At 67.1% G+C, this 54,280-nt stretch carries 57 protein-coding genes and 2 pseudogenes (2 of these 59 running past the window's edge); 31 read left to right on the top strand and 28 right to left on the bottom strand.

All coding sequences use genetic code 11. The annotated features are described in order from the left end of the window. Positions 1-346, top strand: the 3' portion of a protein-coding gene (locus F7R26_RS22740) for an ester cyclase (protein ID WP_150984336.1). Its footprint begins 92 nt before the window's first position; 346 of the gene's 438 nt are visible here — the last part of the coding sequence; its start codon lies off the left edge, out of view; its stop codon occupies positions 344-346. Between the two features lie 50 nt (positions 347-396). On the opposite strand, the gene arsH is transcribed toward F7R26_RS22740, so the two are convergent. From arsH to F7R26_RS22700, 8 genes are all read right to left on the bottom strand, one after another. Next, positions 397-1,179: an arsenical resistance protein ArsH gene (gene arsH / locus F7R26_RS22735; RefSeq protein WP_150984337.1), complete on the bottom strand. Its 783-nt coding sequence runs from the start codon at positions 1,177-1,179 to the stop codon at positions 397-399. Further along, a complete protein-coding gene (locus F7R26_RS22730) occupies positions 1,176-1,382 on the bottom strand; it encodes a thioredoxin domain-containing protein (RefSeq protein WP_150984338.1) in 207 nt (68 codons plus the stop codon). Before F7R26_RS22730 ends, arsH begins: the two co-directional genes overlap by 4 nt. A gap of 106 nt (positions 1,383-1,488) precedes the next feature. Next, positions 1,489-1,869, bottom strand: coding sequence for a VOC family protein (locus F7R26_RS22725; RefSeq protein WP_150984339.1), 381 nt, complete (start codon positions 1,867-1,869; stop codon positions 1,489-1,491). A gap of 147 nt (positions 1,870-2,016) precedes the next feature. After that, positions 2,017-2,412: a hypothetical protein gene (locus tag F7R26_RS22720; RefSeq protein WP_150984340.1), complete on the bottom strand. Its 396-nt coding sequence runs from the start codon at positions 2,410-2,412 to the stop codon at positions 2,017-2,019. Positions 2,413-2,443: 31 nt separating this feature from the next. Continuing rightward, on the bottom strand, positions 2,444-2,947 hold the full coding sequence (locus F7R26_RS22715; protein WP_150984341.1) for a GyrI-like domain-containing protein: 504 nt from the start codon (positions 2,945-2,947) through the stop codon (positions 2,444-2,446). A gap of 185 nt (positions 2,948-3,132) precedes the next feature. Further along, positions 3,133-3,459 carry a winged helix-turn-helix domain-containing protein gene (locus F7R26_RS22710; protein ID WP_150984465.1) on the bottom strand — a complete coding sequence of 109 codons (327 nt, stop codon included), beginning with the start codon at positions 3,457-3,459 and terminating at the stop codon, positions 3,133-3,135. An 89-nt stretch (positions 3,460-3,548) separates the two neighbouring features. Beyond that, positions 3,549-3,977 carry a TOBE domain-containing protein gene (locus tag F7R26_RS22705; RefSeq protein WP_150984342.1) on the bottom strand — a complete coding sequence of 143 codons (429 nt, stop codon included), beginning with the start codon at positions 3,975-3,977 and terminating at the stop codon, positions 3,549-3,551. A gap of 138 nt (positions 3,978-4,115) precedes the next feature. Continuing rightward, positions 4,116-4,472 carry a gamma-glutamylcyclotransferase family protein gene (locus tag F7R26_RS22700; RefSeq protein ID WP_150984343.1) on the bottom strand — a complete coding sequence of 119 codons (357 nt, stop codon included), beginning with the start codon at positions 4,470-4,472 and terminating at the stop codon, positions 4,116-4,118. 72 nt (positions 4,473-4,544) lie between these two features. On the opposite strand from F7R26_RS22700, the gene F7R26_RS41820 reads away from it, so the two are divergent. Continuing rightward, positions 4,545-4,808 carry a hypothetical protein gene (locus F7R26_RS41820; RefSeq protein ID WP_193692226.1) on the top strand — a complete coding sequence of 88 codons (264 nt, stop codon included), beginning with the start codon at positions 4,545-4,547 and terminating at the stop codon, positions 4,806-4,808. Next, on the top strand, positions 4,763-5,134 hold the full coding sequence (locus tag F7R26_RS41815) for a DUF2325 domain-containing protein (protein ID WP_193692225.1): 372 nt from the start codon (positions 4,763-4,765) through the stop codon (positions 5,132-5,134). The genes F7R26_RS41820 and F7R26_RS41815 overlap by 46 nt, the downstream gene beginning before the upstream one ends. A gap of 93 nt (positions 5,135-5,227) precedes the next feature. Here the strand turns inward: F7R26_RS41815 and F7R26_RS22685 are convergent, their stop codons facing one another. Then, complete coding sequence (locus tag F7R26_RS22685) at positions 5,228-6,439, bottom strand: collagen-like triple helix repeat-containing protein (RefSeq protein WP_150984344.1); 1,212 nt, start codon at positions 6,437-6,439, stop codon at positions 5,228-5,230. 412 nt (positions 6,440-6,851) lie between these two features. Here F7R26_RS22685 and F7R26_RS22680 point away from each other — a divergent pair, with 412 nt between their 5' ends. The 3 genes from F7R26_RS22680 to F7R26_RS22670 are packed head-to-tail and all read left to right on the top strand — an operon-like array spanning position 6,852 to position 9,824. Next, the gene (locus F7R26_RS22680) at positions 6,852-7,355 is read left to right on the top strand and encodes an ester cyclase (RefSeq protein WP_150984345.1); all 504 of its coding nucleotides are present in this window, start codon (positions 6,852-6,854) and stop codon (positions 7,353-7,355) included. Between the two features lie 31 nt (positions 7,356-7,386). Further along, on the top strand, positions 7,387-8,484 hold the full coding sequence (locus F7R26_RS22675; RefSeq protein WP_150984346.1) for an MBL fold metallo-hydrolase: 1,098 nt from the start codon (positions 7,387-7,389) through the stop codon (positions 8,482-8,484). Continuing rightward, the gene (locus tag F7R26_RS22670) at positions 8,481-9,824 is read left to right on the top strand and encodes an MFS transporter (RefSeq protein WP_150984347.1); all 1,344 of its coding nucleotides are present in this window, start codon (positions 8,481-8,483) and stop codon (positions 9,822-9,824) included. Before F7R26_RS22675 ends, F7R26_RS22670 begins: the two co-directional genes overlap by 4 nt. Here the strand turns inward: F7R26_RS22670 and F7R26_RS22665 are convergent. Further along, positions 9,821-10,273: a DoxX family protein gene (locus F7R26_RS22665; protein WP_150984348.1), complete on the bottom strand. Its 453-nt coding sequence runs from the start codon at positions 10,271-10,273 to the stop codon at positions 9,821-9,823. The two genes, F7R26_RS22670 and F7R26_RS22665, sit on opposite strands and share 4 nt — an antisense overlap. Before the next feature lie 203 nt (positions 10,274-10,476). Between F7R26_RS22665 and F7R26_RS22660 the strand changes: the two genes are divergently transcribed. Beyond that, positions 10,477-11,376, top strand: coding sequence for a LysR family transcriptional regulator (locus tag F7R26_RS22660; RefSeq protein ID WP_150984349.1), 900 nt, complete (start codon positions 10,477-10,479; stop codon positions 11,374-11,376). 12 nt (positions 11,377-11,388) lie between these two features. On the opposite strand, the gene F7R26_RS22655 is transcribed toward F7R26_RS22660, so the two are convergent. Together F7R26_RS22655 and F7R26_RS22650 are read right to left on the bottom strand one after the other, a co-directional pair. Next, the gene (locus F7R26_RS22655; protein WP_150984350.1) at positions 11,389-12,903 is read right to left on the bottom strand and encodes a sensor histidine kinase; all 1,515 of its coding nucleotides are present in this window, start codon (positions 12,901-12,903) and stop codon (positions 11,389-11,391) included. Further along, positions 12,900-13,622, bottom strand: coding sequence for a response regulator transcription factor (locus F7R26_RS22650; protein WP_150984351.1), 723 nt, complete (start codon positions 13,620-13,622; stop codon positions 12,900-12,902). The genes F7R26_RS22655 and F7R26_RS22650 overlap by 4 nt, the downstream gene beginning before the upstream one ends. Before the next feature lie 226 nt (positions 13,623-13,848). Between F7R26_RS22650 and msrB the strand changes: the two genes are divergently transcribed. The 3 genes from msrB (at position 13,849) to msrA (ending at position 17,033) form a co-directional block, all read left to right on the top strand. Further along, positions 13,849-14,370, top strand: a complete 522-nt coding sequence (gene msrB / locus F7R26_RS22645; RefSeq protein WP_150984352.1) for a peptide-methionine (R)-S-oxide reductase MsrB — start codon at positions 13,849-13,851, stop codon at positions 14,368-14,370. A 47-nt stretch (positions 14,371-14,417) separates the two neighbouring features. Further along, positions 14,418-16,226: a cytochrome c biogenesis protein DipZ gene (locus F7R26_RS22640; protein WP_150984353.1), complete on the top strand. Its 1,809-nt coding sequence runs from the start codon at positions 14,418-14,420 to the stop codon at positions 16,224-16,226. Positions 16,227-16,292: 66 nt separating this feature from the next. Next, complete coding sequence (gene msrA, locus F7R26_RS22635; RefSeq protein ID WP_150984354.1) at positions 16,293-17,033, top strand: peptide-methionine (S)-S-oxide reductase MsrA; 741 nt, start codon at positions 16,293-16,295, stop codon at positions 17,031-17,033. On the opposite strand, the gene F7R26_RS22630 is transcribed toward msrA, so the two are convergent. After that, the gene (locus F7R26_RS22630) at positions 16,942-17,172 is read right to left on the bottom strand and encodes a hypothetical protein (RefSeq protein WP_150984355.1); all 231 of its coding nucleotides are present in this window, start codon (positions 17,170-17,172) and stop codon (positions 16,942-16,944) included. The two genes, msrA and F7R26_RS22630, sit on opposite strands and share 92 nt — an antisense overlap. On the opposite strand from F7R26_RS22630, the pseudogene F7R26_RS41620 reads away from it, so the two are divergent. After that, a pseudogene (locus tag F7R26_RS41620) lies at positions 17,138-17,239 on the top strand (GAF domain-containing protein); the annotation flags it as partial. The gene F7R26_RS22630 and the pseudogene F7R26_RS41620 overlap by 35 nt on opposite strands. A 150-nt stretch (positions 17,240-17,389) precedes the next feature. On the opposite strand, the gene F7R26_RS22620 reads toward F7R26_RS41620, so the two are convergent. Then, positions 17,390-17,725 (bottom strand): MarR family winged helix-turn-helix transcriptional regulator, encoded by a 336-nt coding sequence (locus tag F7R26_RS22620; protein ID WP_241754688.1) that lies wholly within the window; start codon positions 17,723-17,725, stop codon positions 17,390-17,392. Positions 17,726-18,203: 478 nt separating this feature from the next. Here F7R26_RS22620 and F7R26_RS22615 point away from each other — a divergent pair, with 478 nt between their 5' ends. The 4 genes from F7R26_RS22615 to F7R26_RS22600 are packed head-to-tail and all read left to right on the top strand — an operon-like array spanning position 18,204 to position 26,909. Continuing rightward, positions 18,204-20,258, top strand: a complete 2,055-nt coding sequence (locus F7R26_RS22615; protein ID WP_150984356.1) for a CHAT domain-containing protein — start codon at positions 18,204-18,206, stop codon at positions 20,256-20,258. 1 nt (position 20,259) lies between these two features. Next, on the top strand, positions 20,260-24,060 hold the full coding sequence (locus F7R26_RS22610; protein WP_150984357.1) for an AAA family ATPase: 3,801 nt from the start codon (positions 20,260-20,262) through the stop codon (positions 24,058-24,060). Between the two features lie 59 nt (positions 24,061-24,119). Continuing rightward, entirely contained in the window at positions 24,120-25,454 is a 1,335-nt protein-coding gene (locus tag F7R26_RS22605; RefSeq protein ID WP_150984358.1) for a hypothetical protein, read from the top strand. A gap of 24 nt (positions 25,455-25,478) precedes the next feature. Next, positions 25,479-26,909 (top strand): C25 family cysteine peptidase, encoded by a 1,431-nt coding sequence (locus F7R26_RS22600; protein WP_150984359.1) that lies wholly within the window; start codon positions 25,479-25,481, stop codon positions 26,907-26,909. 37 nt (positions 26,910-26,946) lie between these two features. Here F7R26_RS22600 and F7R26_RS22595 read toward each other — a convergent pair whose 3' ends face one another. After that, positions 26,947-27,348, bottom strand: a complete 402-nt coding sequence (locus F7R26_RS22595) for a tripartite tricarboxylate transporter substrate-binding protein (RefSeq protein WP_241754687.1) — start codon at positions 27,346-27,348, stop codon at positions 26,947-26,949. 94 nt (positions 27,349-27,442) lie between these two features. Between F7R26_RS22595 and F7R26_RS22590 the strand changes: the two genes are divergently transcribed. Genes F7R26_RS22590 through F7R26_RS22580 form a run of 3 tightly spaced genes read left to right on the top strand, consistent with a single transcriptional unit; the run spans position 27,443 to position 30,139 of the window. Continuing rightward, a complete protein-coding gene (locus tag F7R26_RS22590; protein ID WP_150984361.1) occupies positions 27,443-28,405 on the top strand; it encodes a chromate resistance protein ChrB domain-containing protein in 963 nt (320 codons plus the stop codon). A gap of 37 nt (positions 28,406-28,442) precedes the next feature. After that, complete coding sequence (locus F7R26_RS22585; protein WP_150984362.1) at positions 28,443-29,633, top strand: chromate transporter; 1,191 nt, start codon at positions 28,443-28,445, stop codon at positions 29,631-29,633. A 47-nt stretch (positions 29,634-29,680) separates the two neighbouring features. Then, positions 29,681-30,139 carry a chromate resistance protein ChrB domain-containing protein gene (locus F7R26_RS22580; RefSeq protein WP_150984363.1) on the top strand — a complete coding sequence of 153 codons (459 nt, stop codon included), beginning with the start codon at positions 29,681-29,683 and terminating at the stop codon, positions 30,137-30,139. A 22-nt stretch (positions 30,140-30,161) separates the two neighbouring features. Here the strand turns inward: F7R26_RS22580 and F7R26_RS22575 are convergent, their stop codons facing one another. Together F7R26_RS22575 and F7R26_RS22570 are read right to left on the bottom strand one after the other, a co-directional pair. Beyond that, a complete protein-coding gene (locus tag F7R26_RS22575; protein ID WP_150984364.1) occupies positions 30,162-30,479 on the bottom strand; it encodes a chaperone modulator CbpM in 318 nt (105 codons plus the stop codon). A 4-nt stretch (positions 30,480-30,483) separates the two neighbouring features. Beyond that, positions 30,484-31,431, bottom strand: coding sequence for a DnaJ C-terminal domain-containing protein (locus tag F7R26_RS22570; RefSeq protein WP_150984365.1), 948 nt, complete (start codon positions 31,429-31,431; stop codon positions 30,484-30,486). A gap of 174 nt (positions 31,432-31,605) precedes the next feature. On the opposite strand from F7R26_RS22570, the pseudogene F7R26_RS22565 reads away from it, so the two are divergent. Continuing rightward, positions 31,606-32,091, top strand: a pseudogene (locus F7R26_RS22565) (NRAMP family divalent metal transporter); the annotation flags it as partial. Positions 32,092-32,178: 87 nt separating this feature from the next. Here the strand turns inward: F7R26_RS22565 and F7R26_RS22560 are convergent. After that, positions 32,179-33,480, bottom strand: a complete 1,302-nt coding sequence (locus F7R26_RS22560) for a UDP-N-acetylglucosamine 1-carboxyvinyltransferase (RefSeq protein ID WP_150984366.1) — start codon at positions 33,478-33,480, stop codon at positions 32,179-32,181. A 206-nt stretch (positions 33,481-33,686) separates the two neighbouring features. After that, the gene (locus F7R26_RS22555; protein WP_170301756.1) at positions 33,687-33,836 is read right to left on the bottom strand and encodes a hypothetical protein; all 150 of its coding nucleotides are present in this window, start codon (positions 33,834-33,836) and stop codon (positions 33,687-33,689) included. A 125-nt stretch (positions 33,837-33,961) separates the two neighbouring features. Here F7R26_RS22555 and F7R26_RS22550 point away from each other — a divergent pair, with 125 nt between their 5' ends. After that, complete coding sequence (locus F7R26_RS22550; protein ID WP_150984367.1) at positions 33,962-35,164, top strand: dipeptidase; 1,203 nt, start codon at positions 33,962-33,964, stop codon at positions 35,162-35,164. 16 nt (positions 35,165-35,180) lie between these two features. Here the strand turns inward: F7R26_RS22550 and F7R26_RS22545 are convergent, their stop codons facing one another. The 5 genes from F7R26_RS22545 to cyoA form a co-directional block, all read right to left on the bottom strand. Continuing rightward, the gene (locus F7R26_RS22545) at positions 35,181-36,017 is read right to left on the bottom strand and encodes an SURF1 family protein (protein ID WP_150984368.1); all 837 of its coding nucleotides are present in this window, start codon (positions 36,015-36,017) and stop codon (positions 35,181-35,183) included. Beyond that, entirely contained in the window at positions 36,014-36,421 is a 408-nt protein-coding gene (cyoD, locus tag F7R26_RS22540; RefSeq protein WP_043353083.1) for a cytochrome o ubiquinol oxidase subunit IV, read from the bottom strand. Before cyoD ends, F7R26_RS22545 begins: the two co-directional genes overlap by 4 nt. Then, entirely contained in the window at positions 36,418-37,074 is a 657-nt protein-coding gene (gene cyoC, locus F7R26_RS22535; RefSeq protein ID WP_150984369.1) for a cytochrome o ubiquinol oxidase subunit III, read from the bottom strand. Before cyoC ends, cyoD begins: the two co-directional genes overlap by 4 nt. Next, on the bottom strand, positions 37,067-39,070 hold the full coding sequence (gene cyoB, locus F7R26_RS22530; protein ID WP_150984370.1) for a cytochrome o ubiquinol oxidase subunit I: 2,004 nt from the start codon (positions 39,068-39,070) through the stop codon (positions 37,067-37,069). The genes cyoC and cyoB overlap by 8 nt, the downstream gene beginning before the upstream one ends. Positions 39,071-39,161: 91 nt before the next feature. Then, complete coding sequence (cyoA, locus tag F7R26_RS22525; RefSeq protein ID WP_150984371.1) at positions 39,162-40,241, bottom strand: ubiquinol oxidase subunit II; 1,080 nt, start codon at positions 40,239-40,241, stop codon at positions 39,162-39,164. Positions 40,242-40,388: 147 nt separating this feature from the next. Here cyoA and F7R26_RS22520 point away from each other — a divergent pair, with 147 nt between their 5' ends. After that, positions 40,389-41,735, top strand: a complete 1,347-nt coding sequence (locus F7R26_RS22520; protein WP_150984372.1) for an MFS transporter — start codon at positions 40,389-40,391, stop codon at positions 41,733-41,735. Positions 41,736-41,804: 69 nt separating this feature from the next. On the opposite strand, the gene F7R26_RS22515 is transcribed toward F7R26_RS22520, so the two are convergent. From F7R26_RS22515 to F7R26_RS22505, 3 genes are all read right to left on the bottom strand, one after another. Continuing rightward, a complete protein-coding gene (locus tag F7R26_RS22515) occupies positions 41,805-43,406 on the bottom strand; it encodes an alpha/beta hydrolase family protein (protein ID WP_150984373.1) in 1,602 nt (533 codons plus the stop codon). Between the two features lie 196 nt (positions 43,407-43,602). Then, on the bottom strand, positions 43,603-44,715 hold the full coding sequence (locus tag F7R26_RS22510; RefSeq protein WP_150984374.1) for a CaiB/BaiF CoA transferase family protein: 1,113 nt from the start codon (positions 44,713-44,715) through the stop codon (positions 43,603-43,605). 7 nt (positions 44,716-44,722) lie between these two features. Next, positions 44,723-45,727 (bottom strand): Bug family tripartite tricarboxylate transporter substrate binding protein, encoded by a 1,005-nt coding sequence (locus F7R26_RS22505; RefSeq protein ID WP_150984375.1) that lies wholly within the window; start codon positions 45,725-45,727, stop codon positions 44,723-44,725. Positions 45,728-45,818: 91 nt separating this feature from the next. On the opposite strand from F7R26_RS22505, the gene F7R26_RS22500 reads away from it, so the two are divergent. The 4 genes from F7R26_RS22500 (at position 45,819) to F7R26_RS22485 (ending at position 49,884) form a co-directional block, all read left to right on the top strand. Continuing rightward, entirely contained in the window at positions 45,819-46,784 is a 966-nt protein-coding gene (locus F7R26_RS22500) for a LysR family transcriptional regulator (RefSeq protein WP_150984376.1), read from the top strand. Positions 46,785-46,942: 158 nt separating this feature from the next. Next, a complete protein-coding gene (locus F7R26_RS22495; protein ID WP_150984377.1) occupies positions 46,943-47,641 on the top strand; it encodes a YceH family protein in 699 nt (232 codons plus the stop codon). An 883-nt stretch (positions 47,642-48,524) separates the two neighbouring features. Next, positions 48,525-49,391: an isocitrate lyase/PEP mutase family protein gene (locus tag F7R26_RS22490; RefSeq protein WP_150984379.1), complete on the top strand. Its 867-nt coding sequence runs from the start codon at positions 48,525-48,527 to the stop codon at positions 49,389-49,391. A gap of 130 nt (positions 49,392-49,521) precedes the next feature. After that, positions 49,522-49,884, top strand: coding sequence for a translation initiation factor Sui1 (locus tag F7R26_RS22485; RefSeq protein WP_150984380.1), 363 nt, complete (start codon positions 49,522-49,524; stop codon positions 49,882-49,884). Positions 49,885-49,940: 56 nt separating this feature from the next. On the opposite strand, the gene F7R26_RS22480 is transcribed toward F7R26_RS22485, so the two are convergent. Beyond that, the gene (locus tag F7R26_RS22480; RefSeq protein ID WP_170301757.1) at positions 49,941-50,117 is read right to left on the bottom strand and encodes a hypothetical protein; all 177 of its coding nucleotides are present in this window, start codon (positions 50,115-50,117) and stop codon (positions 49,941-49,943) included. A 347-nt stretch (positions 50,118-50,464) separates the two neighbouring features. On the opposite strand from F7R26_RS22480, the gene F7R26_RS22475 reads away from it, so the two are divergent. The 6 genes in view from F7R26_RS22475 to F7R26_RS22450 are tightly spaced (at most 19 nt apart) and all read left to right on the top strand, a layout consistent with a single transcriptional unit that may run on beyond the window. Beyond that, positions 50,465-51,691 (top strand): amine dehydrogenase large subunit, encoded by a 1,227-nt coding sequence (locus F7R26_RS22475; RefSeq protein WP_241754686.1) that lies wholly within the window; start codon positions 50,465-50,467, stop codon positions 51,689-51,691. Further along, positions 51,688-52,320 (top strand): MauE/DoxX family redox-associated membrane protein, encoded by a 633-nt coding sequence (locus F7R26_RS22470; RefSeq protein ID WP_150984381.1) that lies wholly within the window; start codon positions 51,688-51,690, stop codon positions 52,318-52,320. Before F7R26_RS22475 ends, F7R26_RS22470 begins: the two co-directional genes overlap by 4 nt. 7 nt (positions 52,321-52,327) lie before the next feature. Further along, a complete protein-coding gene (mauD, locus tag F7R26_RS22465; protein WP_150984382.1) occupies positions 52,328-52,915 on the top strand; it encodes a methylamine dehydrogenase accessory protein MauD in 588 nt (195 codons plus the stop codon). A gap of 19 nt (positions 52,916-52,934) precedes the next feature. Continuing rightward, positions 52,935-53,456, top strand: coding sequence for a methylamine dehydrogenase light chain (locus tag F7R26_RS22460; RefSeq protein ID WP_150984383.1), 522 nt, complete (start codon positions 52,935-52,937; stop codon positions 53,454-53,456). After that, positions 53,453-53,908: a c-type cytochrome gene (locus F7R26_RS22455; protein ID WP_150984384.1), complete on the top strand. Its 456-nt coding sequence runs from the start codon at positions 53,453-53,455 to the stop codon at positions 53,906-53,908. Before F7R26_RS22460 ends, F7R26_RS22455 begins: the two co-directional genes overlap by 4 nt. A 1-nt stretch (position 53,909) precedes the next feature. Beyond that, positions 53,910-54,280: the 5' portion of a cytochrome c family protein gene (locus F7R26_RS22450; protein WP_150984385.1), read on the top strand. 115 nt of this gene lie beyond the right edge of the window; the window shows 371 of its 486 coding nt (coding positions 1-371); the start codon lies at positions 53,910-53,912; the stop codon falls past the right edge of the window.

Raw genomic sequence — 54,280 nt, 5'->3', positions numbered from 1 at the left:
TGCCCATCCACGCTACGAGATGCACGGAGGCGGCGCGGTCTTCGACGGCGAGCAAGCGGTGCGCGGCTACTTTGCGTCTTCGCGCACGCCCTTCCCGGACCAGGCCAACGAGATCATCAGCATCGCCGCGGCCGGCGACACGGTGCTGGTGGAGTTCTGGCTCACTGGCACCCACCTTGGACCCTTGAAGGCGAATGGCACCGTCTACCCGCCCACGGGCCGCGCGTTTCGCGTGCGCATGGCCGCGTCGTTCGAGTTCGCGCCCGACAGCGACAAGATCGTTTGCGAGCGGCCGTACTTCGACCAGGGGGCAAAGCTGCGCTCCCTCGGGCTGGCCGCCGCCTAGCGGATGGCGTTTCAGGCCGTGTTTCCCGCGCCGCGGCCGCATCGGCGGCGCTACTCGACTTCGCTGTCGTCACCGTCGTTGCTATCGTTGCCTCCCAGCGCTTGCGCAGCGCGCTCGTGATCCATCGCGGCCTGGGCGAGCGCTGCCGCAGCCGGCGGTGCGCTCTCCTTGCGCTCGCTGTACCGGTCCGTCAGATAAGCGGAGCGGTCACGCACAAGCAAGGTGAACTTGACCAGTTCCTCCATCACGTCGACCACCCGGTCATAAAACGCGGAAGGTGCCATGCGGCCATCCGCGTCGAATTCCTGGTAGGCCTTCGGCACGGATGACTGGTTCGGGATCGTCACCATGCGCATCCAGCGCCCGAGCACACGCAGCGCATTGACGGCATTGAAGGACTGCGAGCCGCCGCACACCTGCATGACGGCCAGCGTGCGGCCCTGCGTGGGACGAATGCCGCCGATCTCCAGCGGCAACCAGTCGATCTGGTTCTTGAACACCGCGGTCAGCGTGCCATGCCGCTCGGGGCTGCACCAGACCTGGCCCTCCGACCATGCGGACAACGCGCGCAACTCGGCCACCTTCGGATGATCCGCCGGCACGCTGTCCGTGACAGGAAGGCCATGCGGATCGAACACCTTGGTCTGCGCGCCGAGGTGCCGAAGGATCCGCTCGGCTTCGAGCGTGAGCAGGCGGCTATAGGAGTTCGGGCGTAGCGAGCCGTAGAGCAGGAGAATACGCGGCGCATGCGTTGAGACGCTGCGCGGCTCCAGCTTTTGCTCGGTGGGTATGTCCAGCAGCGGCAGTGCGACGTTACGCAACCCATCCGTCATCGGCAGACCCTCCGGCCGGCGGCATCGATCAGGCGCTCGCCATCTTCCTTGGCGAAGGCACCGCGCTGCGGCGGTTGCGTGAGGTACGCGATGACTTCAGGCTCGATCCCGGCGTTGCGAATCATCGCGAGCGGTTTGCGCGATGTGCCGCAGTCGGGGGTTGTGATGGCGCCATGGGCGCGGACGACCAGGTTTGCGTTCATGCCCCGGATCATAACGCCATCACTTCAATATTTCCATAATCATTGAAATGATACAGGCAGGCATGCAAAGCGATTCACGAGCCGCATGGTGCCTGCCCAAAACAGCTTATGTCGCTTCAAGCACAGAGAGAATATTGCCGGCCGGGTCCTTGAACCAGGCGATGACGGGGCCGCCCTCGCTGCGGCAGATGCCCCGTTCGTCGGTCTTCAGCCCGGGCAGGTCGTAGGTCTCGAAGCGCACGCCGAGCTTGCCGAGTGTCTCCACGGCCTTGTCCACGCTCTTCACCGGGAAATTCAACACCGTGAACGTCGCAGGCACGTGGTTCGGCTTGAGATAAAGCAGCACATTGTTGCCGCCGGCGATATACAGGGTCAGCAAGCCCCCGCTCGCGGACACTTCCAACCCCAGCGTACCGCCATAGAAGTTCGTGGCCTTGGCGATGTCGTCGACCGAGAATCCGCTGAATGCGTGACTGTCGCGCAACATGGCTTGCTCCTTGAAATCACTTCCGCCCATGCGGAAACAAAACCGGCCCGCTCGCGCCGCGGCGGCCTACGGGCCAGTATTGTTCATCGCGGCGGGGGACTCAAGGCGGGCGAGGTAACAAGGCGCAGCGCGCAATTCAGCCTGGGCTTACTTCGTGCTGCCCGGCTCCGCCGCCTCGGTGCGCTGGAGTGCACGGCCGCACTTGCGCGCAAGCCGCGCAGGCGATTGCTCTGCCTCAAGCGCCTGCGACGCAGCGATCAGCATCGCGGGCAAGGCAGGATCGCGCCTTGCCTCGTCCATGGCCGCCTGGTCGTCGGCACCCAGCTTGCCAAGCTCCGCCGACAAGGCTGCCTCGTAGCGCGGCGCGTTCGCGGGATCCAGTTTCGCGCAAGCCATCGGGAAAGCAACGATGGAGGCGTACATCGCCACCTTGAATTCCGGCGGCAACGGGCCGCACGGCGCATCGGGCGGGCACTGCGTGGTGGAAAAACTGCTTGCGGAAAACAATGCCAGGATCACAGCGTTGACGGTCTTTATAAACATGGTGGTGTTCGCGCCTTTGACGGGCAACGCCTCAGGCCGCCGCATCCGCCCCACCCCTGACCGGCAGCCAGATTTCCACGGTGCCCGTTCCCGCCACCGGATCGAAGTCCGCGCTGTAGCGCTCAAACTCAGGCGCATGCCCGGCCTGGAACCCGGACGCCGGCAGCCATTGATGCCAGATGCGGTGGAACGTCTCGTGCAGCGTCGAGACATCGCCTGCATGCACGAATACGGCGTAGCGCTGCGGCTCGACCTTGATGCAGCGAAACGACGACGGCAGTCCGTCCGGGCTGCTCACTTCCACGCCGGCCACATACTCGAAGCTGCCATCGTCCCGAGGGTTGCAGCACAAGCCGTAGGTCATCCCGCCCACCTGGCCCGGGACTTTGCCAATGGAGGGGCCGAACGCTTCCCAGAGCGCGGGGATGCCGCCGTTCGTTGCCAGGTTGAACCGCCCGCCGAGGCCCGCTATCCAGAATGTGCGGCCGGCTTCAAAACGTGGGGTGGGCAAAGCGGTCGAGTTCGGTTCTTGCATGCGTTGTGGCTCGGAGAAACGACAGTCCATGGGAGATGTGCGGCGTGCGCGGCGCCAAGCTTAGCGCAAACGCCGCCGGCACTTGATACGCCTATTCGAAGTACTGTCCGCCAGCACTGGCGAGTGGCATCGAGGTCCGGCATTGGCCGGATCAGGGCTCACGGTTCAGGGCTTGGGCCGCAAGCTCAAGGCTTGGCCAGCAGCTTGATCAGGCCGTTGATCTCGGCCTCGCAGGCCTTGGCCGCGCGTAGCTCGGCGGCGCGGTAGAGGCGGATCGCTTCCTCGCCCACCGGCGTTAGCACGGTGCCACCGCCCCGCGCGCCGCCATGCTCGGAATCCACTGCCGGCCTGGCCAGCGAGCGGTTGATTTCATTGAGCAGATCCCAGGCCCGCTTGTAGGACATGTCGAGGTGTTTCGCCGCGGCGGAAATGGAGCCGCATTCGCGGATCGCTTCCAGCAGCGCGATCTTGCCGGGACCAATGGCGATGGTATCGCCCAGCATCACGCGCATGCGAAACAGCGCCTGCGGCGTATCCGGGCTGACCGAAGTTCGGGAGCGAGCAAGTTTGACCATGGCGGCATGGTACCCCGGCGGCAGGCTTATGCGCGCGCGGCCAGCAAGACGCTGGAGGCCTTGAAGATGGCGACGGCTGCGCCGCCTTGCACCAGCCCGAGGCTGGTCACGCTGTCATTGGTGATGATGGCCACGATCTCGCCGCCCTGCGCCAGGCCGATGGAGACCTCCGCATTCACCGCCCCGATCTTGATGCCCGATACCGTGCCGGCGAGCTGGTTGCGCGCGGAGAGCAGGATGTCCGGATCGGGCACGCCCACGATCACGGACGATGCCTTGATCAGCGCGACGGCTTCCTTGCCGACAGCCAGCCCGAGGCGCTTCGTGCTCTCGGCGGTGATGGTCGCCACGATCCGCACGCCGCCGGCAATCTCCAGCTCGATTTCGTCGTTAACCGCGCCTTTGTGGACTGCGGTGACCTTGCCGCTCAATTGGTTTCTTGCGCTGGTTTTCATCTTGTCCTCGCCTCGTCATGTCCACGGCCATTGCCCGGCCGCATGGGTCCCGGCCTGTCGCGCCCGGGTGCCGGATCGCCGGATCATAGCGCGTTCACATCCCTTCGCCATGCCGTCCGTCCTGACAACCATGCTTGCTCAGGCGCGGACGTAGACCCACGCCTGCACGCCTGACTTCAGCGTCACCGCGATGCGCTTGTAATCCGAGACTTCATAGGCATCGGCCGCGGCCAGTTCCTGCGCGGTGATCTCGAAGACCATGCCGGCCACCTCATCGTTGGAGTCCGGGCTGGGCTGGACGATCGGATGATGCGTCTTTCCGCTGGTAGCAACCACGGCAGGGTCATCGATGGCAACCATCGATTGCGAGTAGCCGGGGATGGCGTCAGGGCGACCAGCCAGTTCGCGGCCGAAGTTGGCGATCTGCACCGCCTTGTCTTGCAACGTCCCGTAGGAAAAAAGCAGTACAGCCGTATCTTTCGCATCCACCGTCATTGCCACTCCTTTTGATCTGCCTGTCTGGCGCTGCAATTCTAGGGCATGCCCGGTGGTTACTGGCAGCGCTGCATGACATGCCTTACGCGCCTGGCCGAACTGGACTCGCACCTGCACTGCTCGGTGATCGGCACCTGCATGACCACCAGCGAGCTGCGCAAGCCGGTACCGCGCTTCACCACGCTGGACCGGCAACGCGCCACCGACCTCGAAATCCATCACGAAGCGGTCAAGCTTTCCAGCGCGGGCGGACAGGCAAGCGGAGCCGCGCAACACGGGAACACGAGCAGATGCAAGCCATTCGCGCGCAGCTTGACGACGCACTGGCCCAGCTGAAGATCCGCCGCGCCGAATCGGAAGCCATGGAACGCGCCGTGCTCCCCGCCACGGCACAAGGGGCGGAGCGCCACGCCGGGCTGCGCCAGCTACAGGGAAAACGCATTGTCTATGTCGGTGGACGCCCCGGCTCCAACCCCACCCTGAAATCGCTGGTGGAATCCACCGGCGGCCAGCGCGTGCTGCACGACGACTGCATCGACCATGACTCCATGAGCATGCTCAAGCGCGTCTGCGAGCGCCATCAGGTGGCCTACTATCCCTTGCGAACCGCCAGCGTGGCCAGCTTTGTCGAGCTGACCACGCGCGTCAGCGCAGCGGCGTAGCAAGAAGCCTGCGCCAGGGTATCGGCTTCAGACAGCTGACAAACCTGAAGCGATTTGTCGGCAAGCTGAAGCCCGCGCCATGGCGCTAACGTATCAGGGCTTGGTGCCGCCCAACCCGCCAAGCAGTCCGCCGAGCAGGCCACCCGTGCCCGCGTTGCCAGCGCCCGCCGCGCTAGTTGCACCAGTGGCGCCCGCCAGCACGTTGGTGACCGGAGCCAATGCACTGGTCAGCGAGCCAGGCAAGGCACCAGGCAGCGCGCCACCGCCACTGCCCGTGGCATGCGTCACCGTGCCGAGGGTGTTGTTGAGCAGGCTGGTCACTGGCGCGAGCAGGCCCGACGCTGGCGTATTGCCTGGTGCCAAGCCACCCGTGAGACCGCCCGTCAGCCCGCCAAGCAGGTTCGTGACCGGGGCCAGCGGATTATTGCCAGTGCCGCCCGTGGGGGCGTTGACCAGTCCCCCCAGCGCGGAAACCGTGTTGCCGGTGGACGTCACGATGCCCCCCAGGCTGGATACCACCGGCGCGTTGGTCTGCGTGATCGTCGTGCCAACGGTACCCACCGTACCCCCCACCGTGCGCAGCAGATTGTCGACGACGGAACCCAGGCCGGTCGCTGCGCCCAGGGTCTGCGTGGCGCCGGTCAGCGTGGAGGTCAGCGGCACGATTGCCTGGCCGAGCGTGCCTGTGATCTGGGTCACCGGATTGGTGATGGCCTGCGGTCCCGCGCCACCCACGATCTGGCCAACCTGGCTGACGATGGAGCCCACCGGCGTGGTGACGGCGGCCAGCGGGCCGGTGCCCACCGCGCCGACGGCACTGCCCACGCCGCTGATTGCCGTGCCGAGTTGATTGAGTGCCGAGGGGCCGGTCGCGCCGGTGAGCCCCGTGCCGCCGGTGGCGCCGGTTGCGCCGGTGGGTCCCGTGCCGCCCGCCGGGCCGGTGGCCCCCGTGCCGCCCGCCGATCCGGTGGCGCCAGTGGGGCCCGAGGGACCTGTAGCTCCCGTGGCGCCGTTCGTGCCCGTGGCGCCCGTGGCACCGGTAGCGCCTGCGGAACCCGTTGCGCCCGTGGCTCCCGCCGCGCCGTCCGCCCCGTTAGTCCCCGTGGCACCGGTAGCCCCAGCATCGCCCTTGGCGCCTGCGTTGCCTGCGGCGCCCGTAGCGCCGGCATTGCCCGCCGCGCCCGTATTGCCCGTCGGGCCAGTGGCGCCTGTCTTGCCCATGGCGCCGTCGGATCCGTTGGCACAGCCGCCAAGCAGCACCAACGTGCCCAATGTGATACCAAGGAAATATTGCTGATTGCGCACGGTCAGACCTCTCTGGTTATTGCGTTGAATCGTCAAGTAGTGGCCTGGACGCAATAGTTATGCCCGAGGTGAAAGACGTCTTTTTCGTGCCGCGCGCGACTGTGCACGTAGTCATGGAACCCGCTTGTGGATTGGCTTTGCGGGAAATGGATGAAACCGGGATCGCGCGTTTGAAGCGCGCCCTTCGCCCACCCGTTCCGTTACGCGTTACGTAACGCCCCCCGGCTCCACCGCCAGCCAAACAGAAGAAATGGGCGCCTGGCACACGCGCGCCAAACCCGGGGTTTATCCGGATCGGCAACTGCCAAGCGGCGACAGTCTTGCGCCGGCACGCTGCAGATAATCGCTCCAGGCAACGGACTGCGGCATCGGCCGCAGTGTTCCGCAGATTGCCCGCCACGGAGCTTTCAGCATGACCGCAACCCTCTCCCCCGATCTCAAGGCGCGCCGCGAGCGCCTGGTGCTTGACCACTTCGCCGATGAAACCCGGCAGGATTTCGACGCCGTGCTCGCCACCTTCCCGCACCCGCACTACGAGCTGATTCCCAGCGGCGAAGTGCATGACGGCATCGACACCGTGCGCCAGTACTACATCGACAGCCGCCTGGCCTTCCCCGACCAGCGCCACGAGATCATCCAGCTGCGCCACACGGACGATGCCGTGATCGTGGAGTTCTGGCTGCTGGGCACGCACCGTGGCCCGTTGCGCGGCTTGCCGCCGACGGGCAATGCGTTTCGCTGCCGCATGATCGCGCTGTTCATCTTCGAGGGCGAGCGCCTGGTTTGCGAGCGCGTGTATTTCGACACGCTGACGATGCTGCGCCAGCTGCTGGCCGGCACGCCGCCGGACATGCTGCCCCGGCTGATCGGCGGCCTGCTGGGCCAGCCAGAAGCGCGCCAGGCCGAAGCCGCATAAAGAGAAAAACAAGAACCACCGGAGACAACCCATGAAACGCGAACCCGATCCGACAGGCCTGCTGCCGATCGCCGACTTTGACGGCGCGCGCAGCGCCAGCGCGCCACAGGACCGCCTGCGCGCGCTGCGCCGCGGCGCGGCGCGCTTTCGCGAGCAGTTCCTGGAAGCACCGCCGGTCCGGTTCGCGCGCAGCTTCAACCTGCTGCGGGTTCCCTACCCGGCCTGGTACGCCTTCAACGGCGTGTACTCGCAGCAGATGCTCAAGCCGCACCTGATCCACCTGCTGTCGCGCACGGTGCTGATCCAGTACGAGGACTTCGCGGGGTGCCTGCGCACGCTGCTGTTTACCCCCGCGGACTTCGAGGCCGGCGCCGAGACGCCCTACTTCAAGCGCATGAGCACGCAGACGCCGCGGTTCCTGCACAACACCATCGCCCCCGTCTACGGCACGGTGCTGCAAGCGCTGGCACGCTGCGGCGTGGCGCCCGAGCAGATCGACTACATCACCTACGATCACCTGCACACGCAGGACGTGCGCCGCTGGCTCGGCAGCGGCGCGAGCCGCGGATTGCTGCCCAACGCGAGGCTTCTGGTGCACCGCCAGGAACTGGCCAGCGTGCACGGCCTGCTGCCGGTGCAGGCCGACTGGTACTGCCCCAATGGCCTCGCGGACGTGCCGCGGGAGCGCATCGTCGCTTTCGACGGCAGCGTGCACCTGGGCCACGGCCTGGCGCTGGTGCACACGCCAGGGCACACCGAAGGCAATCACTCGCTGGTCTATCGCACGCCCGACGGCATCCGCGTGAGCAGCGAGAACGGTGTCAGCGCGGACAGCTGGTCGCCCGAGCACTCGCGCCACAACGGCATCCGGCGCTTTGCGCGCGCCACCGGGGCCGAGGTGATCCTGAACGGCAATACGCAGGAGGGCAGCAACGACCAGTACCTGTCCATGGTGCTGGAGAAAACCATCGCGGGCGCCTCCGAAGCGCATCCGTTTTGCAACGTCGTGCCGTCGTCCGAGTGCACGCCGTACTGGCTGTTCCCAGGCGCGCCGTCCAGCCACTTGTGGGGCGAGACCGAGTTCGGCCACCCGACCAGCACGCGGGCAGACCGGGGGCCCGCGCAATGAACACCGCCACCCTCGCCAAGCCGGCCGGCACGGCCACCGCCGATCCGGCCAGCGACGCCGAGCTGTTCCGCAAGATCACATGGCGCCTGCTGCCGCTGCTATGCGTGTGCTATGTCTTCAATTACCTGGACCGGACCAACGTTGGCTATGCGCAGCTGCAGATGCGCGAGGACCTCGGCTTTGGCGATGCCGTCTTTGGCCTGGGCGCGAGCATCTTCTTTCTCGGCTATGCGCTGTTCGAGGTGCCCAGCAACCTTATGCTGGCGAAGATCGGCGTGCGGGCCACGCTGCTGCGCATCATGGGGCTGTGGGGACTGGCGTGCGCGGCCATGATCTTCGTGAGCACGCCCACGCAGTTCTATGCGTTGCGGTTCCTGATCGGGGTGCTGGAGGCCGGGTTCGCGCCGGGGGTGCTGTTCTACTTCACGCTCTGGTTCCCATCGCGCCGCCGGGCACAGGTGACGGCGCTGTTCTTCATGGCCTATGGCGCCGCGCCAATCGTGGCCGGGCCGGTGGCGGGCCTGGTGATGACGTTCCTCAATGGCGCATGGTCCTTGCAGGGATGGCAGTGGCTGTTCCTGCTCGAGGGGATACCGAGCGCGCTGCTGGGCATCCTGGCCTTCTTCATCCTGTCGGACGGTCCTGCGCAGGCACGGTGGCTCAGCGCCCCTGAGCGGCAACGTATCGCCCGGCTGCTGGAGGAGGACCAGGCCGCCAATGGCATCCGCGCGACCCACGGCTTTGGCGCCGCGATGCGCGACCGGCGCGTGTGGATGCTCGGCCTGATCTCGTTTCTCGCCATCCTGGGCATCTATGCCTTGTCGTTCTGGCAGCCCACGCTGTTGAAGATGATGGGGTTGAGCGTGCTGCAGGTGGGGTTTTACGCGGTGGTGCCAGCGGTCACCGGGATTGCGGCGTCCATCGTCGTGGGGCGCCATTCGGACCGCACGGGGGAGCGGCGCTGGCATTTTGCCGTGGCGGCGCTGGTTGGCGCGCTGGGCTTGTCGCTCACCACGCTGTTCATGCACAACCCGCTGGCGGCGGTGCTGTGCCTGGCGCTGTCGTCGGCGGGCATCTCCAGCGCCTTCACGATTCTCTGGTCCGTGCCGGGCAGCATCCTGGCGGACCGGGGCGCGGCCGCCGGCATCGCCATGATCAGCACGATCGGCAGCAGCGCGGGCCTGGTGGCGCCGGTCATGGTGGGCGCCATCAAGGCGGCCACCGGCGGCTTCACCGATAGCCTGTACATCCTCAGCGCGGCCCTGGTGCTGGCCGCGCTGCTCTTCGTGCTGGCGTTTCCCATGCGCATGGCTGCGCTTGAAACCCGCCCCGCGCGTTAAGCGTTGCCGCGGCGTGCATCCAGGCTGAAGCGGCCGGCACCATAGACCACGATCTGCAGCAGGCCGCCGGCCATCGCGATGTTCTTGAAGAAGTGAATGAACTGGTTCTGGTCCGCCAGGTTGGCATGGAAGGCCAGCGCGGTCGCCACGCTAAAGACGGCCAGGATGGCAGCGACCAGGCGGGTGCGGTATCCCAGCACCAGGGCGATGCCGCCCACCACTTCCACGACGATGGCAATGGCCAGCGCCACTTGCGGCAGCGGCAGGCCGACCGACTGGATGTAGCCGATCATGGCGGCCGGCGCGGCCAGCTTGGACGCACCGGAGAGCAGGAAGATGGCGCTGATCAGGACACGGCCCAGCACTGCCACGCCGGCTGCGGCGGGTGTGTCGGCGTGGGAGTTCGTCCGGGTGTTGAGTTGGGCATTGGGTTGGGCGGCTTGGGACATGGTGGTTCTCCATTCGATGCGGCCGCACAGTCATGGCAGGCCGGTTGAGTCAGGGGATCAGGGGATCAAGGTTCGGGTTCGGGTTCAGGTTCGGGTTCAGGGTCTGAATCGGGTACTGCAACCGATGGGCCTAAATGTAGGCGGGTTTTTACGTCCGCGAAACTGGGATAATATGGATCGATACGTTCGATAAAATCGATAAGATGCCAAATCCCGGTACGCCCACGCTGGATCAACTGAAGGTGTTCCTGACCGTGGTGGACGTCGGCAGCTTTGCCGGCGCGGCCCGCAAGCTCAGCCGGGCGACCTCGGTCATCAGCTATACGATCGCCAACCTGGAGAACCAGCTCGGCGTGGCGCTGTTCGACCGCAAGACCACCAAAAAGCCGCAACTGACCGAGGCGGGCCGCACCGTGCTGGCCGAGGCGCGCACGGTCACCATGGGCATCGATGGGCTGCGCGCGAAGGTCAAGGGCCTGCTGCAAGGCCTGGAGGCCGAGGTCCACCTGGCGCTGGACGTGATGCTGCCCGCGGCGCGCGTGGTGGATGCCTTGAAGGCCTTCCGCGAGGCCTTTCCCACGGTAGCGCTGCACCTGCACATGGAAGCACTTGGCGCCGTGACGCAGATGGTGCTGGACGGCTCCGCCGCCATCGGCGTCAGCGGGCCGCTTGGCGCGGGCGTGGCGGGGATCGAGCGCATCTGGATCGGCGATGTGATGCTGCGGCCGGTTGCGGCGCCAGGCCATCCGTTGGCCAGCGGCAGCCCGAACCTGCCGGGCGCCGGACGGCATCATGTGCAACTGGTGCTGTCGGACCGCTCGGCGCTGACGCGCGGCAAGGATTTCGCGGTAATCAGCACGCATACCTGGCGCCTGGGCGATCTTGGCGCCAAGCACATGCTGCTGCGCGAAGGCATCGGCTGGGGCAATATGCCGGTGCCCATGGTGCAGGAAGATCTCGACTCGGGCCGCCTGGTGCTGCTCGACCTGCCCGAAAATCACAGCAACTTCTACCCCTTCGATGCGATCTACCGCACCGACACGCCACCCGGCCCCGCCGCCTCGTGGCTGATCGAGCGCTTCTCCGGCCAGGCCGCGGGCTAAGGCTTCTCGCCGCTAGCGTGCGCTGCCGGCGCCGCCGGACACCGGCAACTCAAAGCTGAACACCGTGCCGCTGCCGGCGCGCTCCACCAGCCGGATCTGGCTGTGATGCAACTGCAGCATGCGCTGCACGATCAGCAACCCCAGCCCGCCGCCGCGATGCGCGCCGCCGGCGCTGAAGGGCCGCTGGAACAGGCTTTCGCGCAGTTCCGCGGGAATGCCCGGGCCGGTATCGCTGACCGTGACCGCCACCTTGCCGTCGCGCAGGGCAAGATCGACATCGATGGCGCCTTCGGCCGGCGTATGGCGGATCGCGTTATCCAGCAGGTTGGTCAGCACGCGCTCGATCATGCCGAGATCGGCCGTGACGGCGGGCAGGCGCTGCGGGATGCCGGCACGCAGCCGCACATGGCGCGCCTCGGCCGGCAGCTCGAACTTCTGGAACACGTCCTGCACCAGGTCCACCAGGGAGAAATCCTCCAGCGCCGGCTGCACGATGCCGTGCTCCAGCCGCGCCAGTTCAAAGAGCGATTGCGCCAGCCGCCCCACCTTGACGCTTTGCGCCAGCGCGATGGCCAGGTAGCGCTGGCGCTCGGCCTCGCTAAGCGTATCGGCCTTGAGCGACAGCGTTTCCAGGTAGCCGTGCAGCGAGGTCAGCGGCGTGCGCAGGTCATGCGAAATATTGGCAACCAGCTCGCGCCGCTCCTGGTCCTGCTTGGTCAGCGCGCGCCATTGCTCGGCGATGCGGTCCGCCATTTGCGCGAAGGCCGCTTCCAGCGCGACGATTTCATCGCGTGCATTGCCGCACGGCGAGCGCGGCACACGCGGCTGCGTCTCGGGCGCGCCGTCGGCATCAAAGCGCCGCATCGCCTCGGTCAGGCGGCGCAGCGGCCGCGTGATGAGGCCAAACGCCATCAGGCCCGCCAGCAAACCCAGCAGCGCCACCAGCCCCATCGACCACAGCGTGGTGCGCAGCACCGAGTTGGCGGAGGCGCGCGCCGCCAGTTCGTCATGCGCCTCGCCCAGCAGCACCACATAGATGTAGCCGGCGGGCTCGGCACCCCCCACGCGCAGCGGCGCGGCGCTGAACACCTTGCGCCCGCCCGCGCTGCGCGGATCGTCCCCAAGGATAGGCAGCGGCTCGCCGGCCAGCAGGCGCTGCACGGGCTTGAGGTCTACCTGCTGGCGCTGCAGGTGCCCGGCCGGCGCATCGTGCCCCTGGATCCGGCCCTGGCTGTCCAGCAGGTACACCTCCACGCTCGGGTTCACCACCATCAACTGGCCGAACAGGCGGCGCAGCGCATCCGGCTTGAGCCCGTTGGCGTCCATCAGCGACGCATTGCGGGCGATATGGCCGGCCAGCCCGCGCGACAGGTCCTGGATGACTTCCTTCTCGCGCATGTCGTTGGAGCGGAACTGCAGCCACGCGGAGGCGCCGCAGCAGGCCAGCAGCAGCACGGAAAACACCAGGGACAGCCGCTGCGTCAGGGTCAGGCGGCGGCTCAGGTTCAGTCCAAGGTCAAAGCTCATGGCGCGCCTCCCTGGGTTCCCGCCGCGAGCTTGTAGCCATGCCCCCACACGGTCAGGATGCGGCTGGGCTGTGCCGGGTCCGCCTCGATCTTGGTGCGCAGCCGGTTGATATGGGTGTTGACGGTATGTTCGTAGCCCTCGTGCTGATAGCCCCAGACGGCGTTGAGCAGGTCCATGCGCGAGAACACCTTGCCCGGATGCCTGGCGAAGAAATACAGCAGGTCGAACTCACGCGAGGTGAGCTCAATGCGCCGGCCGTCCACGCTGGCCTCGCGCGTGAGCGGATCGATCGACAGGCCGCCCAGCTCCAGGCTGCCCGCGTCGATGCGCAGGTCCTTGGCCATGGCATCCACGCGGCGCAGCAGCGCCTTCACGCGGGCCACCAGCTCGAGCACCGAGAACGGCTTGGCCAGGTAGTCGTCGGCGCCAAGCTCCAGGCCAAGGATGCGGTGGACTTCGCTTGCGCGCGCGCTGGTGATGATGATCGGCGTGTAGCGCGTCATGGCGCGGGCGCGCCGGCAGATCTCCAGCCCGTCCACGCCGGGCAGCATCAGGTCGAGGATCAGCGCGTCCCAGTTGCCCTGCGCCAGCAGCCGCAGGCCTTCGTTGCCGTCGGCGCTGTGCACGACTTCATAGCGCTCGTCGCGCAGGTGCAGGCTCAATACGTTGGCGATGTCGACGTCGTCTTCGACGATCAGGATGCGCTTGGGGTGATCCATGTTCAGCCTAGAGGCGCGAGCCGGCTCGCGCATGACAGGGGAGGCACAGGAAAAGCGCCGGCCTGGCTATTGTGCAAAATTTTGAGGCGGCGAGTTATCACATTTAATTTAACCTTTGGTGAGGACTCCGGGATGGTGCCAGCCATACGATGCGGCCAACGATCCATGGCAGTGATCGACGGCAAGTCGGTCGCCGCGATCGATACATTGAGGCAAGGAGCACATCATGGGAAGCAGAAGGCGCTTTTTGGTATCGGGCAGTGCCGCCGTGGCGGCGCTAGCGGCCGCGAGCGGCTGGCGCGCGCTGGCGGCCGGCCCGGCAAACGCGGCGAACGCGGGCAAGCCCGCCGAAACCTTCGAGGTAGTGCGCTCCGACGCCCAGTGGCGCCAGATGCTCAGCGCAAGCCAGTACAGCGTGCTGCGCCAGGAAGGCACGGAGCGGCCCTACAGCAGCCCGCTGAACGATGAGCATCGCGCCGGCATCTTCGCCTGCGCCGGATGCCAGCTCGACCTGTTCTCGTCGCGCACCAAGTTCGACAGCCGCACCGGCTGGCCCAGCTTCTGGGCGCCGCTGGAAAACGCCGTGCGCACGAACGAGGACCGCTCCTTCGGCATATCGCGCACGGAGGTGCATTGCCGGCGCTGCGGCGGCCACCTGGGCCATGTGTTCGATGACGGCCCCAAGCCGACCGGGCTGCGCTACTGCATGAACGGCGTGGCGATGACGTTCAAGCCGCAAGCCGCCTGAGCCCACGCGGGCCTCCAACGCCGACAACAACCAGACTGAAGCATTCCATGTTCCTCCTTATCCTCGCCTACCTTGGTGGCGCGCTCACCATTCTCAGCCCGTGCATCCTGCCCGTGCTGCCCTTCGTGTTCTCGCGGGCCGACCAGCCCTTTGTGCGCAGCGGCCTGCCGCTGCTGGCCGGCATGGCGCTGACCTTCGCGGCGGTGGCAACGCTGGCGGCGGTGGGCGGCGGCTGGGTGACCCAGGCCAACCAGTACGGACGCTGGCTGGCCATAGCCTTGCTGGCCGTGTTCGGCCTGACGCTGCTACTGCCGCGCCTGGCCGAGCGGCTGATGCATCCGCTGGTAAGCGCGGGCAGCCGGCTGTCCGCATTTGCCCAGGCCGATGGCGGACAGGTCCGGCCCGGCTCGTCGTTCCTGCTCGGCATTGCCACCGGCCTGCTGTGGGCGCCTTGCGCTGGCCCGATCCTCGGCCTTGTGCTGACCGGTGCGGCGCTGCGCGGCGCCAGCGCCGGCACCACGCTGCTGCTGGTGGCCTACGCGGGGGGCGCGGCGACGTCGCTGGCGGTGGCCTTGCTGATTGGCGGCCGGGTCTTTACCGCGATGAAGCGCTCGCTGGGCGCGGGGGAATGGGTCCGGCGCGGCATTGGCGCGGCCATGTTGCTCGGCGTGGTTGCCATCGGGCTGGGGCTGGACACCGGTGTGCTGGCCCGCGTCTCGACCGTGGCCACGGGCGGCATCGAGCAACAGCTGGTCGACAAGCTCTCGGCTAAGCAGGCGCAAGCCGGCAACGGCGCGGCCATGGCCACGACGTCCGGCGCGATGATGCGCGCAACCAGCCTCCAGACTGGCGAGAGCGCCGCCGCGGCACTCCCCGTGGAAGGCCAGTTTCCCGGGCTGGGCGGCGCCGTGGAGTGGCTGAACTCGCCGCCGCTCACGGCCGAGGCGCTGCGCGGCAAGGTGGTGCTGGTCGATTTCTGGACCTATTCGTGCATCAACTGCCTGCGCACCCTGCCCTACGTGAAGGCCTGGGCGCAGAAGTACCGCGACCAGGGGCTGGTGGTGATCGGCGTGCATGCGCCGGAGTTTGCCTTCGAGCGCAACCTCGACAACGTGAAGAAGGCCACGCGCGACCTCGGCATCGACTATCCCGTGGCGGTCGACAACAACTTCGCGATCTGGCGCGCCTTCAACAACCAGTACTGGCCGGCGCACTATTTCATCGATGCGCAGGGGCAGATCCGCTTTCACCACTTCGGCGAAGGCGAGTACGCGAAATCCGAGCAGGTGATCCAGCAACTGCTGGCGCAAGCGGGCCATGCCGATGCGGCGAAGGTGGCCATGGGCATCAGCCATGCCGATGCACAAGGCCTGCAAGGCGTACAGATGGCTGCCGACACGGCGGAAATCCAGTCCGGCGAAACCTACCTTGGCTATGAGCGGGCGCAGAACTTCGCCTCGCCCGGCGGCGAGGCGCAAGACAAGGCGCACACTTATACCGCGCCCGCAAACCCTGCGCTCAACGACTGGGGCCTGGCCGGCACCTGGCAAGTGGGTGCGGAGCAGGCCACGCTGGCGGGCGCCTCCGGGCGGATCGTCTACCGTTTTCACGCGCGCGACCTGCATCTGGTGCTGGGGCCGGGCAAGGACGGCAAGCCGGTGCGGTTCCGGGTGAGCGTGGACGGCGGCGCGCCAGGCGCAGCGCGCGGCACCGATGTGGCTGCGGATGGCAGCGGCACAGTGACCGAGCAGCGGCTATACCAGCTGGTGCGGCAGACGGGCAAGGTGGCCGACCGCACGTTCACGATCGAATTCCTGGACCCCGGCGTGGAGGCTTATGCCTTCACCTTCGGCTGACGCGCACGCAAGCCACCCTATTCCACGCACTGATTACGACACAGCAACGTTCAAGGACAGGCAATCATGACCACGCAAACTTCAACCGGTTTCTCCTGGTGGACGCGCTCGTCCGCCGCAAAAGTCGCTGGCCTCGTCATGCTGGCGGCGGGCCTGCTGGCCTGGCAGCGCGTGGCCAACTCGGCCGAAGACGCCGTCAGGATCCCGCCGCCCGCGCTCGATGAAAAAGCCAGTACGGCGCCAACGGAAACGGCCGTGTTCGCCGGCGGCTGCTTCTGGGGCGTGCAAGGCGTGTTCCAGCACGTGCGCGGCGTGAAGCAGGTCACGTCCGGCTATGCCGGCGGCGCGGCCAGCACGGCCCAGTACGAGACCGTCAGCGGCGGCGATACCGGGCATGCGGAATCGGTGCAGATCACGTTCGACCCGGCGCAGGTCAGCTACGGACGCCTGCTGCAGATCTTCTTCTCGGTCGCGCACAACCCCACCCAGCTCAACTTCCAGGGCCCGGACCACGGCACACAGTACCGCTCGGCGGTGTTCCCGCTCAACGCCGAGCAACGCAGCGTGGCGCAGGCCTATATCGCACAGCTGGGCAAGGCCAATGTGTTCAAGGCACCCATCGTCACCCGCATCGAGGACTACAAGGCCTTCTACCCGGCGGAGGGCTATCACCAGAATTTCCTGACCCTCCATCCTTCGCACCCGTACATCGTCATCAACGACATGCCCAAGATCGGCTACCTGAAGCAGATGTTTCCCGACCTGTATCGCAACGACCCGGTCCTGCTGAAGGTGGCGGGCTCGTGATGGCCGCGCGCTGCGACATCACCGCCCTGTTCCCGGCCGCGTGTGCCACGCCCACGGTATCTGGCATCTCGCTCAGGGTGCCGATCTGGTTGGGCTTGACCAGGATTGCCCGCTTCGATGACGAAGACGCGGCGGGCATGGAAGCACTGTGCCGGGTATTTGTGGAGATGGGCTGGACACAGGCCCAGGCAATGGATTGCGCTTAACCCGGTGCAGCCGGTGGGGCGGCCGGTGGTAATTCGAATACCCCCATCCTCACGGCCGCGCTTTGCGGCGCGGGCCTTGCGGCGGCGCTTGCCCTGCAAGCGCATGAGGCACGCCAGGCGCGCGTGCTGGAGGCAGGTTAAGGCAAGAGGTTACCGGCCCTGTTTGACGCCGCGCCAGACCTTGGCCAGGATCGTCTGCAGCGTCTGGCAATCCTCGTCGCTCAACTCGCGGGTGAGGTGGGCGCAGGCGCGCCAGAAGGACGGCAGCGCCTGGTCGAGAATTTCGCGGCCCTTGCCGGTCAGCACCAGCTCCAGGCTGCGCCGGTCGTCCTTGCGATGCTCCCGCGCGAGCAGTTCGCGCGTCTGCAGCCAGTCCAGCAGCCCGGTTGCCGAGGAGCGGGTCGCGCCGCAGTAATCAGCGATGACCGACGGCGTCAGGGGGCCAAGCTCCAGCATGCCGCGCTCGTCCAGCGAGGCTTGAGTCAAGCGCGCGGATGCGCCGCTCGGCATGCCGATCCGATTGCCTGGATACCCCAGCCGTATGCGCCCGAAGCGTCCCATGCGGCACTAGTCTTGCCTGTCTTGCCTGTCTTGCCTGTCTCACCCGCCCGCGCCGGATGGCGCTTGCATCACGATCGGCAAGATCGGCACGACGGCAGCGGCGGCGCAAATTGCATTTTTCGCAAATATCATCTTCATTAGTTAGGCAACTCAAAGCCAGAGCCAGAGCACAAGGCAAGCCGGCCTGCGGGCCGCCGGCATGGCATTGCCGCGACAGAAGCGATTTGCTGCCATCCACCCTGCGTGGATGGCAGATCTGCGGGGGAGGAACATGGCCACCATTGCGCTGACCAGTGCACCGTGCCGGGACGGCAAGCCGTGCAATCCGTGCTGTGGATGCGATTCGCGCGATGGCGCATAGCCGGCAACGCATCGCGCGTCACGCCCTCCGGCAAAACGGCCCATGCCACGCAACTACTCCGAGCTAGAGATCGTCATCGACAGCGATGGCGATGCCAGGTACGCGGTGGAAGCCCGCCATCGGGTGCCGGAGGGCGATGCCATCACGCCGCGCGTGCCGCTGGCGTTGTCGCCGGGTACGCCGGCGCTGCGCGACGCGGATCCGCTGGTATGCGGGCGCGCACTGGCCGCCTGCCTGTTTGCCGCGCCGGTCGTGCGCGATGCCTTTGTCACTGCGCAGAACGCTGCGGACGAGCGGCGCCTGGACCTGCGCGTGCGCCTGCGCATCAGCGTGCAGGCGTGCGAGCTGCATGCGCTGCCCTGGGAGACCTTGTTCGACCCGGCCGGCGAGCACCCTCTGTTCATCGGGAAACGCTGCTTTTTCTCGCGCTACCTGTTTGCGCGTGAGATGCGCCTGCCCAAGTTGCGCGCCAAGAGCGATGTGACGGCGCTGGTAGTCGTGTCAAACCCGAGCGGCCTGGGCCCGGAGATGGTGCCGATCGATGCCGCGGGCGAAGCCGCGCGTGCCAGCGCCGCGCTGGCCCCGGTCCCCGTGACCGTGCTGGCCGAGCCGGGGTGCGCCACGGTTGAACGCATCCTTGGCGGCTTGCGCGACGGCGTGGACGTGCTCTACCTGGTCTGCCACGGGGCGCTGGTGGACGATGAACCCATGCTATGGCTCGAACACATGGACGGGACCCGCGACCTGGTGGCTGGCAGCGTGCTGGTGAACCGCATCGGCGCGCTGGAACGCCCGCCCAGCCTGGTGGTGCTGTGCTCGTGCCAGAGCGCCGGCACAGGGGCCGCACGCGGCGGCAGCACGCTGATGGCGCTGGGTCCGTTGCTGGCGCAGGCTGGCGTGCCTGCCGTGCTGGCCATGCAGGGCAATGTGAGCGTGGCCACCATGGCCGCCTTCATGCCGGTGTTCTTTGCCGAACTGCGCGAGCACGGCGAAGTGGACCGCGCCGCGGGCGTTGCGCGCGCCGCCGTCAGCCAGTATCCGGATTGGTGGATGCCGGCGGTATTTACGCGCCTGGACAGCGGCCGGATCTTCTACCCGCCGGGCTTCGGTCCCGACGAAGGCGACGGTGCCGACGCCTGGCGCGCGGTCATCGAAAACATCCAGCACGGCGAGACCACGCCGATCCTCGGGCCAGCCATGAGCGAGACGGTGTTCGGCTCGCGCCTGAAACTGGCGCAGATGTGGGCCGAGGCCTATCACTTCCCGATGGCGGCGCACGAGCGCGACGAGTTGCCGCAGGTGGCGCAGTACCTGGCCGTGTCCCAGCAAGGCGTGTTTCCGCGGCGGCTCTTTTTCAAGTTTGCTTACCAGCACCTGAGCCAGCAGTACCACGACATCCTGCCGGCCGAGCTGTCGGCACTGCGCAACGAAGACATCATCGCCCAGCTTGGCGAAGTGGTTTGCGCCGTGGGGCGCGCGCAGCGCCAGCAGGACCCCGACAACCCCTACCGCGCCATGGCGCGGCTCAAGCTGCCGGTCTACCTGACGACGGACCCGAGCGACCTGCTTGCCGATGCGTTGCGCGAGGGTGGCGCCGATCCCGGCATCCGCTTGTGCCGCTGGAACCGCCAGGCGCAGGCCTGCGACGACGCGCTGGCCGAAGGCCGCAAGCGCGCCAATCCCACCCCGCAGACGCCGATGGTGCTCAAGCTGTTTGGCGACCTGCGCGAGCCCGGCTCGCTGGTGCTGACCGAGGACCAGTACTTCGACTACCTCACCAGCGTATCGACGAACGGCACCGCCATCCCGCTGGCCGTGCGCGCTCGCCTGAACGACAGCGCGCTGCTGTTCGTCGGCTTCGACGTGCAGTCGTGGGAATTCCGCATCCTGTTTCGCAGCATCCTCAACCTGGAGGGCGCGGACCTGCGCCAGGAGTACCAGCACCTTTCGGCGCAGCTGGACCCCAACAGCATCGTCGACCCCGTGAGCGCGCGGCGCTACCTGGAGCGCTACTTCCAGGACAAGGCGCGGCTCAAGCTGTACTGGGGCGACGTGAGCATGTTCACCGCCGAACTGCTGCGGCGCCTGGAGGCCTGAGATGGCGGCCAATCCTGCCCGCGACAGCGCCGCGCAGCGCGCCCACGGCCCGTACATCGGCCCCATGCCGCTGGGTGAGACCGACCCGATCTTCGGGCGCGATGCGGAGATCGAGGAGCTGCGCGACCGCCTGATCGCCGACCGCATCGTGTTGCTGTACTCGCCATCCGGCGCGGGCAAGACCTCGCTGATCGAGGCGGGGCTGCGCAAGCGCCTGGCGGATCGTTTCGACGTGTTGCCGACCGCCCGCGTGAGCGTGCCGTACGAAGGCGCCAACCGCTACGTCACCAGCGTGCTGCACTGCTGGGCCGCACGCGCCGAACTCAAGCCGCGCGCGGACGATACGCTTTTGTCCTGCCTGGCCCGCCTGGAAGACCCCGCCCACGGCGGCCGCGCGCGACGCCTGCTGGTCGTGCTCGACCAGTTCGAGGAGATCTTCACGCTCGACACCACCGACACTGGCGCCAAGCAAGCGTTCTTTGCGCAGCTGGGCGAACTGCTCGGCCGCGGCGGGAGCCCCGTCTGGGCGCTGGTGGCGATGCGTGAGGAGTACTTTTCCTGGCTCGATGCCTATCGCGACCTGGTGCCGACACGGCTCACCAACACCATGCGGATCGACCTGCTCTCGCGCGAGCAGGCGCTCGAAGCGCTGCGCGGCCCCGCGCGGGACGCTGGCGTGGATTTCCAGGAGGACGCGGCGCGGCAGCTCGTGAAGGATCTGGCCCAGGTCCGCACGCGCGACGCCGCGGGCCAGGTAAGCCTGCGCGAGGGGCGCTATGTCGAACCGGTGCAGTTGCAGGTGGTTGGCCTGAGCCTGTGGCAGGCGTGCTTCGGCCCGGCCGGGCCGCCGGTTGGCACGGGCGCCATCACGCTTGAGCAGGTGCAGCGCCTGGACACCAGCGCTGCGCTCGCCTCCTACTGCAACACGGCCCTGGACGCGGCCACCAACACGCGCATCCGGCAACGCGTGGTGCGCGACTGGATCGAGAGCCGGCTGATCACCGCCACCAACATGCGCGCGCAGGCGACGCTGGATGCAGGCGCGCGCAGCGCACCAACCGCGGCCGAGCTGGACATCCTGCAGCAGTACCACCTGGTGCGCGCGCAAAGCCGCCAGGACGCGCAGTGGCTGGAGCTGGCCCACGACCGGCTGATCGAGCCGCTGCGCGCCAGCAACGCGCAATGGCGCACCCAGTACCTGCCGCACTGGAAACAGCTGGCGCGGGCCTGGGCGCTGTCCGGCGAGAATCCCGGCGTCTTCGGCAAGCTCACCTCCACCGCGGAACTCGACGATACCTTGCTCGAGGCCGAAGACCGGCACAGCGAGGCGGAGAACCGGTTCCTGGCGGCCTACCAGCGCCATCGCATGGAGCGGGAGCGCGCGCGGCGCTGGCGCATGCTTGGCTATGCGCTCGGGCTCATCGCGCTGCTGGTGCTGATTGGCGTGGCGATCCTGGCCTGGCAACTGCGCGCCACCAAGCAGGACATCGCACGGCAAAACGCCTTGTTCTCGCTGCTCGGCTCGCGCCCGGCACCGGACGCGGCGCTGCTGGCGTCAGTGGAAGGTACGCGCGGCCAGCGCAACCATGCGCCGCCGGAGGGCTTCGATTTCCGGCGCGCACTGGTCAGCGCCATGAACCGTGCCCGGCATATCGAGGCCTACCTGGCGCGCGCGGACGAGCAAACACTGGAGGTGCAGGGCGACGCCGGCTATCGGGTAAGCGCCCGGCTCGGCGGGAATCGCTGGCTCATGGAGATCACCGGGATTGCTCCCGGCGCCCCAACGGTGCGCCTGGACGAGACCGCGCTCAGGAACCAGCACCCAGAGGGTGTGCGCGTGTTTGCCCTGACGGGCGCCGGCACGCTGGCCACCGGTGGGCAGGACGGCAGCGTGGCGTTATGGAACATTGCCCAGCCCGCGCGCGCCACGGTGCTGCTGTTGCCGGCGGGCGCCAGGCGCGAAGGCGGCTGGGGCCCGGTCTCCGCGCTATCCAGCGACGGGCAGCGCCTGGTCGCAGGCTACGACCGCGGCCGCATCGCAGTGTGGGACCTGGCCAAGGGTGAGGACGCCTGGCGGCATCCGATTGCCAGCGGGCGCGCGCATGCGCTGCGGGTGAACGATGTGGCGCTGTTCGACCAGGGGCGGCAGCTCGCCACCGCGGGGCGGGACGGCAAGGCAAGGTTGTGGCACCTGCCGGCGCACGCGCAGGCGAACCCGGCGGATCCTTTTGTGCTGACAACGCCCGCGCACGAACTGTCGGCGCCCGCGGACAACACCGACTGGTTCGCTGGCTACCACAGCATCGCCGTCAGCCCCGATGGCAGCTTGGCCGTGGCGGGCACGCGCGGCGGGCGCATCAGCGTGTGGCGCACCGCCGACGGCGAACTCTGGCCACAGGCGCTGCTGGGGCACGACGACGCCGTGGTGCGGCTGGTGTTCACCGATGACCGGCAACTGCTCTCCGGCGGCTGGGATGGCCGCGTGATCCGCTGGCGGCTCGACCCGGAACACATGCGGGCAACGCGCACCGAACTGCTGGACCTGCCGAGCCAGATCACCGGACTGGCCCTGGCCGGCCGCGACCAGCGGCTCTATGCCTCCACCGAGCAGGGCGAATTGCTGCAGATGCGCTTCGATGCGCCACGGCACCCGATGGCCCGCATCGTCTCACGCCGGCAGGAAGGCGTGCCTGTCCTGCTGCTAGCGCTCACGGGCATCACGCCGCCCCTGGTGGCCGCGACCGAAGATGGCAAACTCGCCTTGCTGCAAGCCGAGCCGGGCAAGCAGGCCATCCGGCGCCCCATCGACATGCTGGCGCCACCGGTGCGGGCGCTCGACTGGGCACGCCGCGCACAGCGCCTGGTAGCGGCGGACGACAATGGCCAGGTCTGGATGCTGCGGTCCGATGGCACGGGCAATGCGATCCTGCCCGGTGTGATGGCCGACGCCAGCACGCGCCTGACGATCAGCGACGACGCACGCTTGCTGGCGATCCGTTCAGGTGAACCCGCAGAGAACCGGCGGCTTGAGCTATGGCGGCTGGCGCCGGACCAGGGTGCGGGCGGGCACGCGGCACCATCCGCATCCACGACATCCATGCCAGCCACGCCCGAAGCCGCGGCCTGCCGCATCCCGCTGCCCGAGGCCCTGTCCCATGCTGCGTACGCCACCTTCCGGCCGGGCACGGCGGAGCTCGCGGTCACCGACGACGACGGCATCAGCTTGTGGCAGATTGCCGGGGCCGACGCCGATTGCGCGAATACAAGGGCCGTCATGGCCCAGCGGTTCGAGGGCCTGCCGCGCGGGCAGATCACCAGCCTGGTCTTTGACGCGCGCGGCGACACGCTGGTGGCCGGCAACTACCTCGGCAAGGTCTATCGCCTGGCATTGCCCAAGCCCTCGGCAACCACGCCGGGCCGGCCGGTGCCGGCCAAGGCCACCATCCTCAAGCAGGATGCCGCAGGCGTGATCACCGCGCTGGCCGCGCCCGATGCGCCATTCGTCGTCGCTGGGGATGACCACGGCAACCTGTTCCTGCTCGATCCCGAGACCGATCGTCCGCTGCCCATCCCGCAAGCGCTCTATCGCGACCCGCGGCAGCCGGTGGCCGCGCTATCCGTGAGCGACGACGGGCGCTGGCTGTTCGCGGCGGGCACCGGTGTCGCGGCGATCTGGGACCTGGACATGGCGCAATGGCGCCAAGCGGCCTGCGCCATCGTCGGCGGCGGCTTTACGCCCAGGCAGAAGGCCGAGTTCTTCAAAGGCGATACGCCGTCACCTACCGCGTGTGAGGCGCATTGACCGCATCCACTGCATCGATCAACTGAACAACTGAACCTGACACACCAGGGAGGCACGCCATGCCATTCCAGACCATTGCCGGTACCAGCGCCACCTACGCCCTGCTGGCGCTGGACGCCGCCGGCAACGAACGCAGCGACGACCCGGACGGGATCGCGGGACGGATGTCCGAGCGCTTGCTGGCGCAATGGCAAGCCGCCGCGCCCACCGATGTGTTCCTGTGGAGCCACGGCTGGCAGGGAGACCTGCCCGCGGCGCGCATCCAGTACGACCGCTGGATCGGCGCGTTCGCGCGCAGCACCGGCGACGAGCAGGCCATGCGCGCCCGGCACCCGGATTTCGCCATTGCCCATATCGGCGTGCACTGGCCCAGCCAGCCTTGGGGCGACGAGGAACTGGGCGACGGCGCCAGCTTTGCGCCGCTGGCCGGGCCGGGCGCCCAGGCCATGATCGACGCCTATGCGCAGCGCTTGGGCGATACGCCACAGGTACGCGCCGCGCTGGACGCCATCTTCGAAGCCGCGCGCACCCAGGCGGATGCCGTGACGCTGCCCGACTCGGTGCGCCAGGCCTACCTGCAACTCGACCAGGCCCTCGCGCTGGGCAGCGAGGGCCCGGGTGGCGACGCCGGCGCCGACCGCCTGCCCTTCGATCCCGCGGCGTCCTTCGCCGAAGCCAACCAGCTGGGCGCTGCGTTTGGCGGCCCGGTGCTGGGCGGGTTGCTGGCGCCGCTGCGGCAACTCTCGTTCTGGAGCATGAAAAAGCGCGGCCAGACCGTGGGCGAGTGCGGCGTGTTCCCTTTGCTCAACAGCATCGGCGACGCGCTGCCGGCGGCGCGTATCCACCTGATGGGCCACAGCTTTGGCGCCGTGGTCATGTCCGCCGCGCTGGGCGGCCCTGGCGGCACGGCCGCGCTGCGGCGCCCGGCTGCCTCCTGCGTGCTGGTGCAGGGCGCCATGTCGCTCTGGGCGTACGCGCCGGACATCCCGGTGCGCCCGGGCACGGCGGGCTACTGCCACCACTTGCTGCCGGATGGCAAGGTTAGCGGGCCGCTGGTGGTCACCCGCTCGCGGCACGACAGCGCGGTTGGCACGCTGTATCCCTGGGCGGCCGGCGTGGCGGGCCAGGTGGCGTTCGACGCCACGCAGTCATCCCCCACCGATCCCACCTATCCCACCTTTGGCGCCATCGGTGCGTTTGGCATCCAGGGCACCGACGCCGCCACGGACGCACCGATGCAACCGTATGACGGCAACTACGCCATGACGGCCGGCAAGGTGCTGAACATCGAAGCCAGTGACTACATCTGCAACGGCAGCGGCATCGCCGGCGCGCACAACGATATCGCCGGGCCGGAAGTCGCCCACCTGATCTGGCAAGCCGCGCTGGCCTGAGCACGAACCCAAGGAGCCCCGACCATGACCGACGACGCCATGCCCATGCCGCTCGGCATCCAGGCCGACACCGGATGCCCGCTCGCCAGCCTCGATGCACAGGCCATCGCCGGGTTCTCCGCGCGCGAGCACACCTTGCGCCGCGCACCGGAACGCGCCGCGGAGAAGGCCCGGCAGGCCGAGACCTATGCGGTGCTCGGCGATGTCGACGGCGCCAAGCTCGACGAGGCCGGCTGGGGCCTGCTGTTTCCCTCCGACGTGGATCCGGCGCCTTACCTGGACGCGCTCGCGCCGCTGATCGCCTGGCGGCACCGCGAGGCGGGACAGGTCACGGTATTCCAGGGCGCCGACGGCTGCCTGCCCGGCGAAAGCGCCGCCACCTGGCTCGCGCGGCACTGGGTCTCGCTCAACGTGGTCGACCCGGCGCTGGGCGTGCCCTACTACCTCGTGCTGGTCGGGCCGCCGGACAAGATCCCGTTCGCCTTCCAGTACACACTGGACCTGTACTGGGCGGTGGGACGGCTGGATTTTCCGCAACTGGCGGACTTTCGCAGCTATGCCGACAGCGTGACCGCCTACGAGACCATGGCCAGCGTGGCCGCGCGGCGCAGGATCGCGCTGTTTGCCACCTGCCTTGATTTCGATCGCGCCACCCAGTTGCTCACGCGGCAGCTGGCCACCCCGCTCAGCCAGGGCACTGCGCAAGCCAAGCCTCTGGGTGAGCGCCAGGGCTTTGCCATGCAGGCGCTGCTAGGCGAGGCCGCCACTAAAGCCGCGCTGACAGATGTACTGCGCGGCAAAGGACCGGACGGGCCACCCGCCCTGCTCTTCACCGGCTCCCACGGCATGGGTTTTCGCGCGGACGACGCGCGGCTTGCCGACACCCAGGGCGCGATCGTCTGCCAGGACTGGCCAGGCTATGGCGCGATCGGCCCCGAGCACTGGTTCGCCGCGCAGGATGTCCCCGACGACGCGCAGTGCCACGGCCTTATCCAGTTCTGCTTTGCCTGCTACGGTGCCGGCTGCCCGGACTTCGACAACTTCGGCCACGGCGGCAACGCCCCCACCCGGCTAGCGCCCGCGCCCTTCACCGCGCGCCTGCCGCAGCGGCTGCTGGCGCATCCGCATGGCGGCGCGCTGGCCGTGCTCGGGCACATCGACAGGGCGTGGGCCTACGGCTTCCAGTCCGAACGCGCCGACGCGCAAACCCAGGGGTTCCGCGACGTGATCGGCAGCCTGCTGCGTGGCGAGCGCGTTGGCCAGGCGACAGACCGCTTCAACATCCGCTGGGCCGCGCTGAGCACCGAACTGGCCGACTTGCTGCGGGACCGCAGCGCGGGCGCCGACGTCCCCGACGCCGACATCGCGCTGCGCTGGGTGGCACGGGACGATGCGCGCAACTACGTGGTGCTGGGGGACCCGGCGGTGCGGCTGAGGGTGAGGGACATGGCGTAACGGCGGGCGGGCATAACGCCGCGATGCTCGCCGGCGCCTACTCGGGCCGGATGTCCGCCGCCTTGGCGACTTTCCTCCAATGCTCCAGCTCGGACGCGATGAAGGTGGCGAACTCAGCCGGCTTCATCACCGCCGGCCGAGCGCCTTCCTTGAGCAGGAACGCCTTCATGTCCTGCGACTGGACGATCTTGCCGATCTCACCGTTGAGCTTGTCCACCAGGGCTTGCGGCGTGCCGGCGGGCGCCAGTATGCCCCACCAGAGATCGACGGAGCCGCCCGGCGCACTGCCGACGACAAGGCTGATCGGCTTGGAAGGGTAAGGAGCGGCTTGCGCGAAGCCCGGCGCGGGAAGGCAAAGGGTTGCCAACGCCGCCAGTACGAACCTGCTGCGCGTGGCCGCGCGTGATCGGTCAAATGAAAGCCGAGGGGTGACGAACATCTGGGCGAAGGTATCCCGGGGATTGCAATATGAATCCACTGTAGAGATCTCTACATGGTTGAAATGACCGCTACGCCTTCCTATCATGCCCTCCATGACCCGCTCTTCCGACTCCTGGCTCTTGCTGATCGTGAGCCTCCCGACATCAGGCGCCACCGCCCGCATGCGAATCTGGCGAGCCGTGAAATCGCTTGGGTGCGCGGCTTTGCGCGATGGCGCCTACCTGCTTCCCGCCGGCTCGTCACAAGCCGCGCAATTGCGCGAGCTGGCTGACGAGGCCTTGCAGCAGGATGGGCAAGCATGGTTGCTGGATGTCCAGGCCAATGCGTCCGATGACCCGGCAGCTTATCGGCAACTATTCGACCGCACTCGCGAATATGGCGAGCTGGAGAGCGCGCTAGCGGATGCGCGCAGGACCCTGTCCGCCTTGAGCGGAGCCGAGCTGGCCAGGCTGCTGCACCGGCACGAACGATCTCTGGAGGCCATTCGCGCCATCGATTTTTTTCCGAACGAAGCCTCACTGCGTGCTCAGGCGCAATGGAGAGATTTCGCCGGTACCATCGGCGCGATTCTGTCGCCGGGGGAACCCCATTGCGCCGCCGGCGCGATCGCCCGCCGCGACCGCGCCCAGTACCAAGGGCGCCTGTGGGCCACGCGCCGGCACCTGTGGGTGGACCGGGTCGCCAGTGCCTGGCTGATACTGCGCTTCATCGACCCGCACGCCCGCTTCCAGTGGCTGGAGAAGACCGCCGATTGCCCAGCGGATGCGCTGGGATTCGACTTCGACGGGGCGACCTTCACCCACGTTGGCGAACGCGTGTCATTCGAGGTCCTGATGGCAAGTTTCGGCCTGGATGAGGACCGGGCGCTGCGCCGCCTGGGCAAGATCGTGCATGCGCTGGACGTGGGCGGAAACCAGCAACCCGAGGCAAGCGGCTTCGAGGCCATCCTCGCCGGCGCACGCGAGCGGCTGCCCGACGATGACGCGCTGCTGGCTGAAGTCGGGCTGGCTCTCGATTCGCTTTACACCCACTTCACCACCAACCGCCGAGGCTGAGACGGGCCTCGCGGTCAATCGTCAATCAGGAACGCCCATGAATACGCAGGACGCCTCGCCACCTGGTCATCCCGGCTATACGCTCTGGCAACTCGTCCTCTATATGCTGCGGCTCGGTACGCTGGGCTTTGGCGGCCCGGTTGCGCTGGCCGGTTACATGCACCGCGATCTTGTCGAGCGGCGCGCGTGGATCACGGATGCGGACTACAAGGAAGGCATCGCGCTCGCGCAGCTGGCACCCGGGCCCATGGCAGCGCAACTCGCCATTTATCTCGGCTACGTGCACCATCGCATCGTGGGTGCCACGCTGGTCGGGGTCGCGTTCGTTCTGCCGTCTTTCCTGATGGTGATCGCGCTGGGCTGGGCATACCGCGAGTTCGGCGGCCTCACGTGGATGCAATCGGTGTTCTACGGCGTCGGCGCCGCCGTCATCGGCATCATCGCGATCAGCGCCTACAAGCTCACGAGGAAGAGCGTCGGCAAGGACAAGCTGCTTTGGGGGATCTACCTGGTGCTGGGCGCGGTGACGGTCATCACCGAATCCGAGATTGCGTGGTTGTTCGTGGCCGCGGGCGTGCTCTGCTGGTTCTGGCGCGCCCCGCCGGCCTGGTTCCGACAAGGCGGCCTCAATGCCCTCGCTGCCAGCCAGGTTCCTGCGGCCGGCGGCGTGTTCAGCACGCTGGATTGGCCGCTGCTGGCGCAGATTGCCGTGTTCTTTGCCAAGGCCGGCGCCTTCGTCTTTGGCTCAGGCCTTGCCATCGTGCCCTTCCTCTACGGCGGCGTAGTGACCGAGCACCATTGGCTCAACGACAAGCAATTTGTCGACGCCGTGGCGGTGGCGATGATCACGCCGGGTCCCGTAGTGATCACGGTCGGGTTCATCGGCTATCTCGTCGCCGGCTTTCCCGGCGCCTGCGTGGCGGCCCTGGGCACCTTCCTGCCGTGCTACCTGTTCACCGTCATCCCGGCGCCCTACTTCAAGCGGTATGGCAAGTTGCCCGCCATCGCCGCCTTCGTGGATGGCGTCACGGCAGCGGCCGTGGGAGCCATCACGGGTGCCGTGGTCGTCCTGGCCAAACGCTCGATCGTGGACGTACCCACCGCGTTGCTGGCGCTGGTCACGATCGCGCTGTTGTGGCGCTTCAAGAAGCTGCCCGAGCCCGTCATCGTGGCCGGTGCCGCACTGGTCGGCCTGATAGCCTACCCTTTGCTGCACATGGCGCGATAAACCGTCGATGGCCCAGCGAACATCGGCAATTCCCAAAGGAGCCTGCCATGCAGTGGATTACCCGCGAAAGGCCAAAGATTGACCGGATCGCCTGCCCCTGGCTGATCGCCAGGTTCATCGACGACGCGCCGGAATTTCTCTATGTGCCCGCCGGCGAGGTCCTGCAGACCGCTCGCCAGACCCGTGCGATTGCCTATGACATCCCCGACGTCGAGCTATCGCACGTTGGAGAGTTCTGCAGCTTTGACGCCTTTCTGGACAAGTACTGCCTGACGGACCCCGCCCTGCGGCATCTGGCCAGCATCGTGCGTGGCGCCGACACGTCGCGGCTCGATCTCACACCGCAATCGGCAGGGCTTTACGCCATCTCCCTGGGTCTGTCGCAGGTGTTCCCGGACGACCACGAAATGCTCCGCCACGGCATGGTGATGTACGACGCCCTGTATGCCTGGTGCCAACGTTGCCAGGCCGAGACGCATCGTTGGCCGCCGGAGATGCCGGCATGACGTGGCGCGCCGGCACGCGTCTTCAAGCCAGGTTGGCCCGCCGCAGCTTTGCCCTTAACGTCTCGATCTCGTCCAGCAGGTCGAGCACGATGGCCGCGCCCGCCACTCCAAGCTCCAGGTCGCGCGCGAGCCGCAGCGCCGTGCGGGCGCGCTTGAGCGTGGCGCCGTCGAAACGCCAGCGCGGCGCGTCCTCTCCGCGCGGCGTCAGCACGCCCTCCTCCACCAGCGCCACCACCTGTCCAATGTCGGCATGACAGGCCACACTCAGCTCCACCAGCGTGAACTGCACCTCTTCTTCGACAAGGACGCCATGCGGCATCGATATGCCTTGATCGCTCATCGCATCAAGCCTCCAGTGAACGGCGCGGGGAAAAACCGCTAAAGGTCTTGGCCATTTCCCGGTATGCGTCAGTGGCCTTTTCCGTGTCCGCGGGCGGCAAGACGATCGACAGCACCGCGTACAGGTCGCCGGGCGGCGTGCTGGGAAGGCCCTTGCCCTTGAGCCGCAGCTTGCGGCCCGCCGACGAGCCCGGTGGCACGCTGAGTTGCACGCTGCCGTCCGGCGTGGGTATGCCGACGCTGGTGCCCAAGGCGGCCTCCCATGGGGCCACCGGCAGGTCGAGGTAGACGTCGCGATCGACGACGCGGAACAGCGGGTGCGGCGCGATCTCGATTTCGAGATAGAGGTCGCCGGCGGGAGCATCTCCAAGTCCGGGGCCGCCCTGGCCTGCAAGCCGAAGATGCTGTCCACTGCGAATGCCCTTGGGAATATTGACTTCCAGCTGCCGCTCCTGCAATCGCACGTGCCCGCTGGCGTCTGCCTGGGGCGTGCGCAGCGTGATGGTGCGGCGCCCGCCCCGGTAGACGTCCTGCAGATCGATCTGCACCTTGGCATGGTGATCGCTCCCTGCCATGCGGGCGGCGCCTCGCCCGCCGCGAGACTGCGCATGCCTGGCGCCGAAGAGCGACTCGAAGAAATCGCTGCGATCCAGGTCTTGCTCGAAATCCGCCTCGCCGCCGCTGTATTCGAAGCCGCTATCCCATCCCGGCGGCGGAGTGAACTCGCGGCCGCTCTTGTACCGCGCGCCCACGTCGTCGTAAGCGGCGCGCTTCTCCTCGTCTTTCAGCGCCACGTACGCCTCGGCCACATCCTTGAAGCGGGCCTCCGCATCCGGTTCCTTGCTGACGTCCGGGTGATACTTGCGCGCCAGCTTGCGGTAGGCGCGCCTGATTTCATCCTGCGTGGCCGTGGGCTCCACCCCGAGCATCGCGTAGTAATCCTTGTACTCCATGAATGCCCCCGGCAACTGGCGTGCGGAACGCGCACGGCGCTTGGCGAATGATGCGCTTGACCTGCGGCTCTAAGTATAGGCAAAGGCACGGGCATGCGGTTCGATGCGGTTGGGCCTGCGCGCGCTGTCGGCACACGTATCCATAACGTGGCGTGCGCACCTGCGGAACCTGCTATGTTAGCGGCAAGCCAGCTACTGGAGGCATCGGTGAAAGATGTTGCATCCGCCCCGCAAGACGCTGAACAATCATGGCTGGGCAAGCTTGGCCCGGGCTTGATCACCGGAGCGGCGGACGACGATCCCAGCGGCATCGCCACCTATTCGCAGGCGGGCGCGCAGTTTGGCTTCAACATGTTGTGGACAGTGCTGCTCACCTATCCGCTGATGGTGGGCATCCAGGTGGTGAGCGCCAGGATCGGGCGGGTGAGCGGCCATGGGCTGGCCACCAATATCCGCAGGCATTACCCCGCGTGGCTCCTGTATGCCGTGGTGTTCGGCGCGATCTCGTTGCTGCTGCAGGTGTTCGTGCCCTACCGGCGCTATGTCCGCTTGCTGAAATGGCTCACGCTGGCCATGCTGGCCTACGTAGCCACGGCGTTTGTCGTGCATATCCCGTGGTCGCAGGTGCTGTCGAAGGCGCTGCTGCCGCATTTGGGCTGGCTCGCCACGCTGATGATGGCCTTGGCTGTCTGCGCGATGCTGGTGACCATGCGCGCCTGAGCCAGGCTTGAGCGGCGCCGGTATCCGTTACTCCTCGCTGGTCCACTCCACCTCGACACCAAGGCTGCGCAGGTTCTCGACGAAGCGCGGATGGGCCCGGCGGATGGGCGCGGCGTTGCGGATCTCCGAGCGGCCATCGATGCTCGCGGCCACCATGAGCAAGGCGATGGCCACGCGGATGATGTACGGGCTTTCCACCACCGCCGGCGTCAGGGGATTGCCACCAAAGGTGATGAGCCGGTGCGGGTCGGACGAGAACACATGGGCGCCGAACTTCGACAGCTCGCCGGTCCAGCCCAGCGCGCCGTCGTACACCTTGTTCCAGAACATGGCGTTGCCCTGCGCGCGCACGCCCAGCGCGATGAAGATAGGCAGCAGGTCAACCGGGAAGTAAGGCCACGGCGCGGCCTCGACCTTGGTCAGCACGTTGCTGGTAAACGGCGTCTGCACCTTCAGGGGGCCGGCGCTGGTGGCGCGGGACCAGCCATCTTCGTGGGTGATCTGCACGCCGAACTTGGCGAAGGTGCGGTCGATCAGCGGGAAATTCGCGGGCGCGCTGTTGCGCACCACGACATCGCCGCCGGTGATGGCGCCCAGCGCCAGGAAGGTGGTGATCTCGTGAAAATCCTCGTCGAAGGTAAAGTCGCCACCCTTGAGCTTGTTGCCGCCATGCACCGTCAGGCGCGAGGTGCCCATGCCTTCGATGCGCGCGCCCATCATTGCCATGAAGCGGCAGAACTCCTGCACATGGGGCTCCGATGCGGCATTGGTGAGCGTGGAAGTGCCACCCGCTGCGGCGGCACACAGCACGAAGTTCTCCGTGGTGGTGACCGATGCATAGTCAAGCCAGTGGTCGGTGGGTGTCAGCTGGCCGGCACTGCGCACCAGCAGCGATCCGTCGGCCCGCTCCACCTCGCCACCGAAGCGGCGGAAGACATCGACGTGCGGATCGATCTCGCGCACGCCAAGCGTGCAGCCCTTGACGTTGTCCTCCAGCCGGGCCACGCCGAAGCGGGCGAGCAGCGGCGGCACCAGCATGATGGACGAGCGCATCTCTTCCGGCAGGCGATGGCGGGCCGCGTCGAACACGGTCTCCTGATGGTGCAGCGACAGCGTGCCGCTTGCGTCATCCATATGCACCTTGCTGCCCAAAGCGCGAAAGATGTCGAGAATCTTGCGCACATCGGTGATGTCGGGCACGCCATGCAGGCGCAAGGGCTCATCGGTCAGAAGCGTGGCGCAGAGCACAGGAAGCACTGCATTCTTGTTGGCGGAAGGGGTAATACGCCCCCGGAGCGGCTTGCCGCCGTGCACGATGAGATTGGACATGGAATGGGATATTGCGAGACGAGCCCGGACAGGATGGAACAACGCCCAGCATTGTACTTGCATGCCAAGGGCAAGGATGCCGCCCTGGCAGCACTCACAGATGACGTTCTCGAAAAATGACCAGGTTGGAGAAGCTGCCACAGTGAAAAGCCTTCACGTGTTTCTTATCCTGGCAAAGCGGTTTGACAAGGCCTGCGCCAGTGCCACTAGTGCGCCAGCAGCGGCTGGCCGGACGTGCTCGCCAGACCGGCGGGTTGCTGGTTCTGCGGGTCGCGTTCGCCCGGTTGCTCGATATGGCCACGGGCGCGGGGCTTGGCCTGCTGTCTGGCATCAGGCCCGGCGTTCTCAACTGTCATCGTCGATCTCCTGTGTTGTGAGGGCCACGGACTCCCTGGGCAATGGGACGGCGTCCTGCAAGCGGCGCGCCTGGGGCCCTTGGCGCCGCGATATCATGGCGGGTGCACAAACGCGTGGAGCGACAATGCAAATTGACTGGACGACGATCCGTCGGGGCAATGCCGATGCGCCGCCTGGGCAGGCACCGGGCAGCATCAGCCGCCGCGCGTTCCTGGCGTCAGGTGCTGCACTGGCGCTAGCCGCCTGTGCACAGGGACGCTTTGCCGGCGACACCCAGCCGCAGGGTTCAGCCGGCACCAAGGCCGCAAAAGACGCTAACAACGTCAAAGACGCCTCCGCCTGGAAGCCCTCCCCCACCGCGCTGGTCATCGACATGCACAGCCATGCCGGCCGCGTGATCGTGTCGCGCGATCCCGCCATCGGCGCGGACCGGCCCTTCCTTGCGCTGGCCGCGCCGATGCGCGCGGGCGGCGTGAACGTCATCTGCCTGGCGATCGTGACGGATACCATCGTCACGCGTGTGTCCGCCGATCGCAAGCGCTTCGAAGCCTGGCGAACCCCGTCCGAAGGCGAGCTCTACGCGCTTGGCGTGGCCGAATTCGCGCGTGCACACAAGCTGGTGGAGCGTGAGCAGATGCAAGTGGTGACCGATGCGGCTACGCTGGCCACGCGGGCGCCAGCCGGGCCGTGCGTGATCATCGCGTCGGAGGGCGCGGACTTTCTGGAGGGCAGGCTGGAGCGCGTGGACGAAGCGTACGGCATGCACCAGCTGCGGCACCTGCAGCTCACGCACTACCGCGTCAACGAGCTGGGCGACATCCAGACGGAGGCGCCGGTACACGGGGGCCTGACGGATTTCGGCGCGGATGTGGTGCGGCGCTGCAATGCCTTGGGCATCGTCGTCGATGTCGCGCACGGCACCTATGACCTGGTCAAGCGCGCCGCTGCCATCTCCACCAAGCCGCTGGTGATTTCGCACTCCGCGCTGGCGACGCGCCCCAGCCTGCGCAGCCGACTGATCACGCCCGATCACGCGCGCGTGATCGCGGGCACCGGTGGCGTGATCGGGGTCTGGCCCAGCGCGGGCACCTTCCGCGACCTGCCTGCCATGGCGCTAGGCATCAAGCGCATGGCCGACGTGGTTGGCGTGGATCATGTGGGCGTGGGAACGGACATGCTCGGCTTCATCTCGCCGCCGGTGCTCCGGACCTACGATCAGTTGCCCTCGCTGGCAGACGCGCTGCTAGCGGCAGGCTTCACGCAAGAGGAAACCGGCAAGGTGCTCGGCGGCAATTACCGCCGGGTGTTCGAAGCGTCCGTGGGGTAGCGCGAGGGACCCGCGCTTACGGCGTGCGCCGTCCCGCCTTGCCCTCGCCCTGCGTATCCTGTGTCTCGCCGGCCCGCGAACGGCGGTACGCCTCCCGCCCGGCATAGACGGCGCCCGCGGCAAACATCAGCGCCAGCGCAAACCAGGTGATCGCATAGACGAGGTGGTTGTTGTTGAACGTGATGACGGTCAGCCCGCCCACCGGCCAGGTGCGCTTGCTGGCGTCCCCGAGCGGCACGGCCGCGTCTGCATCGATGAAGTAAGGCGCCACGTTGCGCAGGCCGCGCGCGGCGGCAATGGCCGGCACATCGCGCGCGTACCAGCGCCCGGCCGCCGGATCGTTGGTGCGCAGAAAGCCGTTGCCGGGCTCGCTAAAGCGCAACAAGCCGGTGACGGTGGTCTCGCCGGTGGGGTCGTCCCCGCCGCGCTTGGCGCGCTCGCTCAGCTCAGGCGGTACAAAGCCGCGGTTGACCAGCACCACATTGCCGTCCGCCGTGCGCAACGGCGTCATCACCCAGAAGCCGCCACCCAGCTCCGTCACGGCCTGCACCAGGGTCTCGCGGTCGTTCAGGAAGGTGCCGGTGAGACGCACGCGGCGGTACTCGTCGGCGGCCTTGGTGAGCCGCGGCCACTGATCCGCGCCGGGCGCGGCCGTGGCGGGAGCATGCACGCGCGCGTTCACGCGTTCGATGAGGTCGAGCTTCCACGCGCGGCGTTCAACTTGCCAGACACCCAGCGAGAGCAGCCCGGCTACCGCCACGATGGCGAGCAGGGCAAACGCCACAAGCGCGCCAGTGGCGCGCTTGCGGGAAGACGGGTTGGATTGGGCTACGCCCTGCTGCCGGGCCGTCAAGGCAGGTTCTTCATGTCGTGCATTGGCATCATGTTCTGGTCGAGGTGGAACATTACCCAAAGCGAGCCGCTCAGCGCGATGACCACCAGCACGATCGTGAAGATCAACGCCAGCATGGTCCATCCGCCCTCGGACCTCGCATTCATATGCAGGAAATATATCATGTGGACGACGATCTGCACCGCGGCGCAGCCCAGCAGGAACAACGCGGTGGTGCTGGATTTATCGAAAACCTTGGCCATCACCAGCCAGAACGGGATCGCCGTGAGCACCACCGCGAGCACGAAGCCCGTCATGTAGCCCTTGAAGGTGCTATGGCTGACCTCGCCATCGTGGCCGTGGTCGTCATGGCCATGCCCGTGGCCATGGGGATCGCCTGCAAGGGCATTGTCATGCGCGTTCATGGCAGCACTCCCATCAGGTAGACGAAGGTAAACACACCGATCCAGACCACGTCCAGAAAGTGCCAGAACATGGACAGGCACATCAGGCGGCGCTTGTTCTCCGGGATCAGCCCGTGCTGCCCCACCTGCACCATCAGCGTGATGAGCCAGATGATGCCAACCGTCACGTGCAACCCGTGGGTGCCCACCAGCGTGAAGAACGAGGACAGGAACGCGCTGCGCTGCGGCCCCGCGCCGTCATGAACCAGGTGCGCGAACTCGTAGAGCTCCAGGCTGATGAACGCCGCGCCCAGCAGGCCGGTGATGCCGAGCCAGATCAGGGTGGTGCGCACCTGCGCCTTCTGCATCTCCAGCACGGCAAAGCCGTAGGTGATCGACGACAGCAGCAGCATGGTGGTGTTCAGCGCCACCAGCGGCAGCTCGAACAGCTCGGCGCCCGTGGGGCCGCCGGCGTAGCGCCGCCCCACCACGCCGTACACGGCGAACAGGCTGGCGAAGATGAGGCAGTCGCTCATCAGGTACAGCCAGAAGCCGAGCAACGTGCCGTTCTGCGGATGCACCTCGCTGGTCGCGTAGAAGCTTAGCTCGCTCTGGCGCGGGGTGTCCGGCATGCGCACATCGCCGGGGCCGTAGGGGGCGGTGGTATCAACCATGGCTGGCAAGCAGGCGCGTGCGCTCTGCCTCGGTGCGCACGACGTCGTCGGCCGGGATGTAGAAATCGCGCTTGTAGTTGAAGGTGTGGCCGATCGCCACGATCAGGATGGCAGCGAAGAACACGATCACAAGCAGCCACATGTGCCAGATCAAGGCGAAGCCGAGCACGGTGCTCAACCCCGCCAGGATGATGCCCGCGCTGGTGTTCTTCGGCATGTGGATCGGAATAAAGCCCTGCTGTGGCCGCTGGTAGTGGTGCTCTTTCATCTGCCACCACGCATCGTTGTCATGAATGACCGGAGTGAAGGCAAAGTTGTACTGCGGCGGCGGCGATGAGGTGGACCACTCCAGCGTGCGGCCGTCCCACGGATCGCCCGTGGTATCGCGCAGGGATTCGCGCCGGCGGTAGCTGACCACCAGCTGGATCAGGAAGCAGCCAATGCCTAGCGCGATCAGGAACGCGCCGAATGCCGCCAGCTGGAACCAGATCTGCAGGGACGCGTCCTCGAAGTGGCTCATGCGGCGGGTCACGCCCATCAGCCCGAGCACATAGAGCGGCATGAAGGCAATGTAGAAGCCAACCAGCCAGAACCAGAACGAGCACTTGCCCCAGAACGGATCCAGCCGGTAGCCGAAGGCCTTGGGAAACCAGTAGGTGATGCCGGCCATCAACCCGAACAGCACGCCGCCAATGATCACGTTATGGAAGTGCGCAATCAGGAAGAGACTGTTGTGCAAGGAAAAATCCGCTGGCGGCACGGCGAGCAGCACGCCGGTCATGCCGCCGATCACGAAGGTGACCATGAAGCCGATGGTCCAGAGCATCGGCACCTCGAAGCGGATACGCCCGTGGTACATGGTGAACAGCCAGTTGAACATCTTGGCCCCGGTCGGGATCGAAATGATCATGGTGGTGATGCCGAAGAACGAATTGACGCTGGCGCCCGAGCCCATGGTGAAGAAATGGTGCAGCCAGACCAGGTAGGAGAGCACCGTGATCACCACCGTGGCGTACACCATCGACGCATAGCCGAACAAGCGCTTGCGGCAGAACGTGGAAACCACTTCCGAGAAGATGCCGAACGCGGGCAGCACCAGGATGTACACCTCCGGGTGACCCCAGATCCAGATCAGGTTCACGTACATCATGGCGTTGCCGCCAAGATCGTTGGTGAAGAAGTTGGTGCCCGCATAGCGGTCCAGCGCCAGCAGGGCCAGCACGGCGGTGAGCACCGGAAAGGCGGCGATGATCAGCACGTTGGTGCACAGTGCGGTCCAGGTAAACACCGGCATCTTCATCATGGTCATGCCGGGCGCGCGCATCTTGACGATGGTCACGAGCAGGTTGATGCCCGATAACAACGTGCCCAGCCCGGCGACCTGCAAGGACCAGATGTAATAGTCCACGCCCACGTCCGGACTCTGCAGCACGCCCGACAGCGGTGGATACGCCAGCCACCCGGTACGCGCGAACTCGCCGACGAACAGCGACATCATCACCAGCACGGCGCCGCCAACCGTCATCCAGAAGCTGAAGTTGTTGAGAAAGGGAAAGGCAACGTCGCGCGCGCCGATCTGCAACGGCACGACAAAGTTCATGAGTCCGGTGACCAGCGGCATGGCCACGAAGAAGATCATGATCACGCCGTGCGCGGTGAAGATCTGGTCATAGTGGTGCGGCGGCAGGTAGCCCAGCGAATCGCCGAAGGAGACCGATTGCTGCAGCCGCATCATGACCGCATCGGCAAAGCCGCGCAGCAGCATGACGATGCCCAGCACGACATACATGATGCCGATCTTCTTGTGGTCGATGCTGGTGAACCACTCGCGCCAGAGGTAGCCCCACGCTCGCAGGTAGGTCAGCGCGCCAACCAGCGCCAGCCCCCCGATCGCGACGACCGCGAAGGTCGCCAGCAGGATGGGCTCATGATAGGGAATTGCCTCCCAGGTGAGGCGGCCGAATACCAGTTGCGTCAGGTCGAGGTGCTCGGGCATTGTGTCACCAGGGCCGCAAGGGCGTTGTTTCAGGAGTCGGGGAGCAGCGGGTCATTGTTGCGACATCATTGGACAAAGTCATCGGGCAATGTCATTGCGGCAACGTCCTGGCGGACGCCACGCGGGGGCCGTTGCCAATGCCGGCAGGGTCGCCTGCCGTGCAGATGGCGCCCAGGCTCGCGCCAGCGGCGCCGCGTTCGAGTGCCGCCACGTTGAAGGCCCGCGGCTTGTCCTTGCCCTGGCCCTGCCTCGCACTCATGGCCATGTCCTTGATACAAGGCTGGTTGGCTTGCACGCAGCGGTTCAGGATCGCGTCGTACAAGCCCGACGCCACGCTGGCGTAGCGCCTCACCGGCTCCAGCTCGCTGGGTTGCTCGAGCTGCAGGTAAGCGTCGCGCGTCAGGGCCCCGCCGCCGGCCTTGGCTTGCTGGACCCAGCGCGCGAATTCCTCGGCGCTCATGCCATGGAACTTGAAACGCATGCCGGAGAAGCCCGCGCCGCTGTAGTTGGCGGAAAAACCCTGGTAGACACCCGGCTGGTTGATCACCGCGTGCAGCTTGGTCTCCATGCCCGGCATGGCATAGACCTGCCCCGCCAGCGCTGGGATGAAGAAGGAGTTCATCACGGTGGACGCCGTGATCTTGAAGCGGATCGGCTGATCCACCGGCGCCGCCAGTTCGTTGACGGTGGCGATGCCCTGCTCGGGGTAGAAGAAAAGCCACTTCCAGTCCAGCGCCACCACCTCCACGGTGAGTGGCTCCATGCCCATGGGCACCGGGCGCTCGGCGTCGATACGGCTCAAGGACTGGTAAGGATCGAGCTTGTGCGTGCTGACCCAGGTCAGCGCGCCCAGGGCGATGATGATCAACAGCGGCGCGGCCCAGATCACCAGCTCCAGCAAGGTGGAGTGGTCCCAGTCGGGCTCGTAGATGGCCGCCCTGTTGGCCTCGCGGTAGCGCCAGGCGAAGAGCAGCGTCAGTGCAATCACCGGCACGATGATCAATAGCATCAGCCCGGTTGAAATGATGATTAGATCACGCTGCCGGATCGCGAGATCCCCGGCCGGGGCTAGCAAGACAGCATTGCAGCCCGTCAGCAGCAGGATGGCAGCAAACAACAGACATCCGCGCGTCGCGTAGCGGGATGGCACTATCCGAATGCGAAATTGCATAGCCGTGGAAGTGATCGTTGGAACTACGCCGGTGGGCTGGCCGCGGAAACTCAACATTTCCTATGGCACTGTAGTCAAAGAAGTGCCATTCTTAAAGGAGTGACACAAAACGCCACCCCGAACAACGAGAGACGAGAGGGCCTGACGATGTCCAGTAGCAGCAGCAGCAGCGGCGTTGCGCACCAGCACCAGCCGTCACCGTCTTCCCCCACGCCCGCGCAAGACGCGGCGCACCGGGCGCGGGTGGCGCCAGCCGAGATCGCCGCCGGCGTCGTCATCGGGCGAGCGTCCGAGTATTTCGACTTCTTCGTCTACGGCATCGCCTCGGTGCTGGTCTTCCCCAGCGTGTTCTTCCCGTTCGTCAGGCAGCTGGAAGGGCTGCTGCTCTCCTTCACGATCTTCTCCTTCGCTTTCATCGCCAGGCCGTTCGGGACCACCTTGTTCATGGCGATCCAGCACCGCTGGGGACGCAGCATCAAGCTGACGGCCGCGTTGTTCCTGCTGGGCACCGCCACGGCGGGCATGGCGTTCCTGCCGGGATACGATGCGCTCGGCAACCACGCCATCGTCATCCTGGCGGCGCTGCGCATCCTGCAGGGCATTGCGCTGGGCGGCTCATGGGACGGGCTGCCATCGCTGCTGGCACTGAACGCCCCGGCGCACCGCCGCGGCTGGTACTCGATGCTGGGACAGCTCGGCGCGCCAATCGGCTTTCTCCTTGCCGGCTCGCTGTTCCTCTACCTGCGCGCCAACCTGGATTTCGACGAGTTCCTTGACTGGGGCTGGCGCTATCCGTTCTACGTGGCGTTCGCCATCAACGTGGTCGCGCTGTTCGCGCGCCTGCGGCTGGTGGTGACCCAGGAGTACACGCAACTGCTGGAAGAAGGCGAGCTGGAGCCGATCAGCCCGGTGCTGATACTGCGCGCCCAGGGCTACAACCTGTTCATCGGCGCCTTCGCCGCGCTGGCCAGCTACGCGCTGTTCCACCTGGTCACGGTGTTCCCGCTGTCGTGGGTCGCGCTGCACGCCACGCAGGACATCAATGACGTGCTGATCATCCAGATCATCGGCGCGGGGATCGCCATGGCGGCCACCATCGCCTCCGGCTGGATCGCCGACCGCATCGGGCGGCGCACCACGCTGGCGCTGATGGCAGTCCTGATCGGCATCTTCGGCCTGTTGGCGCCGTACCTGATGAACGGCACTCCGGCGCGGCAAGACCTGTTCATCCTGATCGGCTTCGGCCTGCTGGGCTTGTCGTACGGGCAGGCCGCGGGCACTGTCACGGCGAACTTCGGATCGCGCTTTCGCTATACCGGCGCGGCGCTGACGTCCGATTTTGCGTGGCTGTTCGGCGCCGCCTTTGCGCCGCTGGTGGCGTTGGGACTGTCGGCGGAGTTCGGCTTGTTCGCCGTTAGCGGCTACCTGCTGTCCGGCGTGGCATGCACGTTGCTAGCGCTGTGGATCAATCGCAAGATGGAAGCCCGCGACTGACCCGGCCACGACAAAAAAACGGCCAGTCATGCGCAATGACTGGCCGCTTTCCTTTCCGCGCCGCTTTGCTCAGAAATTCCCGAAGAACCCGCGCGCGGCGACCATGCAGAACGGCGCCACCAGGCTCCCGTGGTAGGCCTCGATCACCGCCGACGCACCGCCATCGGTCGCGCCCGCCGCCACGGCCTGCGCGGCCAGCGTAGCCTTGGCCAGCGCAAAGCCCTGCTTGATCTGGGCATACGGATCGGCGGGCCCGGCCACCGGCGCATCCACATCCAGCACCGAAGTCAGCCCCGCCGGCACCTTGGCGTTGCGCCAGTAAGCCTGCTGCACGGTCGCGTTGAAGAAGAACACCGTCGGATCGAAGCGACCGCCGCACAGCTGCACCGGGGCACGCGGGATCCAGTTGCGCAAGTCATTGCGCTTGAACGCCTGGCGCAGCGGCGCAACCGGGTTCGCCGCCGGCGCCATCGCCACCGTGGTGTACGGGAACGCGCCATCCGGATTGACCAGCGCGTCTTCCAGCAAGCCGAGGCGGAAGCTGTTGCGCACCAGGTTGCCTTTGCCAAACCCGAGGGCAAAGATCGGCGTCAGCTCAGGCGGCGCCAGCGGGGGCGAAGTGGGCGGCGTCAGCGAGGCAAACTGCGCTGCCGGCGGATAAGGATTGAAGAGCGCCGTGGCGGGCAATTTTCCGTTGCCGATCAGCGTGTCGATTGGTGTCAGGCTCGGCAAGAGATCCTCGATGCCACGCGCGTAGGTTGGCTCAAACAGGTCGCCCGGCCTGCGGTAAATGTTGCCGTAGGCGTTCTGGTAGCTGGTCGCCACCAACGTCGTGAAGATGGTGGAACCCAGATCCACCTCACCCGCGACCAGCGCGTCCCCGGTGGCCGCCATGGCATAGGGCCCCGAACCCGTGGAAGCCGCCGTCACGTTGATGCCCGCCGCCTGCAGCGCGCGATGCGTGGCCATGGCAACGTGGCCGCCCTGCGAATATCCGGTGATAAAGAGCTTGCCATTCTCCCGCGCCGCCTTGCCCGAGTCCGCCCGGGCCAGCGCAACCCGCGCGGCCCGCAGCGAGTCGATCATGTCCGCCGATTGCTGCTGGGCATTCAGGTAGGGATGATAGGAAAGCTCGGAGCCGGCGTAACCCGCATAGTTGCTCGCCACCACGATATAGCCCTGCGCGGCATACATGGCCGCCACGCTGATGCCCTCCGAGGCGCCATCGCCATTGCCCGGGTCCTTCTGCGTCAGGTCCGCAAGGTTGTATTTGCGGTAGGTGGTGGTGCCATGCGCGTACATCAACGCCGGGCGTGGCCCACTGCATGCGCGCCCGCCGCTTGGAATCATCAGCGCGCCGCTCGCGGTGGTGGGCTCATTGGCGCCGCCGATGGTGCGGTAGCGGAAATAGACGATCTCCAGGTCGCAAGCAGGGGTGCCGGCGATCTGCAATAGCTGCCGGCCTGAATCGCTCGCATTGAGAACGCTGGCCAGCGCGGCCGCGCTCAGGCGCAGCGTGGTCTTGTGATCGAGAAGCTGGCCGCGACTACTGTTGTAGTTGTTGTTGCAACTGCCCCCGCTGCAAGAACTCGCCGATTGCGCGTAAGCCCCCGCGCTCAGCGCCAGACACGTCAAGCCCGCAAAGCCCGCCTTCGCCATGGTCAATCGCATCTTCCATCCCCCCGCCTGTGGACTACGTCAGTTAGCCTGATCCACACGATTAGCGGAGTGTAGGTAAACGGATCGGCCACCCGCCAGCCTAATAGCGCACGATCTCGCATTGTGAAAAAGGGATGAACGGGTCGTGATGCCCGTTCATCCCGAGGGTCGAGACCGGTAACGCACGGTTGCCGCCAAGCGGCCCGGCCTAGCGCCCGGTGCGCACCCGGAAGCCCAGCCCCGGCGACACCACGGCGGCATCGCCATCGCGCAGCTCGATGGTTTCCAGGCTGCCGTTGTCCCGGGATTCGGCGGCAAACTCGGCGATGTTGCGCAGGCGCGCGGCCGGAATGCCGCACGCGCTAAGCCGCGCTTCCAGCTCGGTGGCCAGGCCATCGGCCAGCGCGGCGGCTAGCGCCTCCTTGAGCGCCCCCGGATCGAGCGAGCGCACAAAGGCAGGCAGGCCGCTGCGTTCCAGCGGCGGATTGAACAAGGCGGGGTCCCGCGCAAGATGGCCAAGGCCCAGCGCTTCGAGCAATGCCAGCAACTGGCCTGGCGTGTTCGCGCCGATGGCCAGCCAGCCGTCGCGCGTGCGGAAGAAATCGGCGGAGGGGCTGCCGGAGTAGCCCTGGTTGCCCTGCCGGGGCGGCGTGGCCCCGCGTGTGAGCGCGTCGCAGGCCATGGGGTACATCAGCTGCATGCCGGCGCTGGCCATGGAGATATCGAGCAGCATGCCGCGCCCGGTGCGCTCGCTGTCGCGCACGCCCGCCAGGATGGCGAAGGCGGCGAGCAGCCCCGTGGCGGAGTCGATGACCGGGAACCCCGTCTTGATGGGCGGGTCGCCCTCGTTGCCCGCCATGTAGGCCATGCCGGTGGCGGCCTGCACCACGTGGTCATAAGCGGGCCGGCCGCGCCATGCCGGCGCGCCGCGCCCAAAGCCGGAGATGCTGCAATAGACCACGCGCGGGTTCAGCGCCAGCACGGCCTCGAAGCCGAGCCCGAAGCGCTCCAGCACGCCCGGGCGAAGGTTGTCGACGAAGACATCGCAGGTGGCGGCGAGCTCCAGCGCATGCTGGCGCCCTTGCTCGGTGCCAAGGTCGAGGGCAAGCGACGACTTGCCAGCGTTGAGCGCGACGAAGCCCTCGCGGCCCCGTCCGGCGCGGCGCATGACATCGCCGCCATTGGCGTTTTCCACCTTGGTCACGTCGGCCCCGAGCTGCGCCAGCAGGAAGGTGGCGAAGGGACCCGCGATGACGTGCGAGAAATCGAGCACGCGGATGCCCGCGAGCGGGGTGAATGCATGGGTAGCGGTGACAGGCATGGCAGGCTCACTCGATCGTGATGTGGTTTTTCTCGATCACCTGCCGCATCCTGGCGGTTTCCTCGGCGACAAGGCGGGTGAAGGATTCGGGCGTGGGGCTCGGTTCGATGAGCGCCCCCGTCTCGGCATAGAAGCGGCGCAGCCCGGGATCCGCCAGTGCCTTCAGCATGGCGGCATGCAAGCGCGCCACCAAGGGCTTTGGCAGGTTTGCCGGGGCCCAGATGCCGCTCCAGGAATCCAGCGTGAGATCGCTGCGCCCAAGCGCCTCGTTCAGGGTCGGCACGCCTGGCAGCCCGGGGATCCGCTGCGCCGAGGTCACGGCGAGCGCGCGCACCTTGCCATTGCCGATCTGCGGCACGGCAGTGGCCGCTACCGGAAAGCCGAATTGCGTGTCGCCCTTGATCAGCGACGGGACGATCTCTACCGAGCCTTTGTAGGGAATATGGACCACGTTGATGCCTGTCGCCGACGCAAAGGCCGCCCCGCAAATATGCGCGGCCGAGCCGACGCCGCCCGATGCATAGTTCAACGATCCGGGCGAGCGCCGCGCGGCGGCCACCAGTTCACCCACGGTGCGGTACGGCGAATTCGCCCCCACCACCAGCACCGCCGGGCTGACGCCGATGCGGATCACATGGGTGAACGCCGCGGGATCGAACTTGACGGATGGCTGCAGGAGTTTCTGCGCGACATGGGTGGAGGCGCCCAGCAGCAAGGTGTAACCATCGGCCGGCTGCTGCGCCACGGATTCGGCGGCAAGGATGCCTGCCGCGCCCACCTTGTTCTCCACCACGATGGGCTGGCCAAGCTCCCTGCCCAGCACTTCGGCCAGCTTGCGCGCCTGGATATCCGGGCCGCCGCCAGCGGCATACGGCACCACCAGGCGAATCGGGCGGTTGGGGTAGTTGTCCGCAGCAAACGCCGAAGCTGGCAAGCCGGATGCCGCCGCAACGGGCAGCGTCAGCAGGGTCCGCAGCATCAGGCGACGCGTGCGGAGGGTGGATGCAGCCATCTCAGGTCTCCTTTCTGGTTTTGCCCGATTGTCACGCCGCGCCATCATTCCGGACAATGATCCAGTTCTTATGCATCCATCAGGATTGGTTATGGCAACGGTTTCCCCTGCGCGCGTGGCTGCGGCGCGCGCCGCCCATCCGAACCGGATCGATCGCCTGCGCATCCGCCATCTGCGGCTGTTGGACCTGGTGGCGCGAACCGGCTCCCTGACCGCTGCCGCCGAGGTCATGCACATCAGCCAGCCAGCAGTGACCAAGATGCTGCAGGAGCTGGAGCAAGCCTTCGGCTGCACGCTGATTGAGCGCACGACGCGCGGTGGCCGCCTGAGCCCGGCGGGCGAGCGCGCCCTGGAGCGCTTGCGCATTGCGCTGGGCGCCCTGGATGCGGCCAGCGAGGCCCTGGCGGCCCGGCCGGAGATCCCGCTGGTGCGCATGGGCGTGCTGCCGCTGGTGGGGGTCAGTGTGCTGCCAAGGCTGATCGCCACGCTGAGCCAGCAGGGTGTGCTGCCGCGCTTGCAGGTAAGGGAACACACCGTCAGCGGCCTGCTCGGGCTGCTCGCCAGTGGCGAGCTGGACTGCGTCATAGGCCGGCTGGAAACCGGCCATCCCGCGCAGTCGCGGGAACGGCTGGCCATCACGGCGCTATGGGACGAACACCTGGCCATTGCCTGCGCGCGCGACCACCCCCTGGCCAGGCGCCGCGAGGTCAGCCTGCCGGCATTGCATGAAGGACCTTGGATCCTGCCGCCGCGCGGCACTCACACGCGTGAGATCTTCGAGCAGCCGTTTCTCGATAGCGGCCAGTTGCCGCCCGTGCCGCATATCGAATCGATCTCATTTCACAGCAGCTTGTCGATGGTTGCCGCGAGTGGCTTCCTGACGGTTGCGCCGGCCAGCGCCGTGCGCCACTACGGCGAGACGTCCATGGTGCACCAGGTGCGCTTGCGCACGCCGTTCGCCTCCGGGCGGATGGTGTTCATTACCCAACGGGATGCGGCAGTTGCGCCGGCGGTCACGTTGATCGCCGATGCCCTGCGGCAAGCCGGCAACCCTTAGGGGCGCACCGGACGGACGCCAGGTTCACGCAAACTCACATTGCCCAGCCACCCGAGCGGATATCATATGCCCACCAAACAAGGCGCTCCCGGCTGGCCCGCGATCCGCGGATCCGCGCATCGGCCCGGGGCAAGCAGCTTCACCTAGCGATACCACTCATGAATCCCAATCCCGACACCCCCGCACGCCCGGCCATCCGTTCCCTGACACAGCTTGAAGGGCGCGTGCTGGCCGTGCTGGTCGAAAAGCAGCACACGGTGCCGGACACCTATCCGCTGTCGCTCAACGCACTGACATCCGGCTGCAACCAGAAGACCGCGCGCTCACCGGTGATGAATGCCACCGAGGCCGAGATCCTCACTGCCATCGATGGCCTGAAACGCCTGAGCCTGGCCATGGAAGGCAGCAGCAGCCGCGTGCTGCGATTCGAGCAGAACATGAAACGCGTGCTGGGCGTGCCGAGCCAGTCGGTCGCGTTGCTCACCACGCTGCTGCTGCGCGGGCCCCAGACGGCCGCGGAACTGCGGCTGAACTCCGCGCGCCTGCACGCATTTGCCGACATCTCGTCAGTCGAGGTATTCCTGGAAGAGCTGGCCGCCGCCGAGCCACCCTTGGTCGTCAAGCTGCCGCGCGCTCCCGGCGGACGCGAGAACCGCTGGATGCACCTGCTATGCGGCGAAGTCAGCGTGGACGATATCCCCGAGCGCGGCGGCGCCGACGACAGCATCTCGCCCTCGGAATTCGAGTCGCTCAAAGCCGAGCAAAAGGAACTGGCGGAAAAGGTGAACCGGCTCCAGGCGCTGGTGGAGCGCATGGCGGGCGAACTCGGCATTACGATCGACAAAGCAGCGCTTTAGTTACGAGCGCAGGCGGGGGAGATCGCACTCTGCAGCCGGTGACAATGTGCCGGATAATCTATTTTTGTCCGGACCGGCCACGAACCCGGCTGCAGCCTGAAACCGAGTGGCCGCGGCGGACGCCGCAGGCGGCTCCCCGCCTGTCGACGCGCCACAACAGATGTCGTTGGCCCGATTAGTGCTTGCGCGTATGATCGGGCATGGATGCTCCCTATTCACCGCGAGACCGCAAACCAGATTGTCACGGCTTCGCCAAGCCCCCATGGCGCAGCCTTCCAGTGCAGATCAGGACACTACGCTGTCACAAATCTGTCCTTGAAAGGCAGCCATACTTTGCAGTCCAAACACGTTGAGGCCTTTGACGATGCGCGTGACGATTCGCACCATTACCATTCCAGGAAGCCAAGGCCGGGCCGCCCTTCACCAGGCCGTCGTGTATGCCACGACGGAGCAGGAGGCTTTACCACTCATGACGAGTGACTGGAGCCAGCGCGAGCCTGAAGTCTTCATGGCTGCCCAGACTTGGGCAAGACGCAATACCTACATCGTTTCGAATCCCCGCACTGGTGCATTTTACGGAAGCCCTGCCGGGCGCTAGCCAGCGCCACCGACAGTGCGCAAGGGGGCGCCGCACAAGCGCCCCGCCGTCAAGCACCCGGGCCCGATGCAGACATTGCGTGCCTGGTGAGCGCCTTCAACGAAGGCCCGGGCATCTTTCGCTCTGACACTTTCGCCCCCTAATGTATGGACATGGCGCACCTTGCGCCAGTGGCTGAGCGCTCGCTCGTTATTCGCTATCATTTCGCTCCACACCCCCTCGAAGGGCAAGCGCCATGCCGGCGTTTTCCATGCCGGCCATGGGCCGCCACACCGAAAAAAAACAATGACAACTCCATCCCTCGCTGACCGCCTGCGCCAACCGCGCGTGCTGCTGGTGCCCGGCGTCTACGACGCGTTCTCGGCGCTGGTCGCCGCGCAAGCGGGATTTGAAGCGCTCTACCTGTCTGGCGCGGCCGTCGCCTACACGCAACTCGGGCGCTCGGACGTGGGCCTGACCACCGCCACCGAGACGGTCGATATCGTCGGCAGGATCACCGACCGCGTCGACCTGCCGCTGATCGTCGATGCCGATACCGGCTACGGCAATGCGCTCAATGTGATACGGACCGTGCGCACGCTGGAACGCGCCGGCGCGGCCATGATCCAGCTCGAGGACCAGACCTTTCCCAAGCGCTGCGGCCATCTGGACAACAAGCGCGTTGTCACAGCAGCCGAGATGTGCGGCAAGCTCAAGGCCGCGCTGGACGCGCGGGCTTCGTCGCGGACCCTGATCCTGGCCCGCACCGATGCGGTGGCCATCGAAGGACTGGACGCGGCGATCGAACGCGCCGAGGCCTATGTGGCATGCGGAGTCGACGCGCTGTTTATCGAAGCCTTGCGCACCGAGCAAGACATGGCTCGCGTCTGCGCGCACTTTGCCGGGCGCATTCCCTTGCTGGCCAATATGGTGGAAGGCGGCAAGACGCCAGTGCAGAGCGCCGCCGAACTCGCCGGCCGGGGCTTTCGCATCGTGATTTTCCCGGGTGGCGTGGTGCGCTTCATCGGCGCGCAGATGCAGCGCTACTACGGCAGCCTGCTCGAACACGGCACCACCGCGCCGATGCGCGATGCCATGCTGGATTTCGACGGGCTGAACGGTGTCATCGGTACGCCGGAGCTGATCGCCCAGGGGCAGAGCTACGGCGAGTGAGCCACAGCCGTTGGCGAGGGCAGCACGCGGCACCTGAAATGCGCCGTCGCCCTCTTGCAGGCGCCGCGCGCTTGTCGTACGCTGCCTGCCCCGGGCTGCGCCAGCCAGCCCGTCACCCGGAACGCCTGTCATGTCTCACCCGAAACCCGCCAGCTCGCTGGTCTACTCCACCGAACACGGCCGCATGTGCCCCGGCTGCGGCAATGCGCTGGTGGCCTGCACCTGCGGCAAGGCGCGGCCGGTCGCGCAAGGCGACGGCATCGTGCGGGTGTCGCGGGAGACCAAGGGCCGCAAGGGCAAGGGCGTGACGCTGGTGCGCGGCGTGGCGCTGGACGCGCTGTCGCTGGCGCAGTTGGGCAAGGAACTAAAGGCCGCCTGCGGCTCGGGCGGCACCGTCAAGGACGGTGTGATCGAAATCCAGGGCGACCACTGCGACACGGTGGTGGAAAAACTCAAGCAGCGCGGCATGACCGTCAAGCGGGCCGGCGGCTGAGCACCCCTGGGCGGTGCGTCGACAGGCCGGCCTTGATCAGCCCCTTGGCCAGCCTCTTAGCGGGTGCGCTGCTTGTAGACGATGGTGCCGTCGGACTTGCGCTGGGGCACGACCGGGTTGCGAGAGTTGCACACCGGGCAGCGAAACAGCGGGCCCTGGCCTTCGTCCTTGACCGTGACGTCCTTGGGGTCCCAACGCGTCTGGCACGACTGGTTCTGGCAGGTATAAAACATCTTCTTTCTCCGTATTAGGCGCGGATCGTAGCATGGTGGCAGCCTCGGCCCGTTCTGGCGCCGCTGCGCAGCCGCTTTTGACGCCCTGGCTGCACCGCCTTCGCTCTATTCATCCCCACTGGTAATTCTGCTCCGTTTCCGAAAACGGATAAGCCTGCGCCTTGGCATTTGTCCCCCGCATGGCGCTGTGTGCACAGCGCCAGTGCAGATTCGCCCTGATGCCGAATGGCAGCCCGGCCCGCATCAGTGAATATCCCCGTGCCGCCGTTGCCAATTTCGGATAACGCCCGCGCCGCCCCCGTTCGTAGACTGGCCCCATTGCAAAGCGCATCCCAAGGAGCCATCCAGTGAACGAGGTAAGCACCACGGCCATCACCCGACGGCCCGGCATGGTACGCAGAGTAGCCGCAGCGGCAATGCTGAGCGTGCTAGCCTTGCCAGCCGCCGCCGCCCCCAATGCCAGCGATGCCAACGATGCTGTCAACGCCGCCGAACTGCCGCCGGAAACCCTCTCCGTGCAACCACTCGCACCTGCCGACGATGGCCGGCTCTATATCTCCGATGTGGCGTTCAAGCACATGGTGGACGGGCGCCTGCACGTGGTGGACGGCAAGCGCATGCGCTACCTCGGGCTGGTGCCCACCGCGTTCGGCGGCCAGAGCGTGCTGTCCCCGGACAAACGCACGCTGTATGTGATTTCCACGTTCTACACGCGGCTCGCGCGGGGCGAGCGGGCTGATGTGGTGAGCCTGTATGACACCGCCACGCTGGCCTACCGCAGCGAGATCGTGATCCCGCCCAAGCACGCACAGTCCCTGAACTACCGTGGGATCGCCGCGGTATCCGCCGACGGCCATTTTCTCTATGTGCAGAATGCCACGCCCGCCACCTCGGTCAGCATCGTCGACCTGCAGGCTGGCAAGTTCGTGGCGGAGGCACAAACTCCCGGCTGCTGGGGCATATTTGCCACCGAGGCGTCCAGCCAGCGTTTTCGCACCCTGTGCAGCGACGGCACGATGCTGACGGTGACGCATGACGCCGCCGGCCAGCCCAGCGGGCAAAAGCGCAGCGCGCGCATGTTCGATCCCGATGCCGACCCGGTCTTCCTGCACAGCGAGCGCGTGGGCAACACGCTGACCTTCGTGTCCTTCAACGGCAACGTCTACAGCGCGGATCTCTCGGGTGAGGCGCCGGTCTTCGCGCAGCCCTGGCCCGTGGTGGACGCGGCGGACCGCAAGGCGGGCTGGAAGCCGGGCGGCTACCAGTTGTTCGCGCTGCACGCGGCCACGGGCCGCCTGTACCTGGGCATGCATCCGCGCAGCAAGGAGGGATCGCACAAGACCCCCGCCGCCGAGATCTGGACCATCGACCTGGCGCAGCACAAGCGCATCGCCCGCGCGCCGGGGCAGAACGCGCTGGCGCTCACCATCACGCAAGGGCCGCAGCCGACGCTGTATGTGCTGGACGCCGCCAGGGCCGGCGTGGTGTCGCTGGACCCGGCCCGGGGCCTCAAGCCCGTGGCGCGCCTGGACCAGGTGGCGGAGAACGCGGTGCAGCTGGAGCTGCATCAATGAGCGCCGCCGCCGTGGTCTCCGACGTGCTGCGCGATCCGGTCACGGTGGCGGCATGTTCCGCCGCTGCCGCACTGGTGCTGGCGCACGCCCTGTGGCCCAAGCTGCGCGACTTCTCCGGCTTCTGGGGCGCCGTCAGCGCCTACCGGCTGGTGCCCGACGCATGGTCGCGCCCGGTAGCGCTTGCCTACCTGGGCGCCGAGACGGCCAGCGTGGCGGCGCTGGTTGCCGCACCGCTGCACCCGGGCGCGGCGCTGCTGGCGGCATGCGTGGTGGCGGCAGCCAGCGGCGCGGTGGGCATCAACCTGCTGCGCGGGCGGCGCGACATCCGCTGCGGCTGCGGCAGCCACGCCGACAACCTGCGGCTATCCAACGGCCTGCTGCTGCGCAACCTTGGCTTGCTCGCGGTGCTGGTGCTGGCCGCAATCGCTGCTGCCGGATTGGCCGCCGGCACGGCACCCCGGGCGTTCACGCTGATCGACACCCTCGCCGCCGGCTTCTGCGCGCTCGCGCTGTTGCTGCTCTGGCTCGGCGCCACGCAATTGCTGGTCAACGCCGACCGCGCTGCCCGCCGCACCGGCCGCCTGGCTGCCAGCCACTCCAGCCACCCTACGCATTCCCCCCTCTCGTGAGACTCCCATGACTGCCCTTGTGATTGCCAATATCGTGCTGTGGATCGCCGTGCTGGCGCTGCTCTTCGGTTTCTATGCCCTGGCCCGCCAGGTCGGCATCCTGTTCGAGCGCGTCGCGCCGATGGGCGCGCTGGTGATCGACGCTGGCCCGCGCGTGGGCGAGGCGCTGCCACCCTTTGCCTTGCAGGATGTGCGCGGCGGCCCGGTAGCGGTGGGCGGCGCGCAGCCCCGCAGCACGCTGCTGTTCTTTCTCTCGCCGACCTGCCCGGTCTGCAAGAAGCTGCTGCCGGTACTCAAGTCGATGCAGGCCAGCGAGGCTGGCTGGCTGCGCGTGGTGCTTGCCTCCGACGGCGAACAGCCCGAGCACCTGGCCTTCCTGCGCCAGGCAGGGCTGGAAGCCTTCCCCTATGTGCTATCGCCCGAGCTCGGCATGCACCTGCAGATCGGCAAGCTGCCGTACGGCGTGCTGATGGACGAGCGCGGCACGCTGCGCGCCAAGGGCCTGGTGAATTCGCGCGAGCAGCTGGAGAGCCTGTTCACCGCGATGGACCTTAACGTGGGCTCGGTGCAGCAGTTCCTCGAAACGCGTGCCTGAAGGCAGGGAGAGAAAACCCATGTGGATTGACCGATTTTTCGAACACCAGACCCGGCGCGCGGCGCAGCGCACGGGCCGGCGCAGCGTGCTGGCCACGCTCGGCAAGGTCATGGTGGGGACGATGGCGCTGCCGGTGCTGCCCTTCGACCGCAGCGCGCACGCGGCGGGAGCACACCGCAGCAAGGCTGCCGGCCCGCAAGCGCAGGACGAAACCGCCTGCGACTACTGGAAGTACTGCGCGGTGGATGGCTTTCTGTGCGCATGCTGCGGCGGCACCTCCACCTCCTGCCCGCCCGGCACCGAGCCCTCGCGCGTGTCGTGGGTCGGCACCTGCCACAACCCGGCCGACGGCAGGAGCTACATGGTCAGCTACAACGATTGCTGCGGCAAGACCACGTGCGGGCGCTGCGAGTGCAACACCAACGAGCGCGAACGGCCGGGCTACCGGCTGGGCGTGCACAACGATGTGAACTGGTGCATGAGCAACGACAGCACCATGTTCCATTGCACCACCTCGATCATTCTCGGAGTCCAGGAATGAAGCGATCTCTCCCACACCTCGCGCTGTGCCTGGCATGCGTGGCGCCCGCAAGCATCGCCCTTGCCGAGTCGCTGGCTGACCAGGGCAAGGCCTTGTTCGGCACGCACTGCGCCGCTTGCCACAATGCCGATGCCTCGGGCATTGCCGGCGTGGCGCCGCCGCTGGCCGGCGCGCTGCGCGAGCGGCTCGCCACGCCGGCGGGCCAGGACTACCTGGCCAATGTGCTGACCCACGGCCTCGCTGGCCCGATCCAGTCGCAGGGCCAGTCGTTCAACGGCGTCATGCCCAGCTTCGCCACGCTGCCGGATGCATCGCTGGCCGCCGTGCTGTCGTGGCTGGCGGCGAGCAACGGCGCACCCGAACAGGCCGTGAACACCGATACGCTGGCCCGCGCACGCGCCGAGCGCAAGACCCCGGGGGCCGTGCGCAAGCTGCGCGAGGCGGGGCAATAGCATGGCATCGCGCAGCGCTCGCACCTTGCGCGCGGCCGCGCGCCGCGGGCTGTGCCTGCTGGCGCTGGCCATGCTGGCCACGACCGCGAGCGCACAGGCCGAACTGCGCCACGCGCGCGACAACTACCTGCTGCACTGCTCCGGCTGCCACCAGCCCGATGCCCGCGGCAAGCCCTCGGCCGGCATCCCCGACATGCGCGAGACCGTGCCCTTGCTGCTTGCCACGCCGGCCGGGCGCGCGTTCCTGATCCAGGTGCCGGGCACCTCGGCCTCCGCCCTGAGCGACGCAGAGATCGCAGGGCTGATGAACTGGCTGATGCCCGCGCTCACCGGCCACAACGACGTGGAGGCGTTCAGCACCGAGGAGGTGGG

This window comes from Cupriavidus basilensis (assembly GCF_008801925.2).
In the GTDB taxonomy this organism is placed as follows: Bacteria; Pseudomonadota; Gammaproteobacteria; order Burkholderiales; family Burkholderiaceae; genus Cupriavidus; species Cupriavidus basilensis.
Note: the sequence above shows the minus strand (reverse complement) of the source record. Positions and strands in the feature narration are given on the sequence as shown.

Coding starts and splice junctions, on each gene's coding strand:
- arsH (WP_150984337.1), bottom strand. CDS start 1,179: ATGACGGATGGGTTGCGTAACGTCGCACTGCCGCTGCTGGACATACCC.
- F7R26_RS22730 (WP_150984338.1), bottom strand. CDS start 1,382: ATGAACGCAAACCTGGTCGTCCGCGCCCATGGCGCCATCACAACCCCC.
- F7R26_RS22725 (WP_150984339.1), bottom strand. CDS start 1,869: ATGTTGCGCGACAGTCACGCATTCAGCGGATTCTCGGTCGACGACATC.
- F7R26_RS22720 (WP_150984340.1), bottom strand. CDS start 2,412: ATGTTTATAAAGACCGTCAACGCTGTGATCCTGGCATTGTTTTCCGCA.
- F7R26_RS22715 (WP_150984341.1), bottom strand. CDS start 2,947: ATGCAAGAACCGAACTCGACCGCTTTGCCCACCCCACGTTTTGAAGCC.
- F7R26_RS22710 (WP_150984465.1), bottom strand. CDS start 3,459: ATGCGCGTGATGCTGGGCGATACCATCGCCATTGGTCCCGGCAAGATC.
- F7R26_RS22705 (WP_150984342.1), bottom strand. CDS start 3,977: ATGAAAACCAGCGCAAGAAACCAATTGAGCGGCAAGGTCACCGCAGTC.
- F7R26_RS22700 (WP_150984343.1), bottom strand. CDS start 4,472: ATGACGGTGGATGCGAAAGATACGGCTGTACTGCTTTTTTCCTACGGG.
- F7R26_RS41820 (WP_193692226.1), top strand. CDS start 4,545: ATGACATGCCTTACGCGCCTGGCCGAACTGGACTCGCACCTGCACTGC.
- F7R26_RS41815 (WP_193692225.1), top strand. CDS start 4,763: ATGCAAGCCATTCGCGCGCAGCTTGACGACGCACTGGCCCAGCTGAAG.
- F7R26_RS22680 (WP_150984345.1), top strand. CDS start 6,852: ATGACCGCAACCCTCTCCCCCGATCTCAAGGCGCGCCGCGAGCGCCTG.
- F7R26_RS22675 (WP_150984346.1), top strand. CDS start 7,387: ATGAAACGCGAACCCGATCCGACAGGCCTGCTGCCGATCGCCGACTTT.
- F7R26_RS22670 (WP_150984347.1), top strand. CDS start 8,481: ATGAACACCGCCACCCTCGCCAAGCCGGCCGGCACGGCCACCGCCGAT.
- F7R26_RS22665 (WP_150984348.1), bottom strand. CDS start 10,273: ATGTCCCAAGCCGCCCAACCCAATGCCCAACTCAACACCCGGACGAAC.
- F7R26_RS22660 (WP_150984349.1), top strand. CDS start 10,477: ATGCCAAATCCCGGTACGCCCACGCTGGATCAACTGAAGGTGTTCCTG.
- F7R26_RS22655 (WP_150984350.1), bottom strand. CDS start 12,903: ATGAGCTTTGACCTTGGACTGAACCTGAGCCGCCGCCTGACCCTGACG.
- F7R26_RS22650 (WP_150984351.1), bottom strand. CDS start 13,622: ATGGATCACCCCAAGCGCATCCTGATCGTCGAAGACGACGTCGACATC.
- msrB (WP_150984352.1), top strand. CDS start 13,849: ATGGGAAGCAGAAGGCGCTTTTTGGTATCGGGCAGTGCCGCCGTGGCG.
- F7R26_RS22640 (WP_150984353.1), top strand. CDS start 14,418: ATGTTCCTCCTTATCCTCGCCTACCTTGGTGGCGCGCTCACCATTCTC.
- msrA (WP_150984354.1), top strand. CDS start 16,293: ATGACCACGCAAACTTCAACCGGTTTCTCCTGGTGGACGCGCTCGTCC.
- F7R26_RS22630 (WP_150984355.1), bottom strand. CDS start 17,172: ATGCCCGCCGCGTCTTCGTCATCGAAGCGGGCAATCCTGGTCAAGCCC.
- F7R26_RS22615 (WP_150984356.1), top strand. CDS start 18,204: ATGCCACGCAACTACTCCGAGCTAGAGATCGTCATCGACAGCGATGGC.
- F7R26_RS22610 (WP_150984357.1), top strand. CDS start 20,260: ATGGCGGCCAATCCTGCCCGCGACAGCGCCGCGCAGCGCGCCCACGGC.
- F7R26_RS22605 (WP_150984358.1), top strand. CDS start 24,120: ATGCCATTCCAGACCATTGCCGGTACCAGCGCCACCTACGCCCTGCTG.
- F7R26_RS22600 (WP_150984359.1), top strand. CDS start 25,479: ATGACCGACGACGCCATGCCCATGCCGCTCGGCATCCAGGCCGACACC.
- F7R26_RS22595 (WP_241754687.1), bottom strand. CDS start 27,348: ATGTTCGTCACCCCTCGGCTTTCATTTGACCGATCACGCGCGGCCACG.
- F7R26_RS22590 (WP_150984361.1), top strand. CDS start 27,443: ATGACCCGCTCTTCCGACTCCTGGCTCTTGCTGATCGTGAGCCTCCCG.
- F7R26_RS22585 (WP_150984362.1), top strand. CDS start 28,443: ATGAATACGCAGGACGCCTCGCCACCTGGTCATCCCGGCTATACGCTC.
- F7R26_RS22580 (WP_150984363.1), top strand. CDS start 29,681: ATGCAGTGGATTACCCGCGAAAGGCCAAAGATTGACCGGATCGCCTGC.
- F7R26_RS22575 (WP_150984364.1), bottom strand. CDS start 30,479: ATGAGCGATCAAGGCATATCGATGCCGCATGGCGTCCTTGTCGAAGAA.
- F7R26_RS22570 (WP_150984365.1), bottom strand. CDS start 31,431: ATGGAGTACAAGGATTACTACGCGATGCTCGGGGTGGAGCCCACGGCC.
- F7R26_RS22560 (WP_150984366.1), bottom strand. CDS start 33,480: ATGTCCAATCTCATCGTGCACGGCGGCAAGCCGCTCCGGGGGCGTATT.
- F7R26_RS22555 (WP_170301756.1), bottom strand. CDS start 33,836: ATGACAGTTGAGAACGCCGGGCCTGATGCCAGACAGCAGGCCAAGCCC.
- F7R26_RS22550 (WP_150984367.1), top strand. CDS start 33,962: ATGCAAATTGACTGGACGACGATCCGTCGGGGCAATGCCGATGCGCCG.
- cyoD (WP_043353083.1), bottom strand. CDS start 36,421: ATGAACGCGCATGACAATGCCCTTGCAGGCGATCCCCATGGCCACGGG.
- cyoC (WP_150984369.1), bottom strand. CDS start 37,074: ATGGTTGATACCACCGCCCCCTACGGCCCCGGCGATGTGCGCATGCCG.
- cyoB (WP_150984370.1), bottom strand. CDS start 39,070: ATGCCCGAGCACCTCGACCTGACGCAACTGGTATTCGGCCGCCTCACC.
- cyoA (WP_150984371.1), bottom strand. CDS start 40,241: ATGCAATTTCGCATTCGGATAGTGCCATCCCGCTACGCGACGCGCGGA.
- F7R26_RS22520 (WP_150984372.1), top strand. CDS start 40,389: ATGTCCAGTAGCAGCAGCAGCAGCGGCGTTGCGCACCAGCACCAGCCG.
- F7R26_RS22515 (WP_150984373.1), bottom strand. CDS start 43,406: ATGCGATTGACCATGGCGAAGGCGGGCTTTGCGGGCTTGACGTGTCTG.
- F7R26_RS22510 (WP_150984374.1), bottom strand. CDS start 44,715: ATGCCTGTCACCGCTACCCATGCATTCACCCCGCTCGCGGGCATCCGC.
- F7R26_RS22505 (WP_150984375.1), bottom strand. CDS start 45,727: ATGGCTGCATCCACCCTCCGCACGCGTCGCCTGATGCTGCGGACCCTG.
- F7R26_RS22500 (WP_150984376.1), top strand. CDS start 45,819: ATGGCAACGGTTTCCCCTGCGCGCGTGGCTGCGGCGCGCGCCGCCCAT.
- F7R26_RS22495 (WP_150984377.1), top strand. CDS start 46,943: ATGAATCCCAATCCCGACACCCCCGCACGCCCGGCCATCCGTTCCCTG.
- F7R26_RS22490 (WP_150984379.1), top strand. CDS start 48,525: ATGACAACTCCATCCCTCGCTGACCGCCTGCGCCAACCGCGCGTGCTG.
- F7R26_RS22485 (WP_150984380.1), top strand. CDS start 49,522: ATGTCTCACCCGAAACCCGCCAGCTCGCTGGTCTACTCCACCGAACAC.
- F7R26_RS22480 (WP_170301757.1), bottom strand. CDS start 50,117: ATGTTTTATACCTGCCAGAACCAGTCGTGCCAGACGCGTTGGGACCCC.
- F7R26_RS22470 (WP_150984381.1), top strand. CDS start 51,688: ATGAGCGCCGCCGCCGTGGTCTCCGACGTGCTGCGCGATCCGGTCACG.
- mauD (WP_150984382.1), top strand. CDS start 52,328: ATGACTGCCCTTGTGATTGCCAATATCGTGCTGTGGATCGCCGTGCTG.
- F7R26_RS22460 (WP_150984383.1), top strand. CDS start 52,935: ATGTGGATTGACCGATTTTTCGAACACCAGACCCGGCGCGCGGCGCAG.
- F7R26_RS22455 (WP_150984384.1), top strand. CDS start 53,453: ATGAAGCGATCTCTCCCACACCTCGCGCTGTGCCTGGCATGCGTGGCG.